This is a genomic window from Mesorhizobium sp. WSM3626 (assembly GCF_000513935.1).
In the GTDB taxonomy this organism is placed as follows: domain Bacteria; phylum Pseudomonadota; class Alphaproteobacteria; order Rhizobiales; family Rhizobiaceae; genus Mesorhizobium; species Mesorhizobium salmacidum.
This window is the reverse complement of the sequence record NZ_AZUY01000004.1, coordinates 1-57,446: the sequence shown is the minus strand read 5'-3', so window position 1 is coordinate 57,446 and position 57,446 is coordinate 1. Positions and strand designations below refer to the sequence as shown.

The 57,446-nt window shown below is 63.9% G+C and carries 52 protein-coding genes and 1 riboswitch (1 of these 53 running past the window's edge); of the genes, 22 read left to right on the top strand and 30 right to left on the bottom strand.

The features are described 5' to 3' along the window. The 3 genes from M653_RS0104605 to M653_RS0104595 all read right to left on the bottom strand — a co-directional run. Window positions 1-233, bottom strand: the 5' portion of a protein-coding gene (locus tag M653_RS0104605; protein WP_027142247.1) for an efflux RND transporter periplasmic adaptor subunit. The gene continues 910 nt to the left of window position 1, outside the view; the window shows 233 of its 1,143 coding nt (coding positions 1-233); the start codon lies at window positions 231-233; its stop codon lies off the left edge, out of view. Between the two features lie 54 nt (window positions 234-287). Further along, window positions 288-893, bottom strand: coding sequence for a TetR family transcriptional regulator (locus M653_RS0104600; RefSeq protein ID WP_027142246.1), 606 nt, complete (start codon window positions 891-893; stop codon window positions 288-290). Between the two features lie 190 nt (window positions 894-1,083). Further along, a complete protein-coding gene (locus M653_RS0104595; protein WP_027142245.1) occupies window positions 1,084-2,724 on the bottom strand; it encodes an acyl-CoA synthetase in 1,641 nt (546 codons plus the stop codon). 202 nt (window positions 2,725-2,926) lie between these two features. Between M653_RS0104595 and M653_RS0104590 the strand changes: the two genes are divergently transcribed. The 4 genes from M653_RS0104590 (at window position 2,927) to M653_RS0104575 (ending at window position 6,682) form a co-directional block, all read left to right on the top strand. Beyond that, window positions 2,927-3,892: a sugar-binding transcriptional regulator gene (locus M653_RS0104590; protein ID WP_027142244.1), complete on the top strand. Its 966-nt coding sequence runs from the start codon at window positions 2,927-2,929 to the stop codon at window positions 3,890-3,892. A gap of 86 nt (window positions 3,893-3,978) precedes the next feature. Then, the gene (locus tag M653_RS0104585) at window positions 3,979-6,033 is read left to right on the top strand and encodes a bifunctional aldolase/short-chain dehydrogenase (RefSeq protein ID WP_027142243.1); all 2,055 of its coding nucleotides are present in this window, start codon (window positions 3,979-3,981) and stop codon (window positions 6,031-6,033) included. A 108-nt stretch (window positions 6,034-6,141) separates the two neighbouring features. Then, complete coding sequence (locus tag M653_RS0104580; protein ID WP_245262056.1) at window positions 6,142-6,402, top strand: type II toxin-antitoxin system ParD family antitoxin; 261 nt, start codon at window positions 6,142-6,144, stop codon at window positions 6,400-6,402. After that, window positions 6,395-6,682: a type II toxin-antitoxin system RelE/ParE family toxin gene (locus M653_RS0104575; protein ID WP_027142241.1), complete on the top strand. Its 288-nt coding sequence runs from the start codon at window positions 6,395-6,397 to the stop codon at window positions 6,680-6,682. Before M653_RS0104580 ends, M653_RS0104575 begins: the two co-directional genes overlap by 8 nt. Window positions 6,683-6,754: 72 nt before the next feature. Here M653_RS0104575 and M653_RS0104570 read toward each other — a convergent pair whose 3' ends face one another. The 3 genes from M653_RS0104570 to M653_RS0104560 all read right to left on the bottom strand — a co-directional run bounded on the left by M653_RS0104570 (window position 6,755) and on the right by M653_RS0104560 (window position 10,444). Further along, complete coding sequence (locus tag M653_RS0104570) at window positions 6,755-7,807, bottom strand: substrate-binding domain-containing protein (RefSeq protein WP_027142240.1); 1,053 nt, start codon at window positions 7,805-7,807, stop codon at window positions 6,755-6,757. Between the two features lie 48 nt (window positions 7,808-7,855). Beyond that, window positions 7,856-8,851 (bottom strand): ABC transporter permease, encoded by a 996-nt coding sequence (locus M653_RS0104565; RefSeq protein WP_027142239.1) that lies wholly within the window; start codon window positions 8,849-8,851, stop codon window positions 7,856-7,858. Window positions 8,852-8,932: 81 nt separating this feature from the next. Continuing rightward, complete coding sequence (locus M653_RS0104560; RefSeq protein WP_027142238.1) at window positions 8,933-10,444, bottom strand: sugar ABC transporter ATP-binding protein; 1,512 nt, start codon at window positions 10,442-10,444, stop codon at window positions 8,933-8,935. Window positions 10,445-10,581: 137 nt separating this feature from the next. Between M653_RS0104560 and mtnK the strand changes: the two genes are divergently transcribed. Both mtnK and mtnA read left to right on the top strand, forming a co-directional pair. Beyond that, a complete protein-coding gene (mtnK, locus tag M653_RS0104555) occupies window positions 10,582-11,853 on the top strand; it encodes an S-methyl-5-thioribose kinase (RefSeq protein WP_027142237.1) in 1,272 nt (423 codons plus the stop codon). Then, complete coding sequence (mtnA, locus tag M653_RS0104550; protein ID WP_027142236.1) at window positions 11,850-12,944, top strand: S-methyl-5-thioribose-1-phosphate isomerase; 1,095 nt, start codon at window positions 11,850-11,852, stop codon at window positions 12,942-12,944. Before mtnK ends, mtnA begins: the two co-directional genes overlap by 4 nt. Window positions 12,945-13,063: 119 nt before the next feature. Here mtnA and M653_RS0104545 read toward each other — a convergent pair whose 3' ends face one another. Next, window positions 13,064-13,603 carry an Lrp/AsnC family transcriptional regulator gene (locus M653_RS0104545; RefSeq protein ID WP_027142235.1) on the bottom strand — a complete coding sequence of 180 codons (540 nt, stop codon included), beginning with the start codon at window positions 13,601-13,603 and terminating at the stop codon, window positions 13,064-13,066. Window positions 13,604-13,651: 48 nt separating this feature from the next. Here M653_RS0104545 and M653_RS0104540 point away from each other — a divergent pair, with 48 nt between their 5' ends. The 4 genes from M653_RS0104540 to dhaL all read left to right on the top strand — a co-directional run bounded on the left by M653_RS0104540 (window position 13,652) and on the right by dhaL (window position 17,501). Beyond that, window positions 13,652-14,827, top strand: a complete 1,176-nt coding sequence (locus M653_RS0104540) for an MFS transporter (protein WP_027142234.1) — start codon at window positions 13,652-13,654, stop codon at window positions 14,825-14,827. Window positions 14,828-14,923: 96 nt separating this feature from the next. Then, window positions 14,924-15,124, top strand: a riboswitch (FMN riboswitch). 77 nt (window positions 15,125-15,201) lie between these two features. Beyond that, window positions 15,202-15,675: a 6,7-dimethyl-8-ribityllumazine synthase gene (locus M653_RS0104535; protein WP_027142233.1), complete on the top strand. Its 474-nt coding sequence runs from the start codon at window positions 15,202-15,204 to the stop codon at window positions 15,673-15,675. A 167-nt stretch (window positions 15,676-15,842) separates the two neighbouring features. Then, window positions 15,843-16,856 carry a dihydroxyacetone kinase subunit DhaK gene (locus tag M653_RS0104530; protein ID WP_198028713.1) on the top strand — a complete coding sequence of 338 codons (1,014 nt, stop codon included), beginning with the start codon at window positions 15,843-15,845 and terminating at the stop codon, window positions 16,854-16,856. A 9-nt stretch (window positions 16,857-16,865) separates the two neighbouring features. Next, a complete protein-coding gene (gene dhaL, locus M653_RS0104525; RefSeq protein ID WP_027142231.1) occupies window positions 16,866-17,501 on the top strand; it encodes a dihydroxyacetone kinase subunit DhaL in 636 nt (211 codons plus the stop codon). On the opposite strand, the gene M653_RS0104520 is transcribed toward dhaL, so the two are convergent. From M653_RS0104520 to M653_RS0104510, 3 genes are all read right to left on the bottom strand, one after another. Beyond that, a complete protein-coding gene (locus M653_RS0104520) occupies window positions 17,498-17,938 on the bottom strand; it encodes an RpiB/LacA/LacB family sugar-phosphate isomerase (RefSeq protein ID WP_027142230.1) in 441 nt (146 codons plus the stop codon). The genes dhaL and M653_RS0104520 overlap by 4 nt on opposite strands. 26 nt (window positions 17,939-17,964) lie before the next feature. Next, on the bottom strand, window positions 17,965-18,723 hold the full coding sequence (locus M653_RS0104515) for a triose-phosphate isomerase (protein WP_027142229.1): 759 nt from the start codon (window positions 18,721-18,723) through the stop codon (window positions 17,965-17,967). 18 nt (window positions 18,724-18,741) lie between these two features. Next, on the bottom strand, window positions 18,742-19,512 hold the full coding sequence (locus tag M653_RS0104510; protein ID WP_027142228.1) for a DeoR/GlpR family DNA-binding transcription regulator: 771 nt from the start codon (window positions 19,510-19,512) through the stop codon (window positions 18,742-18,744). A gap of 272 nt (window positions 19,513-19,784) precedes the next feature. Here M653_RS0104510 and fba point away from each other — a divergent pair, with 272 nt between their 5' ends. Beyond that, complete coding sequence (gene fba, locus M653_RS0104505) at window positions 19,785-20,849, top strand: class II fructose-bisphosphate aldolase (protein WP_027142227.1); 1,065 nt, start codon at window positions 19,785-19,787, stop codon at window positions 20,847-20,849. Between the two features lie 55 nt (window positions 20,850-20,904). Here the strand turns inward: fba and M653_RS0104500 are convergent, their stop codons facing one another. The 10 genes from M653_RS0104500 to M653_RS0104455 all read right to left on the bottom strand — a co-directional run bounded on the left by M653_RS0104500 (window position 20,905) and on the right by M653_RS0104455 (window position 32,722). Then, window positions 20,905-21,846 (bottom strand): TIM barrel protein, encoded by a 942-nt coding sequence (locus tag M653_RS0104500; RefSeq protein WP_027142226.1) that lies wholly within the window; start codon window positions 21,844-21,846, stop codon window positions 20,905-20,907. 49 nt (window positions 21,847-21,895) lie between these two features. After that, window positions 21,896-23,413 carry a glycerol-3-phosphate dehydrogenase gene (locus M653_RS0104495; RefSeq protein WP_027142225.1) on the bottom strand — a complete coding sequence of 506 codons (1,518 nt, stop codon included), beginning with the start codon at window positions 23,411-23,413 and terminating at the stop codon, window positions 21,896-21,898. Between the two features lie 46 nt (window positions 23,414-23,459). Next, complete coding sequence (locus M653_RS0104490) at window positions 23,460-24,500, bottom strand: 2-hydroxyacid dehydrogenase (RefSeq protein ID WP_027142224.1); 1,041 nt, start codon at window positions 24,498-24,500, stop codon at window positions 23,460-23,462. A gap of 10 nt (window positions 24,501-24,510) precedes the next feature. After that, on the bottom strand, window positions 24,511-26,064 hold the full coding sequence (locus M653_RS0104485; RefSeq protein ID WP_027142223.1) for an FGGY-family carbohydrate kinase: 1,554 nt from the start codon (window positions 26,062-26,064) through the stop codon (window positions 24,511-24,513). Then, on the bottom strand, window positions 26,064-27,188 hold the full coding sequence (locus tag M653_RS0104480; protein ID WP_027142222.1) for an ABC transporter ATP-binding protein: 1,125 nt from the start codon (window positions 27,186-27,188) through the stop codon (window positions 26,064-26,066). Before M653_RS0104480 ends, M653_RS0104485 begins: the two co-directional genes overlap by 1 nt. Further along, window positions 27,185-28,303, bottom strand: coding sequence for an ABC transporter ATP-binding protein (locus M653_RS0104475; protein ID WP_027142221.1), 1,119 nt, complete (start codon window positions 28,301-28,303; stop codon window positions 27,185-27,187). Before M653_RS0104475 ends, M653_RS0104480 begins: the two co-directional genes overlap by 4 nt. A gap of 2 nt (window positions 28,304-28,305) precedes the next feature. Then, window positions 28,306-29,163: a carbohydrate ABC transporter permease gene (locus tag M653_RS0104470; RefSeq protein WP_027142220.1), complete on the bottom strand. Its 858-nt coding sequence runs from the start codon at window positions 29,161-29,163 to the stop codon at window positions 28,306-28,308. A gap of 9 nt (window positions 29,164-29,172) precedes the next feature. Continuing rightward, window positions 29,173-30,096 carry a sugar ABC transporter permease gene (locus M653_RS0104465; RefSeq protein ID WP_027142219.1) on the bottom strand — a complete coding sequence of 308 codons (924 nt, stop codon included), beginning with the start codon at window positions 30,094-30,096 and terminating at the stop codon, window positions 29,173-29,175. A gap of 160 nt (window positions 30,097-30,256) precedes the next feature. Then, entirely contained in the window at window positions 30,257-31,702 is a 1,446-nt protein-coding gene (locus tag M653_RS0104460; protein ID WP_027142218.1) for an extracellular solute-binding protein, read from the bottom strand. Window positions 31,703-31,747: 45 nt separating this feature from the next. Beyond that, window positions 31,748-32,722 carry a sugar-binding transcriptional regulator gene (locus M653_RS0104455; protein ID WP_027142217.1) on the bottom strand — a complete coding sequence of 325 codons (975 nt, stop codon included), beginning with the start codon at window positions 32,720-32,722 and terminating at the stop codon, window positions 31,748-31,750. 250 nt (window positions 32,723-32,972) lie between these two features. Between M653_RS0104455 and M653_RS0104450 the strand changes: the two genes are divergently transcribed. Next, window positions 32,973-33,698, top strand: a complete 726-nt coding sequence (locus M653_RS0104450; protein WP_027142216.1) for an MgtC/SapB family protein — start codon at window positions 32,973-32,975, stop codon at window positions 33,696-33,698. Window positions 33,699-33,727: 29 nt separating this feature from the next. Here M653_RS0104450 and M653_RS0104445 read toward each other — a convergent pair whose 3' ends face one another. The 8 genes from M653_RS0104445 to ftsZ all read right to left on the bottom strand — a co-directional run bounded on the left by M653_RS0104445 (window position 33,728) and on the right by ftsZ (window position 42,541). Continuing rightward, a complete protein-coding gene (locus M653_RS0104445; protein WP_027142215.1) occupies window positions 33,728-35,020 on the bottom strand; it encodes a trehalase family glycosidase in 1,293 nt (430 codons plus the stop codon). A gap of 16 nt (window positions 35,021-35,036) precedes the next feature. After that, window positions 35,037-36,077, bottom strand: a complete 1,041-nt coding sequence (locus tag M653_RS0104440) for an ABC transporter ATP-binding protein (RefSeq protein WP_027142214.1) — start codon at window positions 36,075-36,077, stop codon at window positions 35,037-35,039. Window positions 36,078-36,098: 21 nt separating this feature from the next. After that, window positions 36,099-36,944 (bottom strand): carbohydrate ABC transporter permease, encoded by an 846-nt coding sequence (locus tag M653_RS0104435; protein WP_027142213.1) that lies wholly within the window; start codon window positions 36,942-36,944, stop codon window positions 36,099-36,101. A 30-nt stretch (window positions 36,945-36,974) separates the two neighbouring features. After that, entirely contained in the window at window positions 36,975-37,820 is an 846-nt protein-coding gene (locus tag M653_RS0104430) for a sugar ABC transporter permease (RefSeq protein WP_027142212.1), read from the bottom strand. Between the two features lie 135 nt (window positions 37,821-37,955). Continuing rightward, window positions 37,956-39,224, bottom strand: coding sequence for an ABC transporter substrate-binding protein (locus M653_RS0104420; protein ID WP_027142211.1), 1,269 nt, complete (start codon window positions 39,222-39,224; stop codon window positions 37,956-37,958). Between the two features lie 39 nt (window positions 39,225-39,263). After that, window positions 39,264-40,307 (bottom strand): substrate-binding domain-containing protein, encoded by a 1,044-nt coding sequence (locus tag M653_RS0104415; RefSeq protein WP_027142210.1) that lies wholly within the window; start codon window positions 40,305-40,307, stop codon window positions 39,264-39,266. Window positions 40,308-40,464: 157 nt separating this feature from the next. Then, a complete protein-coding gene (locus M653_RS01000000132070) occupies window positions 40,465-41,388 on the bottom strand; it encodes a class I SAM-dependent methyltransferase (protein WP_245262055.1) in 924 nt (307 codons plus the stop codon). 115 nt (window positions 41,389-41,503) lie between these two features. Then, the gene (gene ftsZ, locus M653_RS0104405) at window positions 41,504-42,541 is read right to left on the bottom strand and encodes a cell division protein FtsZ (protein WP_027142209.1); all 1,038 of its coding nucleotides are present in this window, start codon (window positions 42,539-42,541) and stop codon (window positions 41,504-41,506) included. Between the two features lie 440 nt (window positions 42,542-42,981). Between ftsZ and M653_RS0104395 the strand changes: the two genes are divergently transcribed. The 3 genes from M653_RS0104395 to M653_RS0104385 all read left to right on the top strand — a co-directional run bounded on the left by M653_RS0104395 (window position 42,982) and on the right by M653_RS0104385 (window position 47,532). Then, window positions 42,982-45,027 carry a N,N-dimethylformamidase beta subunit family domain-containing protein gene (locus tag M653_RS0104395; protein ID WP_027142207.1) on the top strand — a complete coding sequence of 682 codons (2,046 nt, stop codon included), beginning with the start codon at window positions 42,982-42,984 and terminating at the stop codon, window positions 45,025-45,027. Window positions 45,028-45,229: 202 nt separating this feature from the next. Next, the gene (locus M653_RS0104390) at window positions 45,230-45,928 is read left to right on the top strand and encodes a GntR family transcriptional regulator (protein WP_027142206.1); all 699 of its coding nucleotides are present in this window, start codon (window positions 45,230-45,232) and stop codon (window positions 45,926-45,928) included. A 248-nt stretch (window positions 45,929-46,176) separates the two neighbouring features. After that, window positions 46,177-47,532 (top strand): glutamine synthetase family protein, encoded by a 1,356-nt coding sequence (locus M653_RS0104385; protein ID WP_027142205.1) that lies wholly within the window; start codon window positions 46,177-46,179, stop codon window positions 47,530-47,532. 6 nt (window positions 47,533-47,538) lie between these two features. Here the strand turns inward: M653_RS0104385 and M653_RS0104380 are convergent, their stop codons facing one another. Further along, the gene (locus tag M653_RS0104380; RefSeq protein WP_027142204.1) at window positions 47,539-48,399 is read right to left on the bottom strand and encodes a MurR/RpiR family transcriptional regulator; all 861 of its coding nucleotides are present in this window, start codon (window positions 48,397-48,399) and stop codon (window positions 47,539-47,541) included. 152 nt (window positions 48,400-48,551) lie between these two features. Here M653_RS0104380 and murA point away from each other — a divergent pair, with 152 nt between their 5' ends. From murA to M653_RS0104345, 7 genes are all read left to right on the top strand, one after another. Then, entirely contained in the window at window positions 48,552-49,808 is a 1,257-nt protein-coding gene (murA, locus tag M653_RS0104375) for a UDP-N-acetylglucosamine 1-carboxyvinyltransferase (RefSeq protein ID WP_027142203.1), read from the top strand. Next, complete coding sequence (locus M653_RS0104370) at window positions 49,805-50,686, top strand: N-acetylglucosamine kinase (RefSeq protein ID WP_027142202.1); 882 nt, start codon at window positions 49,805-49,807, stop codon at window positions 50,684-50,686. Before murA ends, M653_RS0104370 begins: the two co-directional genes overlap by 4 nt. Before the next feature lie 161 nt (window positions 50,687-50,847). Next, entirely contained in the window at window positions 50,848-51,771 is a 924-nt protein-coding gene (gene murQ, locus M653_RS0104365; RefSeq protein WP_027142201.1) for an N-acetylmuramic acid 6-phosphate etherase, read from the top strand. A gap of 192 nt (window positions 51,772-51,963) precedes the next feature. Then, on the top strand, window positions 51,964-53,475 hold the full coding sequence (locus tag M653_RS0104360) for an ABC transporter substrate-binding protein (protein ID WP_027142200.1): 1,512 nt from the start codon (window positions 51,964-51,966) through the stop codon (window positions 53,473-53,475). A gap of 37 nt (window positions 53,476-53,512) precedes the next feature. Next, window positions 53,513-54,472, top strand: a complete 960-nt coding sequence (locus M653_RS0104355; RefSeq protein WP_027142199.1) for an ABC transporter permease — start codon at window positions 53,513-53,515, stop codon at window positions 54,470-54,472. Then, window positions 54,472-55,311 (top strand): ABC transporter permease, encoded by an 840-nt coding sequence (locus M653_RS0104350; RefSeq protein WP_027142198.1) that lies wholly within the window; start codon window positions 54,472-54,474, stop codon window positions 55,309-55,311. The genes M653_RS0104355 and M653_RS0104350 overlap by 1 nt, the downstream gene beginning before the upstream one ends. Next, complete coding sequence (locus tag M653_RS0104345) at window positions 55,308-57,056, top strand: ABC transporter ATP-binding protein (protein WP_027142197.1); 1,749 nt, start codon at window positions 55,308-55,310, stop codon at window positions 57,054-57,056. The genes M653_RS0104350 and M653_RS0104345 overlap by 4 nt, the downstream gene beginning before the upstream one ends. 180 nt (window positions 57,057-57,236) lie before the next feature. Here M653_RS0104345 and M653_RS01000000132065 read toward each other — a convergent pair. Next, window positions 57,237-57,446: transposase (locus M653_RS01000000132065; RefSeq protein WP_027144009.1), on the bottom strand; the 210-nt coding region annotated here is incomplete at its 5' end.

Here is a 57,446-nt window from a genome sequence, read left to right as displayed (position 1 = left end):
TCGGTGATCTTGCCGTTGACCCGGAAACCCAGTGTGCTCTCGGTGCGGGCGCGCACCGATCCGGAATAGGACAGCGTGCGGGTGTCATGGGCCTGGGCGATCTCGACGACCTTGACCGGGCGAATGATGTCCTTCACCTCCGCTTTTTCCTGCGAGCAGCCGGCGAGCCCAAGCGATGCGACGATCAGGCCGGCAGCTGGCAGCTTGCGAAGGATGGAACTGGGCAAAAACATCTTGATACTCCCGACTGGAGACGGACTGTCGACACCGGCACCGGCTGGCGGCGGCTATTTCAAGGCTCTGATTGCGTAATCGATGAGTTCGTCGGGCATCGCCCGATTGGTCTTGGCGAGGCACTGCGCCACCATCTGCGGATGGCACAGGATGACGGTGGCGGCACCGAAACAGCGCGACGCGGTCACCGGGTCCTGCTTCCTGAACTCGCCGGCCTCGATGCCCTCGCGGATCACCTCGGCGAAGAGATCGTGGATGCTGTCGACATGCTTGTCGATGACGCCCCAGTCGCGCTCGAGGGCGACGATGACCATCTCGTGTACCTTCTGGTCGTCGAGCATGACCTCCATCGTCATCTTGTACTGCGCATGCACGTAACGCCGCAGCCGCTCCTCGGCGCTGACCGGCAGGTGCATGATCTCGTAAGCCATGTTGTAGCTGGCGCCGAGCATCCGGCCACAGACGGCCTGGTGGATTTCGACTTTGGAGGCAAAGAAACGGTAGATGTTGGCCGGCGACATGCCGAGTTCGCGGGCAATGTCGGCGACATTGGTCTTGCCGTAGCCATAGTGGCGGAACAGGCGCTCGGCGCAATCGAGAATGCGCGTCACATTTTCCTGTCGGGCGACGTCGGCGACGATGTTGGCGGCTTCGGACATAGCTCTCTGTTAAATAACGAGTGACGAATTTCGATTTTCATCACTCGTAAATCGAAAAGAGCACTGTGTCAACGCGGATTCGATGTACGCGTACGATAGGTGACAGATGGTGACATCCCATAGACGTCACAAGGCGCCCTCAGGATGCGGGCCACTGAAAATAATTCTCTCGAAAAGGCGCGAGACGACTTCAGGCGACCTTGGCCATTTCCCGCAGCCGGAATTTCTGGATCTTGCCGGTCGAGGTCTTCGGTATCTCGGCGAAGATCACCGCTTTCGGCACCTTGAAGCGGGCAAGCAGCGTCCGGCAGTGCTCGATGATCTCCGCCTCGCTCGCCACCTTGCCCGGCTTCAGCTCGATATAGGCGACAGGCACCTCGCCCCATTTGTCGTCATGGCGCGCCACGACGCCGCAGGAGGCGACGGCGGGATGCTTGTAGAGCGCGTCCTCGACCTCGATCGAGGAAATGTTCTCGCCACCGGAGATGATGATGTCCTTGGAGCGGTCCTTGAGCTGGATGTAGCCGTCGGGGTGCATGACGCCGAGATCACCGGAGTGGAACCAGCCGCCGGCGAAAGCCTCGTCGGTCGCCTTGCGGTTCTTCAGATAGCCCTTCATGACGATGTTGCCCCGGAACATGACCTCGCCGATGGTCTCGCCGTCGGCGGGGGTCTCGGCCATGGTCTCGGGATCCATCACCGTCAGGCCTTCGAGCGCGGCGTAGCGCACGCCCTGCCGTGCCTTTTTGCCCGCCCTCGCCCCTTTGTCGAGCGCGTCCCAGCCGTTATGCCATTCGTTGACGACTGCGGGACCATAGGTTTCGGTCAATCCGTAGAGATGGGTGACGGCAAAGCCGGCATCGGCCATCCCCGACAGCACGGCTTCGGGCGGCGGGGCGGCAGCCGTGTTGAAGGTGACGGTCTGCGCAAATGCGCGCTTGTCCTCCTCCCTGGCATTGATCAGCACCGACATGACGACCGGCGCCCCACACAGATGCGTGACGCCGTGGTCGGCGATGGCGTCATAGATCGGCTTCGGCCGCACCCAGCGCAGGCAGACATGCGTGCCGGCCTGGACCGCGAGCGTCCAGGGAAAACACCAGCCATTGCAATGGAACATCGGCAGCGTCCAGAGATAGACCGCGTGCTTGGCCATGCCGGCATGGATGGTGTTGGTGTAGGCCATCAGCGCGGCACCACGGTGATGGTAGACGACGCCCTTGGGATTGCCTGTCGTGCCCGACGTGTAGTTGAGCGAGATCGCGTCCCATTCGTCGTCCGGCATCGACCAGGCGAACTCCTCGTCGCCATTGGCGACAAAGGCCTCATAGTCCACCGTGCCGACCCGCTCGCCTTTCGGATAGGGCGCGTCAGCGGCGTAATCGGGATCGTCGTAATCGATGACCAGCGGCTTGACCTTGGCCAGACCGAGCGCCTCTCGCACGACTCCGGAGAACTCGCGATCGACGATCAGCACCTTGGTCTCGGCATGATCGAGCTGGAAGGCGATGACCGCGGCGTCGAGGCGCGTGTTGAGCGAGTGCAGCACCGCCTTGGTCATCGGCACGCCGAAATGCGCCTCCAGCATCGGCGGCGTGTTCGACAGCATGACCGTCACCGTATCGCCCTTGCCGATGCCGTGCTTGTGCAGCGCCGAAGCGAGCTTCAGCGAGCGGCGCCAGAAATCACGATAGCTGATGCGCTGGCCGCCATGGATGATGGCGATGTGGTCGGGATAGGTCTTTGCAGCGCGCTCCAGATAGGTGAGCGGCGTCAGCGGCTGGTGGTTGGCGGCGTTCCTGTCGAGATCCTGTTCGTAGGGACTGGCCATCCCGTTCTCCCCAAAGTCTTTTCGAGCTTTCTAACCTTAGGCTCGTCGTCACGCTATCCCCCAGAAGGGCTGAGAATGCTATACTGCGCCGACTTGCTGGAACGGTGATCTCGATTGCGCCGCGCCGGCAGAAGATCCCTTCCTGCTCATCCAAATTTGACTTTTGTCGAGAGCCGTGACTAATGTCAGCCAAGGAGGCGGCATGGCGATCCGACCGGCAGAACAGCTCATCCACAAGGCGGCCTGGCTTTACTATGCCCATGGGCTTCGCCAGGACGAAGTGGCCAATCAGCTCAACATTTCGCGCGCTTCCGTCGCCATGTATCTGCGCAAGGCGCGCGAGACAGGCATCGTCAACATCTCGACCTCGACGCAGCTCTTCACCGACGACATCATGGCGCGCAGGCTGGAAGATGCCCTGAAACTCGACGCCGTCTGGATCGCGCCGGAAAACGCCTACCTCGCCGATCCCTCGACCGATATCGCGGTGCTGGCGGCAAGCGTCTTCCTGGAACTCGTCAGGAAGGGCGACCGCATCGGCGTCGCCTGGGGCCGCACCGTCTACACCATCGCCGACATCATGTCCTATGCCGACCTGCAGGACGTCACCGTGGTGCAGCTCTGTGGCAATCTCGGCGCGCCCTATTCCTACCGGCCCGACCAGTGCACCATGGAAATCGCGCGGCGGCTCAATGCCAAGGGCCTCAATTTCTACGCGCCTCTGGTGCTGTCAACCGAGGAACTGGCGCAAGGCCTGCGCGCCGAGCCGGTGATCCGTGATCAGCTTTCCGGGATCAGCGACTGCGATCTTGCGCTCTACTCCATCGGCGCGGTCGATGCCGACAGCCACCTGGTGAAGTGTGGTGCGCTGACGGCAGCCGAGATGGCGGCACTGCGCAAGGAAGGTGCCGCCGGTGTCATTGCCGGGCAGATCATCGATGCCGGTGGCGAGTTGCTCGACTGCAGCTACAACCGGCGGGTCATCTCGGCGGGGCTTGCTTCACTGCGCGTCATCGGGAAGCGGCTGATGGTCGTGCAGGAAGACAGCAAGTTCGAGCCGCTGCTCGCGGCAATCGCCGGCGGCCTCTGCACGCATCTGGTGGTCGGCGCGCATATGGCGCAGCGGCTGCTCGATCATGCCGGAGCGTCAGCAGAAAAGGCACCCTGAAAACCACCCCTTTGCCGACGCATTGTCATCAAGGCGTCGCGGCATTCCTGTTTCACCATCAAAGACAGCAACTGGACGAAGCGAACATGAAGAACCTGTGGAACGACGACGCGGCCGAAAAACTCGTTGCCGATTATGCGAAGAAGGGCGTCGGCCGCGACCTGGCCTTGCGTGTCTACACGACGCGGCTTCTGGGCGGCGTGCCACAGCTGGTCCTGCATGGCGGCGGCAACACCTCCTGCAAGATCAAGGCGACCGACCTCGTCGGCGACGAGTGGGACGTGCTGTGCGTCAAGGGCAGCGGCTGGGACATGGCCGTCATCGAGCCGCAGGGCCTGCCCGCCGTCAAGATGGGCGCCCTGCTCAAGGCGCGCAAGCTGGACAGGCTTTCCGACGAGGACATGGTCGCCCTGCAGCGGGCAAACCTGATCGACCCCGCCTCGCCCAACCCATCGGTCGAGACTCTGCTGCATGCCTTCCTGCCGCACAAATTCGTCGACCACACCCATTCGACCGCCATCCTGGCCATTGTCGACCAGGAAGACAGCAAACCGCTGGTGGCAAAGGTGTTCGGAGCAAAGATGGGCTACGTGCCCTACATCATGCCAGGCTTCGACCTCGCCAAGGCGGCGGCCGACGTCTTCGACGCCGACCCTGCGGTAGAAGGCCTGATCCTCGACAAGCATGGCATCTTCACTTTCGGCGACGACGCCAGGCAGGCCTATGACCGGATGATCCACTATGTGAACGTCGCCGAGGACTATGTGGCCAAGCACGCCAAGCCCAAGGCTGCGAAGGCGGCATTGCCGGCAAGGCTCGCGTCACCGGCGGTGATCGCGCCCATGCTGCGCGGCGCTGTCGCGGCGCCACGCGGCGAAGGCCGCTTCGACCGCATGATCAGCGATTTCCGTACCTCGGACGCGATCGTCGATTTCATCAATTCGGCAGAGATCGCCGACTATGCACAACGTGGCGTGTCGACGCCGGATCTGTCGATCCGCATCAAGACCGGACCGATGGCGGTGCCGGCGCCCGACGCCGACAAGGTCGGTGACTACAAGGCGGTGATCAAGAGCCATGTCGATGCCTTCGCCAAGGATTATCGTGCCTATTTCGAGACCAATGACGCGCTCGACGACGTCAAGCGCACCATGCTCGATCCCATGCCGCGGCTGACGCTGGTGCCGGGGCTCGGCATGTTCGGCCATGGTCGCACATTGAAGGACGCCAAGATCGCATCGGACGTCGGCGAGATGTGGATCGAGGCAGTGCGCGGCGCCGAGGCGGTCGGGCGTTTCCACCCATTATCCAAGGCCGACCTGTTCCCGCTCGAATACTGGTCGCTGGAACAGGCCAAGCTCGCTTCCAACAAGCCGAAGCCGCTGACTGGACAAGTGGTGCTGATCACCGGCGGCGCCGGTGCGATCGGCGCGGCGACCGCAAAACTGTTCGCCGACAATGGCGCTCATGCCGTCGTCGTCGATCTCGACGCCGAAAAGGCCGCTGATGCCGCCAGGAAAGCCGGCAACAATTCGATCGGCGTTGGTGCCGACATCACCGACCCGGCTCAGATGCGCGCCGCATTCGACAAGGCGATCGCCGTGTTCGGCGGCGTCGACATATTGGTGTCCAATGCGGGTGCTGCATGGGAAGGCCGCATCGGCGAGCTTGACGATGCGCTGCTGCGCAAGAGCTTCGAACTCAATTTCTTCGCCCACCAGTCGGCGGCGCAGAACGCCGTGCGCATCATGCTCGAACAGGGCACCGGTGGCGCTCTCCTGTTCAACACCTCCAAGCAGGCGGTCAACCCCGGCCCGAAGTTCGGCGCCTATGGCGTGCCGAAAGCGGCGACGCTGTTCCTGTCCAGGCAATACGCGCTCGACTACGGCGCCCATGGCATCCGTTCGAATGCCGTCAACGCCGACCGCATCCGCTCGGGTCTTTTGACGGACGCGATGATCGCCAGCCGCTCGGGCGCCCGCGGCGTGTCGGAGAAGGACTACATGTCCGGCAATCTGCTCGGCCAGGAAGTGACGGCGCAGGATGTGGCGCAGGCCTTCCTGCACCACGCCCTGGCCGACCGGACGACCGCCGATGTGACGACGGTCGACGGCGGCAACATAGCCGCGGCGCTGCGGTAGGCAATCTCTGCCATCGTTTAGAGCCAGGCAGGGATCGAGACGAAAGTCCTAACAAATATTGTTAGTTCTTGCGGGGTGCGCTATATAGTCGGCATGAAAGCCGAACCGATGCGCACCCTCACCATCTCGCTCACCGCGCAGCAGATTGCTCGCCTGCAAAGTGCGGTCGAAGGCGGGGCATACGCCTCCAATAGCGAGATTGTCCGCGACGCCTTGCGCCTGTGGGAGCAGCGCGAGGAATTGCGTGCGCTGGAGCTTGAGCACTTGAAACGCGCCTATGCCGATGGCATGGCCAGCGGCAAGACAGTGGAAGTCGAACCCGCCGAGTTCATTCGAGGCCTGAAGGCAGAACGCCGCGCCCGTGGCTAAATATCGGTTCACACCGCGCGCCTCGCAGGATTTGCGAGATGTCTGGCACACCATCGCAATCGACAACGAAAAGGCAGCGGACAAGCTGCTGATGCGCATCTTCGACAAGCTGGATCTGGCGGCTCAGCACCCCAGGATAGGAGCAGCCCGCCCGGAATTGAGTGCAACAGCCCGAGTGCTGATCGAAGGCCGCTACATCGCCATCTACGAACCACAGTCGGACGGTGTCCTAGTCGTGGCGATTGTCCACGGGATGCGCGATCCAGAACACTGGCTGTAGACCGAAAGAAGCGAACATCCATATGGAAAGGGCGGCTCGTGGCCGCCCTTTCGCTTCTTATCGGACCGGCGCCTACTTCGCGTTGGGGTTCGGCATCCAGGCAGGCATGGCGACATCGGCGTGGGCGAACTGCGGCAGCTTGGCCGACAGGTCTTCCATGTTCTTGATGTCCTTGTCGATCAGCTCCTTCTGGGTGATCAGCGTCGGCGGCACGATGACGTTGTGGCCGGGGTCTTCGCCGGCAAGCAACTGCGCCAGGGCGCGTACAGAGACCTGGCCGACGACGGCCGGGTTGGTCGCCGCGGTCGCCGCCCAAGCACTGTCGGGCTCGCGCATCGCCGCGATGTCGGACGTCGAAATGTCGGCCGAATAGATCTTGATCTTCTTGTTCAGGCTCGCTTCGTCGACGGCGATCTTCACGCCCTTGGCGAATTCGTCATAAGGGGCGAACATCACGTTGATGTCGGGGTGCGCCGACAGCACCGAGCGCGCCTGGTTGGCGACGGAGTTGGCGATCGGATTGTCGAGCGTGCCGAACATGGCGGCTTCCTTGATGCCGGCATATTTCTTCTTCACGTCGACCCAGGTTTCGTTGCGGCGGTCGAGCGGCGCGATGCCGGCGACGTAGACATAGCCGGCGTTCCAGCTTTCGCCATTGTCCTTGACCGCCTGTTCGAGGGCTAGGCGCGCGAGGTCCTTGTCCGACTGTTCGATCTGCGGGATCTTGGGGTTTTCGACATTGACGTCGAAGGCCACCACCTTGATGCCGGCGTCGACGGCACGCTGGGCGGCGTCCTTCATCGATTCCGTCAGGCCGTGCTGGATGATGATGCCTTGCACTCCGAGCGCGATCGCCTGATCGACCATGTCGGCCTGAAGGGCGGCGTCCTGGCGGCTGTCGAGCACGCGCAGGTCGACGCCGAGCGCCTTCGACTGCGCCTCGACGCCCGACAGATAGGCTTGAAAGAAGTCGCCGGTCGAGAGATAGCGCACCAGCGCGATCTTGACGCCGGGCTTGTCGAATGGCGCCGGCTTATCGGCGGCCAATGCCGGGACCTGCATCAGCATGGTTGCGCCGGCGAGCCCGAGCGCCACTTTCCCCAGAAGTCTTCTTGTGATGTTCACCTTGTTTTCCTCCACTTTTGTTGAACCCAAAATCCATCCGGCCGAATGCTAGTTCCTGCCCCTGCCCGAAAGGGCAAAGGTGAAGACAAGGGCGACGACCAGAACCACGCCCTTGACGAAATCCTGCGTGTAGTAGGGCGCGTTCATCATCGTCAGGCCTTGCAGCAAGATGCCGACGAACAGCGCGCCGATGGCGGTGCCGAAGGCGTTCGGCTTCGCGGCGCCGAGCACCGCGTAGCCGATCAGCGCAGCGGCAACCGCATCGAGCAGCAGATTATTACCCGAGGCGATGTCGCCGCGTCCAAGCCGGGCGGCGAGCAAAATGCCGCCGATCGAGGCAAAAACTCCTGAAATAACGTAGGCCCAGATCTTGTATGCCTTGACAGGCGCGCCGGCGAGTTCGGCGGCGCGCTCATTGGAGCCGACGGCGTACATCATGCGGCCAAAGCGGGTGTATTCGAGGAAGAACCAGATCAGCACGGCCAGCACCAGAAGCACGACGACCGACACCGGAATGAGGTTCGGGATGAAGAAATCGAAGCGATGGCGGCCAAGCGCCAGGAAGGCATCGGAGAACTTGCCGTTGGCGACCGAGCCGTCGGGCATGGTCATGCCGGTGGCGATCGAGCGGCCTTCTGTCGGGATGCGCTGCAGGCCGACCAGGAGGAACATCATGCCTAGCGTCGCCAGCAGGTCCGGCACGCGCATGTAGACGATCAGCCAGCCATTGATCAGGCCGACAAAGGCGCCGATCAACAAGCAGATGATGACCGCCACGAACGCGTTCTGCTCCAGCACCACCATGACATAGGCCGCCGCCATCATGGCCGAGGTCGCAACCGAACCGATCGACAGGTCGAAGCCGCCGACCACCAGGGTGGCGGTAACACCGAGCGCCAGCACGCCGGTGATGGCGACCGACTGGAAGATGAAGACGGCACTTTGCGGCGAGACGAATCCGTCGGCGGCGATCGCGAAATAGGCGACCAATCCGAACAACAGCACGATGAATCCATAGCGGATGGCGTGGTCGCGCAGCGTCATTCCGCGCACCCCGGCGCCGCTGCGGTTTTTACCCAACTCCAACCCATGATCTCTCCATTCCAATTCCATCGGCCGCCACGCTCAGGCAGCGCTGTGCAGCGGTCCGCCCGCGACCTCGGCCAGCAGGCGATCTAGATCGACATCGGCGTTGCGGTGTTCGCCGACGATTGTGTGCTCCGACATCACCAGGATGCGGTCGGCCGTCTCCAGCGCTTCGTCGAGTTCGGTGACGAACAAAAGCGTGGCGCGGCCATTGGCGCTTGCCCTCAGCTTGGCTGCGATGTCGCGCCGGGCCGAAATGTCGACGCCCTGGAACGGCTCGTCGAGGATGAACAGCGCGGCATTCTGGGCCATCCAGCGGGCGACCATCACCTTCTGCTGGTTGCCGCCGGACAATGCCGACATGTCATCCTTCTCGGAGCGGCAGACGATGCCGAGCTGCTCGATCTGCCGGCGCGCGGTGGCGCGTTCGAGGCGGCGCTTGAGGACACTCAGACTGGACATCCGCCCGAGAAAGGGCAGACTGACATTGCGCTCGATGTTGAAGCCGCCGACGATGCCGCTGGTGGCGCGATCCTTGGCGACGAGGAACACGCCGGCGGCGATCGCGTCGCCCGCCGAGCGCGGCGCGTAAGGCTTGCCGTTCATCGTCATGGTGCCGGCGAGTGATCGGCGCACGCCGAACAGCGTCTCGGCAAGAGCGGTCTTGCCGACACCTACGAGACCGGTGATGGCGACCACTTCGCCATCGCCAAGGGTCAGCGAGATCGGCTTGGCGCTCTGCGCGATACGAAGGCCTTCGACGCTCAGGACCGCCCTGGCCGAACTCCTGGCGACGATCCGGTCGAGATGGATCTTGCGGCCGAGCATGGCGTTAACCGCGCCTTCATAGTCGAGCGGCTTGATGTCGAAGGCGCCGGAGACGACACCGTCGCGCATCGAGACGATGCGGTCCGCGAGCCGCCTGATGTCCGACATGCGGTGCGAGATATAGAGGATCGCCACGCCTTGCTCGCGCAGCCGGTCGACCAGCGCGAACAGCCTGTCGGCTTCGGCGCTGGAGAGCGACGAGGTCGGCTCATCGAGGATCAGCACTTTCGGCTGGTGCGCCAGCGCACGGGCAATCGCCACCATCTGGCGATCGGCGAGCGAAAGGTCGCTGACGCGCGCCTTCAAATCGATGGCCAGCCCCATGCGGTCGGCGACCGCCTTGGCTTCGCGGCGCACGCGGGCGGGATTGAACAGGGTCGGCGCGCCTTTGCCGCTCAGCCTGTCGAGCGTGAGATTGGTGGCGACGTCGAGGTCGGCGACGACGCCGTCATTGATGTTCTGGTGCACGGTGACGACGCCGGCGCGGATCGCTTCCGCCGGCGTGTTCGGCGCAAAATCCTGCCCGGCAAGCGTCATCGTGCCGCCGCCACGCTCGTAGACGCCGCTGACGATCTTGACGAGGGTGGATTTGCCGGCGCCGTTGGCGCCCATCAGCACGGTCACTTCACCGGCATGGAGATCCAGCGCGATGCCGCCAAGCACCTCGTTGCGGCCAAAGGATTTCCTCAGTCCCTCTACGCGGAACACGGCATTGCCGACCATGCGTTCCTCCCTGACCATGACGCTATGGTCAATATCGGCAATTGTCAACACGATTGACAATTGCCAGACGGCTTCCTAGCTTGGCCTCGCCGTCAAGGCTCCCTTATGATGGGAGCACACAGGCGGGAGGGACAAGGATGACTGGGAAATTGCCGTTCGAAGCATTGTCGGTGGAGACGCTCGCAACACGTCTCGGCACGAACGAAGCGCTGTGCTCGAAGATCGGCAAGGATGCGAGCGCCTGGAAGGTCCGCGAGGTCGGGGACGGCAATCTGAACCTGGTGTTCATCGTCGAAGGCGCTAGCGGCGGCGCCATCGTCAAGCAAGCCCTGCCCTATGTCCGGCTCGTCGGCGACAGCTGGCCACTCCCCTTGAAGCGCTCCTTCTTCGAATACCACGCGCTGACCCGGCAGGAGGCGCGCGCGCCGGGCTCGGTGCCGGCGATCTACTACTTCGACGAGGTCCAGGCGCTGATCATCATGGAATATCTGTCGCCGCACATCATCCTGCGGCGGGCGCTGATCGAAGGCCGGCAGTTGCCGAACATTGCCCGGGATATCGGCCTGTTCATGGCCCGCACCCTGTTCCGCGGCTCCGACCTGTCGATGGTGACCAAGGAGCGCAAGGCGGACCTGGCGCTGTTCGCGGACAATGTCGAGCTTTGCGACATCACCGAGAACCTGGTGTTCTCAGACCCATATTTCGACGCCAAGATGAACCGCCACACCAGTCCGCAGCTCGACGGTCTGGTGGCGGAACTGCGGACCGACCGCGACCTCAAGGTGGAGGCGCAGCGGCTGAAGCATCTCTTCACCGCCAATGCCGAAACGCTGCTGCATGGCGACCTGCATTCCGGCTCGATCATGGTCACCGATCAGGAAACGCGGATGATCGATCCGGAGTTCGCCTTCTACGGTCCGATGGCGTTCGACATCGGCATGCTGCTCGCCAATTTCTGGATGTCGTTCTTCTCGCAACGCGGGCATGAGCAGAAGGGCAAGCGTGACGCCATGCGCGCCTATCTGCTCGATGTCGTGGTCGAGACATGGGCAGTGTTCCGTGCCGAGTTCTCGCATCTGTGGCGCACCGAGCGCACCGGCATGCTCTACCAGAAGAGCCTGTTCGAGGACCAGGGCGACATACTCGCCGCCGAGCAGGCGCTCGACGATGTGCTGCACCAGATCTGGACCGATCTGCTCGGCTTTGCCGGCATCGAGGTGCACAGGCGCATCCTCGGCCTCGCCCACAATGCCGACTTCGAGACCATTGCCGATGAAGATCTGCGCGCCAGTTGTGAGGCGAAGGCACTGAAATTCGGCCGCCACATCGCCGTCAACCGGCGCCAGATTCACAGCATCGACGAGGTCAACAATCTGGCCGCGCTGATCGAACAGGAGAACAGCATTTGAACGTCGGCGACCGCCACTATCGGACCATCTGGCTCAGCGACGACGGCCGCTCGGTGGAGATCATCGACCAGCGCTGGCTGCCGCATGAATTCCGCATCGAGAAGCTTGGCACGGTCGCCGGCATCGCCACCGCGATCCGCGACATGTGGGTGCGCGGCGCACCGTTGATCGGGGTCACCGCGGCCTATGGCGTCGCCATGCAAATGGCGCACGATCCGTCCGACGAAGCGCTCGACAGCGTGTGGGAAACACTGCACGAGACACGACCGACGGCGATCAACCTGCGCTGGGCGCTGGACGAGATGCGGCGTTTCCTGCGGCCGTTGCCGGCCGGACAACGCGCCGCTGCCGCCTATCGGCGCGCCAGCGAAATCGCCGACGAGGATGTCGGGCTCAACCGCGCCATCGGCGAGAACGGTCTCGCCATCATCAAGGACATCGCGGCGCGCAAGCGGCCGGGCGAGCCGGTCAATATCCTCACCCACTGCAATGCCGGCTGGCTGGCGACTGTCGACTATGGCACAGCCACCTCACCGATCTATCTCGCTGTAGAAGCGGGCATTCCGGTCCATGTCTATGTGGATGAAACACGCCCGCGCAATCAGGGCGCCCAACTGACCGCCTGGGAAATGGCCGGCCATGGCGTGCCGCACACGTTGATCGTCGACAATGCCGGCGGCCATCTGATGCAGCGCGGCGCAATCGACATGGTCATCGTCGGCACCGACCGCACGACAGCCGACGGCGATGTCTGCAACAAGATCGGCACCTATCTGAAGGCGCTCGCCGCAGCCGACAACGACGTGCCGTTCTACGTCGCGTTGCCCTCTCCCACCATCGACTGGACGGTGGGCGACGGCCTCGCCGAAATCCCGATCGAGGAGCGCTCGGGCGACGAGGTGTCGCTGGTCTGGGGCAAGACCGCCACGGGCGAGATCGCCCAGGTGCGTGTGTCGCCCGAAGCGACGCCGGCAAGGAACCCCGCCTTCGACGTGACGCCGGCACGGCTGGTGACCGGACTGATCACCGAGCGCGGCATCGCCAAGGCATCGCGCGAAGGGCTGAAGGCGATGTTCCCCGAGCGGGGATAATCAGAACCGAGCGGCGTCATCCGTTAGAGCGGTCCAGCTATAGAATCGCCGGCCGCTCCGACTCTCTGTTTTCACGCAATTCCCAACGGAAACCGCAGCACAGTTTTCCTGGAATTGCTTCAGTAGAGCGGCTTGCCCATGTGCTTCGGCGTCGGCCATTGAGCCGTGATGCCGGGCTGCACCGGGCGTTCGAGATAGGTCGCCAGAACGACGTAGCTGCGCGTCGACGTGACGCCGGGTGTCTCGTAGAGACGCAACAGCAGCCCTTCGAGCGCCTTGGTGTCCTCGGTACGCACCTTGAGCAGGACACATGTGTCGCCGGCGACGGTGTGGATCTCCTCGACCTCGGGATATTCCGAGATCGCCATCAGTTCCGGTGTCTTGCCCCAGCCGCTGGTGTCGATATGGATGAAGGTGAGCAGCGGCTTTCTCACCGCGTTGGGATCGATGATGGCGGCCGTGTTGCGGATGGCGCCGCTGCGCCGAAGCCGCTTGACGCGCTCATGCGCTGCCGGCGGCGACAGGCCGACACGTTCGCCGAGCTCGGCATAACTGACGGTCGCGTCGTCGACCAGAACGCCTAATATCTTTCGGTCGGTCGCGTCGACATCCCGGGCCGCCGGCCTGTTCCGCTGAATGCCATCTGTTTCTTCATCCATGCCGATATTCCCGATTGTCACGGAATTCAATACGGCCATTATGATGATATGTCGAACAACGATCAAGCTGCAGCCTTGAACGCGGACACCAGGCCGCCCATCCCGGCCCTTGCCTATCTCCTGACCGTGTGCATCGCCGTGATCGGCTCGAATTCGCTGGTGCTGGGCCCGATCGCTCCGGCGGTGGCCGTATCGTTCGCGACCAGCGTTCCCATGGTGATGATGGCGGCGGCCGCCTTCGGCCTCGGCACATCGGCGAGCGCCCTGTTCCTGGCACGCCATATCGACCGGGTCGGCGCGCGCCGGATGCTGCAGGCGGCCTTGCTGCTGCTGGCATTGGCCCTTGTCGCCAGCGCGGCCGCGCCCACGGTGACCGCGCTGGTTGCCGCGCAGCTTGTCGCCGGCATCGCCGCCGGCGTCACCATGCCGGCAATCTACGCCAGTGCCGCGGCTATCGCTCCGCCCGGCCGCGAAAGCGGCACGATCGGCGTGGTGCTGACCGGATGGACGCTCAGCATGGTGGCCGGCGTTTCGCTGTCGGCGGTGCTTGCCGATCTCGTGCACTGGCGCGCCGTCTTCGCCGCCGTGGCGCTGCTTGCCACTCTGGCGCTCGGCGGTCTCAGCGCATCGTCGCTCCCGGATGTCAGGAAGACCGGGCCGGCGCCCTCGCCGTTCGAGGCGTTCGGCATTCCCGGCATCGTGCCGCTGCTGGTCGCCTGCGGCGCCTTCATGACCGCCTTCTACGGTGTTTATGGCTATCTCGGCGATCATCTTCACAGCGGACTGGGACAGGCGGTCAGCGCCAACGGTCTGGCGGCCCTCGCCTATGGCGCGGGGTTCGGCACGGCGGCGCTCTTCGACGGCATCATCGATCGCCTTGGCGCGAGGCGCGTCATGCCTTTCGCCTATCTTCTCGTCGCCATGGTCTACGTGGCGGTCGCCGCGACCAGCGACAGCTATGGCCTGACACTCGCCATGGTCGCGGCTTGGGGGCTTGCCAATCATTTCGGCCTGAACGTGCTGGTGATGCGCCTGTCGGCGCTCGATCCGTCACGGCGGGGTACGATCATGGGCCTGAACAGCGCGGTGACCTACCTCGCGGTGTTCGTCGGCACCACCGGCTTCGGGCCCCTCTATTCCGGCTTCGGCTTTGCCACCTGCGCCATGGTCGCGGCGGTGCTGATGCTGGTTGCCGCCTCGGCTGCGGCATGGCGCACCCGGTAGAGCCATCATCGCATTGCTCCAGCCGACAGAACGTGATTGGCCAGCGGCCTGTCGCGCGGTTGACACCGGCACCCCTGCTCTTCATACAGAGCGCGTTAATGTTCTCAGGGCGGGGTGAAAGTCCCCACCGGCGGTAAGGACTCCCAGTTGCGCATGATTCCTTTCCGAAAACCGGTTCCGGTTTTCGGGGTCATGCGCGGGGCCGAAGCCCGCGAGCGCTTTCCGGCATCGGAAAGGTCAGCAGATCCGGTGTGATTCCGGAGCCGACGGTTAGAGTCCGGATGAAAGAGAACGAAACGGAAAACGGACCGCCTCGGCGGGCCGGATTTCGTATCGTGCGTCCTGATTCTGGTTCGAAACGGAAGGATGGACCCATGAATCAGCATTCCCACAAAGACTATGAAACAACCCGCGTCGCCGTCATCAGGGCGCGCTGGCATGCCGACATTGTCGACCAGTGCGTGCAAGCCTTCGAAGCGGAGCTGGCCGAGATCGGCGGCGGACGCTTTGCCGTCGACGTCTTCGACGTGCCCGGCGCCTACGAGATTCCGCTGCATGCCAAGACGCTTGCCGGGACCGGCCGCTATGCCGCGATCCTCGGCACGGCGTTCGTCGTCAATGGCGGCATCTACCGGCACGACTTCGTTGCAGGCGCCGTCATCGACGGCATGATGAACGTGCAGCTGTCGACCGGCGTGCCGGTCCTGTCGGCGGTGCTCACGCCGCACAATTTTCACGACAGCGCCGAGCATCACCGCTTCTTCTTCGAGCATTTCACGGTCAAGGGCAAAGAGGCGGCCAACGCCTGTGTGCAGATCCTCGCCGCGCGGGAAAAGATCGCGGCCTGAAGCACTGAAGCCGGGTGGAAATCCCGGCAACAGCCGGTAGTATCGGATGCATGTCGCCCAAAGACGCGCAGCGGTTTTGGGATAACGACGTGCATACACAAGGACCTGGAAACGCGTTGCGCTAATTCAGCGGGGCGCCTTTCCAGGAAAATGCCGAGTTCGGGAGGATGCCGGTGCAGACCAAGAAGATCATCAACGACGGCAACCGCGCCGTCGACGAAATGCTCGAAGGGATCCTGGCCGCGCATCCTCGCCATCTCACAAGCGTGGACGGCAGCCCGCGCTCGATCATCGCCCGCGATGGCGCACGGCCCGGCAAGGTCGGGCTGGTGATCGGCGGCGGTTCCGGCCACGAGCCGACCTTTCTCGGCTTTGTCGGCAAGGGGCTGGCGGACGCGGCGGCGATCGGCAACGTCTTTGCCTCGCCACCACCGGATCCGATCCTGGAATGTGCCAAGGCGGTCAGCGGCGGTGCCGGCGTCCTGTTCATGTACGGCAACTATGCCGGCGATGTGATGAATTTCGACATGGCGGCCGAGATGGCCGGCATGGACGACGTCGAGGTGCGAACGGTGCTCACCACCGACGACGTCGCCTCGGCACCGCGCGACCAGCGGCAGAAGCGCCGTGGTGTCGCCGGCAATTTCTTCATCTTCAAGGCCGCCGGTGCGGCCTGCGACCTCATGCTCTCGCTCGACGAATGCGAACGCATCGCGCGCAAGGCCAACGACCACACCTTCACCATGGGCGTGGCGCTGTCGCCCTGCTCGCTGCCGCAGACGCGGCGGCCGAATTTCGACATCGGCGCCGACGAGATGGAGATCGGCATGGGCATCCATGGCGAACCCGGCATTGCGCGTGGCAAGCTCGGGACCGCCGATGAGATTGCCGACGAGATGCTCGACAGGATCTTCACCGAGATGGCGCCGAAGCGGGGCGACAAGGTCGCGGTGCTGGTCAACTCGCTGGGATCGACGCCGCTGATGGAGCTCTACATCATGAACCGTCGGGTCAAGCAGCGGCTCGATGCAATCGGCGTTTCCGTCCACGCGACCTGGGTCGGCAATTATTGCACGTCGCTGGAAATGGCCGGCGCCTCGGTGACGCTTTTCCATCTCGACGAAGAGTTGCAGACGATGCTCGACCATCCCTGCGACTGCGCCATGTTCCGTGCCGGCTGAGAGCGCTCCATGACCATCGCTGCCTCCGACCTGAAAAGAATGTTCGATGCGATCGCGGAGGCGATCGAAGCCGACAGGGACCGGCTTTGCCAGCTCGACGGCGTCATCGGCGACGCCGACCACGGCATTGCGATGGCGCTCGGGTTCAACGCCGTGCGCGATGCGCTGGCATTGGTCGACCTTGCGGCGACCGAGCCGACCGCGCTCCTCAACACGGCGGCGAAATCGTTCCTCAATGCCGTCGGCGCGTCCTGCGGTCCGCTCTATGCCACCGCCTTCATGCGCACCGCCGCCGCCGTCAAGGGCAAGGCGACGCTGGCGGATGCCGATATCGTCGCGCTGCTGCAAGCCATGGCGCAAGGCATCAAGGATCGCGGCAAGGCCGAGATCGGCGAGAAGACAATGGTCGACGCCTGGCAACCGGCGGCGGAAGCGGCTGGCGCCAGCAATGCAGCAGGAAAAGACCTTGCTGAAAGCCTGCAGGCAGCCCTTGCCGCTGCCGAGCGCGGCGCGGAATCGACCAAGGACATGATCGCCGCCAAGGGCCGCTCGTCACGGCTCGGCGAGCGGTCGCTCGGACACATGGACCCGGGCGCGGCCTCGGCCGTCACCGTCATCAGGGCCATGCGCGACAGTCTCTCTTAGCTCTTTGCCGCGTCGAGCCTGTTGATCGCCTGGACGTTGCCGGCCGAGGGCCCCTTCTCGTCGAACTCCGAGGCCAGCCAGGTGTCGACAATGGCCTTGGCCAGTTCCGGACCGATAACACGGGCGCCCATGGTGATGATCTGGGCGTTGTTGGATTTCGCCGCGCGCTCGGCCGAATAGGTGTCGTGGGTAAGTGCGGCGCGGATGCCCGGCACCTTGTTGGCCGAGATCGAGACGCCGATGCCGGTGCCGCAGAACAGGATGCCGCGGTCGTTCTCGCCTTCGATGATCGTCTGGGCGAGTTTCTGCGACAGATCGGCATAATAGCCGGCCTGGCTGAGGTCACTGACGGTGAGGCCGGGCTTGGTTGCCAGATGCGCGGCGATGACGTCGAGCAGCGGCTTGCCGGCGCTATCGGCTCCAATGGCTATTTTCATTTTTTGTCCTTTCCAGTTCGATTGATTCAGATCGCGGCCGAGGCGCGGCGCAGGATATCGATATAGCCTTCGGCCTGCCAGGCGGAGCGGCCGATGAACAGGCCATCGATGTTGGGCTGGCCGATCAGTTCCGCGGCATTGCCAGGGTTGACGCTGCCGCCATAGAGCACCGGCGGCGCGGACGGCAGCAGATCGGCGGCGACCTTCTTGATCAGCGCCTGCTGCTTGTCGGCATAGTCGGAGCTGGCCGGAATGCCCTTGTCGCCGATCGCCCAGACCGGCTCGTAGGCGAACAGGATTTTTGCTCCCCTCGCCTCGCCTTCGAGAAATTGCAATGCACTCTCGACCTGACTGGTCAGCACCGCATCGGCCTTGCCGCTTTCGCGCTCGGCCAGCGTCTCGCCGACGCAGATCAGCGGTATCAGTCCATGCTTGACCGCTGCCGCCGTCTTCAGCCCGACCGTGCGATCAGTCTCGCCGAAATGCTCGCGCCGTTCGCTATGGCCGAGTTCGACCAGGTCGAGGCCGCAATCGTTCAGCATCACCGGCGAGATCTCGCCGGTCCAGGCGCCGGCATCGGCCCAATGCATGTTCTGGGCGCCGACCTTGATGCGCGTCGCCGACAGCGCCTGCCTGACTTCGCGCACCGCCGTGAAGGGCGGAATGACGAAAGGCTGGATGCGATCGTCGAAACCNGGCACGAAGCCGGCCAGCGCCCCGGCAAAATCAAGCGCCTCGGCGAGCGTCTTGTTCATCTTCCAGCTTGTACCGACCCAGTAAACCACGCGTACTCTCCTTGATCCTCAATCCTTGTCGGCGACCACCGTCAGCGAAACCCCGGCCGCATCCAGCGTCGCGCGCATCCCGGGCTCCGGCTCGCGTCCGGTGAAGACGGCATCGAATGCCTTGAGATCGGTCAGGAAATGCAGCGCGCTGCGGCCAAACTTGCCGTGATCGACCAGCAGGTATTTGCGGGTCGCCGCGGCCATCATCAGCCGCTTGGCCTGCACCACTTCCTGGTCCTGATGGAAGGCGGAGGCGCCGTGGATGGCGGATGAGGACAGGAAGGCGACATCAGCGCGCAGCGATCGCAGCGAAGCCTCCGCGAGCAGGCCGAAGAAGCCATGGAATTTCTTCGAGTATTGGCCGCCGAGCGCGATCAGGTTGATGCCTCCGGCACCGGCCAAATCCTGGATGACGGCGAGGTTGTTGGTGATCACCGTCAGCGGCTTGAGATCGGCGAGATGCCGCGCGATACCCCCCGCCGTCGAGCCGTCGTCGATGATGACCGTCTGGCCGGGTTCGATCATGGCCACGGCCGCCGCCGCAAGGCGCACTTTTTCCCCAATCGCCTGCTTCTGCCGGTAGCGGAAATCGCTCTCGAAGAGGCTGCTCGGCTGTATCGAGGCGCCGCCGCGCACCTTGCGCAGGAAGCCACTCTCCTCGAGCTCGTCCAAGTCGCGGTGCACGGTCATCCTGGAGACGCCAAAACGCGAGGCGAGATCGTCGACGCTTGCCGCGCCGGCGTCCACCAGGAAGTCCATGATGCCTTGCCGTCTGTTGTCGCTCTTCATTCTCGCCGACCCGCCAACGCAGAAGCCAGGCTCCTTGATCGAACCAAGACATAACAGACATTGCCGCGCATGTATCATAATTTTTGTGATAATGAGATATTTCACTGGGATATTTCGCCGGCTTTTATCGCGCCGCTGTAACAAGAATTGCTGCCGGGACGGTCTGTCACGGTTGCGGTTGCGCGGAATTCCGGCCAGAAGCATCGGTGGGCTGAACGATGCGCGGACAGCCCGCAACCACAGGTTTGAAACCAGATACGGGAGACTAATCGTTGGCTCGCATCACATTGAGACAATTGCTCGATCACGCCGCCGAATACGGCTATGGCGTGCCGGCCTTCAACATGAACAACATGGAACAGGGCCTGGCCATCATGGAGGCCGCGGAGGAGACCAAGTCGCCGGTCATCCTGCAGGCAAGCCGCGGTGCGCGCGCCTACGCCAATGACGTGGTGCTGGCCAAGCTGATCGACGCGCTGGTCGAAATCCATCCCGACATCCCGGTCTGCATGCATCTCGACCACGGCAACAACGAAGCCACCTGCGTCACCGCGATCCAGTACGGCTTCACCTCGGTGATGATGGACGGTTCGCTGAAGGAAGACGGCAAGTCGCCGGCCGACTATGCCTATAATTCCGGTATCACACGGCGTGTGGTCGACATGGCGCATTGGGGTGGCGTGTCGGTGGAAGGCGAGATCGGCGTGCTGGGCTCGCTCGAGAGCGGCGGCGGCGAACAGGAAGACGGCCACGGCGTCGAAGGCGCGATCAGCCACGACCAGCTCTTGACCGATCCGGTGCAGGCCGAGCAGTTCGTGCGCGACACTCATGTCGATGCGCTGGCGGTGGCCATGGGCACCAGCCACGGCGCCTATAAATTCTCGCGCAAGCCCGACGGCGCGGTTCTGGCCATGAATGTCATCGAGGAGATCCACCGCCGGCTGCCGAACATGCACCTGGTCATGCACGGCTCATCCTCGGTGCCGGAGGACCTGCAGGAGATCATCAACAAATATGGCGGCCAAATGAAGCCGACCTGGGGCGTGCCGGTGGAAGAGATCCAGCGCGGCATCAAGCATGGCGTGCGCAAGATCAACATCGACACCGACAACCGCATGGCGTTGACCGGCGCGATCCGCAAGGTGCTGACCGAAAACCCGAGCGAGTTCGATCCGCGCAAATACCTGACGCCGGCGATGGCGGCGATGAGGAAGCTCTGCAAGGAGCGCTTCGAGCAATTCGGCACCGCCGGCAATGCGCCGAAGATCAAGCCGCTCCCGGTCTCGGAAATGGCCAAGCGCTACAAGTCGGGCAGCCTCGATCCGAAATTCGCCTGAGTTCGATCCGGTTTGCATTTCATGGACAGGAGCCGCATCGGCTCCTGTCCGATTTCTATCCGGCTTTCGGCAGCAGGCCAGGCCTGCCGGTCTCGATGAAGGGTGCCCAATAGTCGACCGACTCGCGGATCATGGCGACCACCTGATGGTCGACCGGCTCGCGCTCGCGGAACGACAGTTCGAGGCAGATCTCGTTGTCGGAGCCGCCGCCGCGGCGCACCGTCTCCAGCAGCTTCTCAGGCGTGATGCGGCCGTCCTTGTTGTGGGCTGACGTGAACGGCCAGTGGCCGCCCTTGTTCATCGACGACTGCTTGACGTGGATGATCGGTGATTTGCGGGGGAACGCCTCGGCCCAGGCATAGGGATCGATATCGGCCGGGTTGGAGGAGGTCACGTCGCCATGGTCGATGTCGACCATCATCTCCAGTGGAATGGCCATGCCGGCGGCATCGATCGCATCCTGCAGCATCCGGCAATTCTCGATCGTGTGGCCGAACTCGCGGCCAACCGACATCGGCTCCCAGAACAGGTAGGTCAGGCCTGCCGCCCGGGCGTGTTCGGCGACCTCGCGCCAGCAGTCCAGCGCAATGTCGAACAGACGCGCGCGGCGGGCGGCGTCGTCGAAGTCGCGATGCGTGAAAATGGCGAACTGCGTGCCCATGCCGCTAGCGCCAAGCTCGGCCGAGATATCGGCAAAGGTCTTGAACCAGTCGACATAGTAGCGGCGCACATCGGCATCGGGATGGCCGAAATGGTTGAGCCGGCCGTAGGGACCAGTCATGCCGGAGGTGACGCGCACGCCGGTGCGGTTCAAGGCGTTGCGGAACAGGCGGACGAATTTGACGATCGTCGCCGCGGGCCAGCCTGGATTGACGAATTCGTGCGTGAGTTGAACGTCCCTGATGCCGATGCCATAGGCGATGGTGTCGATCAGATCGTCGGGCTCCGCGAAGCGGTTGACCAGCGGATTGGTGTTGAGGGAGAGCGTGAAGGCCAAGGTCGCTATCCCTTCAACGCTGTCGCCGAAATAGGGGCAGTGAGCGCCATCAGCCTGCCCTCGCCTGCCGGGTCGCGCACCAATGCTCGAAGGCCGACTTCTCCTCGGCGGACAGATGCAGGCCATGCTTGGTGCGCCGTTCGAGAATGTCGGCCGCGTCTTCCGCCCATTCCCGTTCAAAGAGGTAGTTCGCCTCGCGCTCGAAGAAATCCCTGCCGAAGCACCGCCCCAGTGCGGCGAGCGAACGGGCGCCGCCGACCACGGACCGCGTCCTGGTGCCGTAGAGCCGGCCGTAATGCTTGAGCAGCGATGCCGGCATCCATGGATACTCATTCGCGAGGTCGCCGAGGAACTGTTCGAAATCGGCATTGGCGATATCGCCGCCGGGCAGATGCGCCTTTGCGGTCCACGCTTTGCCCATCTTCGGAAAGAACGGCGCGATCCTGTCCAGCGCGTGCTCGGCCAGTTTGCGGAAGGTGGTGATCTTGCCGCCGAAGACGGAGAGCAGCGGCGCCTGCGCATCCGGCGCGTCGAGTTCGAAAATATAGTCGCGGGTCACCGCGCTGGGATTGTCGGCGTTGTCGTCATAGAGCGGCCTGACGCCGGAGAAGGAATAGACCACATCGTTGCGCGCAAGGCCGCGCTTGAAATAGCGGTTGACCACTTTGATGAGGTAATCGATCTCGCTCTCATCCGCCGTCACATCCTCCGGCCGGCCTTCGTAGGGAATGTCGGTGGTTCCGATCAGCGCGAGATCGTTCTGGTAGGGATTGATGAAGATGACGCGCTTGTCGCTGTTCTGGACGAGATAGGCTTGCCTTCCCTCCCAGAACTTGGGCACGACGATATGGCTGCCCTTGACGAGGCGGACATTACGCCTGGAATTCTGGCCGGCAACGCGATTGACGATGTCGTTGACCCAGGGACCGGCGGCATTGATCAGCGCGCGGGCCCGCACACTGGTCTTGATGCCGGTCCTGACGTCACGCATCTCGACGACCCAGAGGCCGCCCTCTCGGCGGGCGGCGGTGCATGCGGTGCGGGTGAAGACCTTCGCTCCCCGTTCGGCGGCGTCGAGCGCATTGATGACGACAAGGCGGGCATCGTCGACCCAACAATCGGAATATTCGAAGCCGCGCTTGAAACTGTCCTTGATCGGCGCACCCTCGGGCGCGGTGCGCAGGTCGAGCGTACGGGTGGCGGGCAGCCGCTTGCGGCCGCCGAGATGATCGTAGAGGAACAGGCCGAGCCGCACCAACCATGCCGGCCGGTCATCGGGGCTGTGCGGCAGCACGAAGCGCATCGGCCAGATGATGTGCGGCGCCGATTCCAGCAGCACCTCGCGCTCGATCAGCGCCTCGCGCACCAGGCGGAACTCGTAATATTCGAGGTAGCGCAGACCGCCATGGACGAGCTTGCCCGAGCGCGAACTGGTGCCTTCGGCGAGATCGTCCTTTTCGCACAGGATGACTGAAAGCCCGCGGCCGGCGGCATCGCGCGCGATGCCGGCGCCGTTGACGCCGCCGCCAATGACGAAGAGGTCGACGATGTCAGGGCCGACGCTCATCTCGCCGTCACCCCGCTGCCGGATTCTCGCATCATGGCCATCGCTCTCAGCACGGATTGACCGGAGGCAGGCCGGCCAGGTAGCGGCGTACTTCCTCGGCGGCCTGCTCGGCGGCATAGGTCACGGTGCGCACCGAGGCGCCGGCGATATGCGGCGTCAGCGTCACATTGGGAAGCTGCAGCAGCGGCCAGTCCGAGGGCACCGGCTCGACCGCGAAGGTCTCCAGCATCGCGCTGGCGATCTGCCCCGAAACCAGCGCTTCGTAAAGCGCGTCATAGTCGACCAATGGGCCACGCGCCGTGTTGACGAAGATCACCCCCGGCTTCATCCGCGCGATGGTGTCCTTGCCGATCAGGCCGCGTGTTTCCCCGGTCACACGCGAATGCAGCGTAACCACATCGGAGCGCGACAGGAGATCGTCGAGCGCAACCAGTTCGACGCCGGCGTTGCGATCCTCGGCGCTCAGCTGCACATAGGGATCGCTGACCAGGACATGGCAGCCGAAGGCACGCAGCAGGCGCACCACTTTCGTGCCGATATTGCCATAGCCGACGACGCCGACGGTCATTTCACCGAGTTCACGGCCGGTGCGGTCGGCGCGGTAGAGATCGCCGCGCCATTCCCCCTTGCGCAGGGCTTCGTGGCCGACCCGGATCAGGCGCGTCTCGGCAAGGATGGCGCCGATGGTGAACTCGGCCACGGCAGTGGCGTTCCGGCCGGGCACATTGACCACGGTGATGCCGTGCGTCTTGGCGGCGGCCATGTCGATGTTGATCGGGCCGCCGCGCGACACCGCGACCAGTTTGAGCGATGGCAGGCGCCGCATCATGCCTTCCGACAGAGGCGCAAGCTGGGTGACGAGGATTTCGGCGTCGCCGATGAAGTCGACGACCTCGTCGGGATGGCCGAAATATTCCTTGACCTTGTCGAGGCCTAGCACCGGATTGCCGAACTCCATCGGCTCGTCGGGCCAGGCCGTCTGCAAGGTCCTGATGTCGAGGTCGCCACTGACAACCTTCTCGATTTTGGCGCGAAACACCTCCGGCAGCATGAAGTTGTCGCCAATGATCGCTATTTTCCGGGGCATACTCGACTTCTCAATTTTCCTGCGATGTCGCCATGGCACGCCAGACCGGCCGCAAGGCCTGATGCGCCAGCATGTAGGAGGGGGCCATCCTGTCGTAGATCGCGGCTAGGTCCGGGTCGCTCGGTTCGGCCTCGCCGAGCAACGGCGTCACCCATTCGCCGACGCATTCGTCCATGGAGGCGTATTGGCCGACGCAGACCGCTGCTATCATCGCCGCACCGGCGGCGCCGGCCTCCTCGCGCGCGCTGGTGCGCGTGTCGGCGCCGATGGCCGCACCCAGTATCTTGCGCAGCGCCGGGCTTCTGGCGGCGCCGCCGGTCAGTCGGATTTCGCGTGGCAGCGGGCCCATGGCGGCGTAGCAGTCGCGCGCCGCGAAGGCCAAGCCTTCGAAGACGGCGCGCACCAGATCGGCGTAGCCGTGGCGCGACGAAATGCCGACGAAGCCCGCCCTGGCATTGGCATCGACGAACGGTCCGCGCTCACCCGCTTCCGACACGTAGGGCTGATAGAGCAGCGACGCCGGCTGCGAGGCCGCTATCCAGGCATCGACCAGCGCGATCATCTCGCCATTGCTGCGGGTTATGCCCTGCGAGGCGAGAATGCCCGAGGCAAGGCCAAGCACCCAGTCGATGTTGAGCGTCGCCGCCATGTTGGACTGCATCTGCGCGAAGACGCCCGGCGCCGGCATCGCCATCGTATAACCGGTCGCCGCTTCGTTCAGCTGCACATCGTCGGGCGTCTCGGCCAGCCGCATGTGCATGCCGGTGGAGCCGATGATCGAGCAGCCGGGCTTGCGCTCGCGGTCGAGGAGGCCGGCGCCGAGCGCGGTGCAGACGACATCGACATAGCCAAGCACGACGGGTGTCCCGGCAAGCATGCCGGTGATGGCGGCAGCCGCCGGCGACAGTCCGGTGCTGTGCCTCGTGCCGTCGACAATCGGCGGCAGCAGGTGCCTGAGATCGGCGACGCCGAGGACGTCGAGCACGTCGCCGCTATAGTCGCGGGTGCGGAAGTCGCCGAAAGTGAAGGTCCCTTCGGACGGGTCGGTGGCGCGTTCGCCGGTGAGCTTGAAATAGAGCCAGTCCTTGCAGTGGAATGCGGTGGCAGCCTTGCCGAGCATTTCGGGCATGGTGCGCTTCATGAAGACGAACTGCGAACCCTGCTGGCAGGCGGCGAGCCCGCTGCCGGTCTTTTCGAAGCGCAGCCGGTCGTCTGGTCGCGCGCGGATTTCCTCGACGACGCCGGCGGCGCGCGCGTCGAGCCAAAGCCAGCCCTTGGCCACCGGCTCGCCCTTGCCATCGATCAGCCAGGTGCCGTCGCCCTGCCCGGTCACCGCGATGGCGACGGTCCGGCTGGCGAGATCGGGCACCTTGTCGGCGAGCTGGCGCAGGGTCGTGGCGGCATCGGCCCAGGTGCGCGCCAGATCCTGTTCGGCGCCGCCGCCCGGCAGCGTCTCATAGTGGTTCGGCGTTGCCGCGGCCGCGATCTGGCGGCCTTTCGTGTCGAAGGCGATGGACTTGATGACGGAAGTGCCGGCATCGATGCCAATCAATATGTCGCGCATCACGCGAGCTCCATGCCGTGCGAGATGGCCATCCCGCTCGCCTGGTCGAAGACGTGCAGGTTTTTGGGATCGATGCTGACATTGATGGGCGCGCCAAGGTCGAGCCGGGTGCGGTCATGCTCGACCAGCACCAGCGAACCGCCGGCGAAATCGGCGGCGATGTGGGTCTGGTCGCCGAGCCATTGGTTGGCAGAGACCCTGGCCGGAACGCCTTCCTTCGAGCGCCGGACCGCGTAGGGCCTGATGCCGATGACCACCCGCTCGCGGCTGAGCAGTTGATCGCGCACCGGAGCGCTGAAAGCGTCTTTGTCATAGTCGAGCGACAGCCCATCGGGCAGCCGCAGATTGATGCGGCCGGCGGCGGTCCCGACAAAGGCCTCGAAGACGTTCATCGGCGGTTCGCCGACGAAGGTTCCGGTGAACAGGTTGGCCGGACGCTCCTTGAGCCGGTCCGGCGTGTCGAACTGCTGCAGCACACCGCCTTCCATCACCGCGATGCGGTCGGCAAGCGCGTTGGCCTCGGTCTGATCGTGGGTGACCAGGATCGCGGTCAGGCCGCGCTCCTTGATGAAATGCTTGATGCGGCCGCGCAGCACCGCGCGAAGCTGCGGTTCGAGTTGCCCCATCGGCTCGTCGAGCAGATGCAGGTCGGCTTCCCGGATCAACGCCCGGCCAAGACTGGCGCGCTGCTGCTGGCCACCCGAAATGGAGCTGGGATAGCGCTCCAATATGTCCTCGATCTCCAGCAGTTTGGCGATGCTGGCGACCTTGGCGTCGACCTCGCTCCTGGGCAGCCGGGCGGCCTTGAGGGCAAAGGCCATGTTCTCGCGCACGGTGAGCGGCGGATAGAGCGAGTAGCCCTCGAAGGCCATCGCCACATTGCGCCTGACCGGCGGCAAGGTGTGTACCTTGCGGCCGGCGACCGCGATCGTGCCGCGCGAGACCTCCTCGAAGCCGGCGATCATGCGCAGCGTCGAGGTCTTGCCGCAGCCGGACGAACCGAGCAATGCCACGATCTCGCCCTTGCCGATTTCCATCGTCAGATTCTTGACGGCGTGAACGCCGCGGTCGATCGGGCCATAAAACTTGTCGACGCCGGAAATGGTGAGTGCGCTGGCGCTCATGCCGCTTCTCCGCTGCGCAGATTGACAATGTTCTTCGCGCCTATGCGCTCACCGCTCGCCCTGTCGAACAGCAAGGCGCTCTTGCCGTCGACGACGATATGGGCCTTGCCTTCGCTGCGGCCCGGCGTTCCGGCCGGGCGCGAGACCAGGATTTCACGGCCGCGAACGGTGCGCACCAGGGTGACGATCTTTTCGTTGAGCGGCGTCTCGGCCTCGACCGTCACCGGAATGGCGCCGGGCTCGTTTTCGCCAACGAAATGCAGTGCCTCCGGCCTCAGCCCGATGATGCAGTCGCGGCCGATGGCGGTCTCGGGAACGTCGGCGAGATGGACCTGCACATTGGACAGGCCGACATAGCCGCCCCTGCCATCGCGCGCGGGCTTGACGTCGAGCAGATTGATGGTCGGGTCGCCGAACAGCCGCGCGATCTCGATGTTGGCCGGCTCGCGATAGATCTGCTCGGGCGTGCCGAGCTGCCTGATGACGCCTTGCGACATCACAGCGATACGGTCGCCGAGCGCCATGGCTTCCTTATAATCCTGGGTGACGTAGACGACCGTGGCGCCGCGATCGGCAAGCAGCCTCGGCAGTTCGAGGCGCATCTCGAAGCGCAGCTTGGCGTCGACATTGCGCAAGGGATCGTCGAGCAGCAGCAGCGGCGGCGAACCGACCAGCGCGCGGGCAAGGGCCGTGCGCTGCTTCTGGCCGTTGGAGAGCGCGCGTGGTTTGTGGCTCAGCACATGGCCGATCTTCAACAGTTTGGCGACGCTCTCGACGCCGGCCTTGATCGCGCTCTGCGACGAGCGCTTGGCCTCGAGCGGCGTCGCGATGTTGTCGAACGCGCTCATATGCGGAAACAGCGCGAAATTCTGGAACGCCATGCCGACGCCACGGAATTCCGCGTCGACATCGGTCATGTCCTCGCCGCCGATGAGGATCTTGCCTTCGTCCGGATCGATGACGCCGGCGACCAGGCGCAGCAGCACAGTCTTGCCGGCGCCCGAGGGTCCGAACAGGACCAGCGTTTCGCCATCCGCGACGGTCAGCGACAAATTGTCGAGGACGGTCTGGCTCTTGTAGCGCTTGACGAGATTTCTGAGTTCGAGGCTGGCCATTTCTATCCTTTCACCGCGCCGAGCGACAGGCCTTCGACCAGATAGCGCTGTGCGTAGAGGGCGAGCGCCAGCGTCGGCGTGATCGACAAGACGATGGCCGCCGAAATCTGGCCGTACTGGATGCCGGATGAGGTGATGAAGGCGAGCGCGCCGACCGTCACCGGCTGCTTGTCGGCCGAAGCGAGCACCAGCGCGAAGACGAAATTGTTCCAGGCGAAGATGAAGGCGAGCAGGCCGGCCGCAGCAATGCCAGGGCCGGCGAGCGGCAGCGCGATCTTGCGGAAGGTGGCGAACCAGGAATGGCCGCCAATGCGGTAGGCATATTCGATGTCAGCCGGGATATCCTCGAAATAGCCGCGCACGATCCACAGGATCAGCGGCAGGCAGATCAGCTGGTAGACCCAGATCAGCCCGATATAGGTGTTGGCCAGGCCGAGCTTCTGGAAATAGAGGGTCAGCGGCAGCAGCACCAGAAGTGCCGGCGCGAACCTGAACGACAGCAGCGTGAAGGCGATGTCTTCCGAGCCGCGGAATTTGTGGCGCGCGAAGGCGTAGGCGGCCGGCACGCCGAGCAGCAGCGAAACCGCCACCGAGGTCACCGACAGGAACACCGAATTCCAGAGGTTGCGCATGAAGGCGATGTCGAGCGTGCCGGCGGCGGTCATCAGCTTGCCGGTGATCAGCGCGGTGTAATTGGCGAGCGTCGGTTCGAAGATCAGCTGCGGCGGGATGCGCAGGATGGTCTCGTTGGTCTGGAACGACATCATGAAGATCCAGACGATCGGGAACATGAAGAAGATCACCACCAGCGTCAGTGCTACGCCGCGCAGGATGCGTTCGAGAAGCGAGGTATGTTCCATCGCCGCCTCCTATGCCTGGCCGCGGGCGCGTTCGCGCAGCCTGAGCCAGTTCTTGATGAAGATGTTGGAGAGGAAATAGGTGATCGCCCACAGGATGATCATCAGCGCCGCCGAGCGGCCGACATTGGTCGACTGGAAGAAGTTGAGATAGGCCTCGACCTGGAAGACGGTCAGCGTGTCGCCCGGGCCGCCTTGCGTCATCGCGTAGATGATATCGAACTGCTGGATGGAATCGAGCAGGCGGAACAGCGTCGCGGTCAGGATGTAGGGTGTCAGCATCGGCAGGGTGATGCGGAAGAAGACGAAGCTCCTCGGCACCCCGTCGAGTGCCGCCGCCTCGAAGGGCTGCGTCGGCAGGCTGCGCAGGCCGGCGAGCAGCAGGATCATGATGAAGGGCGTGTAGACCCAGATGTCGACCAGCACGACGGTTAGCAGCGCCGTCGACGGCGACGAGGCCCAGCGGAAATCCTGCAGCCCGATGAGGCTGGCGAGATAGCTCAGCACGCCGAAGCCGGGATTGGTCATCAGCTTCCACATCAGCGCTGCCAGCGCCGGCGCCGTCATCAGCGGCATCAGGAGCATGATCGAGATGAAGTTGTTCAGCGTCGAGCGCTTCTGCAGCAGCAGCGCGATGGCGAGGCCCAAGAGCAGTTCCAGCACGACGGTGGTGCCGGCATAGAGCAGCGAGACCTTCAGCGTGTTCCAGAATTTCGGATCGGTGAAGAAGGAGATGTAGTTGTCGCCCCAGTTGAACTGCCGCGCCCAGGGCTGGCTCAGCCGGTAGCGCTGGAACGAATAGACCACCGAGGTCAGGAACGGAATCAGGATGCCGATGCAGACCAGCAAGGCCGGCAGACTGAGCACATAGGGCAACACCCTTTTGCTGATCCTGAAGCCGGATGGCTTGAGCCTGTGCGATACCACCGCAGTCATCGAGCTGCTCCGTTGTTGCTGTCGCTTCGCCCCTGCCGGCCGCCCAAGGGAGCAAGGCGGCCGGTCGGGCGAAATAGCGGTCACCTTTCGGCACCGCATCGCAAACATGAAAAGGTATGACGAGGGCCGACCCGCCAAGCAGGCCGGCCCTCGTTGCGATTTAACCGAGACCGGCTTCCTTGAGCTGGCCGTTGATGCTCTCGGCCAGCTTGTCGAGGCCTTCGTCGACCGGCACTTCCTTGGACACCATCTTCTGCAGCGTCGCCGCCCATTCGGTGGTGAGATCGAAGAAAAGCGGCTGCGCCGTGAACTTGATCGAGGCGCCGGGTGCCGAGGCGTCGAACATCTCGACATAGCCCGGATAGCTCTTGTTCAGCTTCTCGCGGAAAGCTTCATCCTTCCAGACCGACTGCCGGACCGGGTTGACGAAATCCATCTTGGTGGCGCCGAACAGCGCATGCTCGGGTCCGGAGGCCCATTGCATGAAGTACCATGTGGCGTCCTTGTCCTTGGAGAAGTTGGACATCGACAGCGACCAGATCCAGATGTTCGGCGTTGGTGCCTTGGCCTCCGGATTCGCCTTGAAGGCGGCGAAGGCAAGCTTGCCGGCCATCTTGTTGTCGCCGCCATTCATGAAGTAGCCGAGGATATCGGCGTCGAAGATCATCGCCGAGGCGCCGGCGCCCAGATCGGTGCCCACCTGGTACCAGGTGTAGGTCGACCAGTCCTTCGGGCCGCTCTCCTGGATCATCTGCACCCACTGCTTGTGGAAAGCCTTGGACTGGGCGGTGTTCATGGCGGCCGACAATTTGCCGTCGGCCGACACATTCAGGTCCTTCTGGTCGAAATTGGCGTAAGCCGACAGGAATCCCGGATGGATGGTCGCCCAGGAGCGCGAGCCGCGCACACCAATGCCGTAGACGCCGCCGCCGACATCCTTGGTGAGCTTGGCGGCAGCGGCCACCATCTCGTCCATATTGCCGGGGACCTTGACGCCCGCCTTGTCGAACATCGCCTTGTTGTAGGTGATGTTGTTCTGCTCGAACCCCCACGGAATGCACCATTGCTTGGCATCTTCCGATCCCAGAGCTCCGCCCGGCTTGCCGTTCCAGGCGCAGGAATTCCTGACGCCTGGCAGGAAGTCGTCCCAGGCATAGTTCGGGTTGGTCTTGGCCGGATCCTTGATCCATTCGTTGAGGTCGGTGATCCAGCCGGCTGGGCCATAGGTCCAGGTCATGTACGCGCCGGTCATGAAGGCATCATATTCGGGCGAGCTCGCCGACAATGCGGCCGTCACCTTGTCGAAATAGACGTCTTCAGGGAATACGTCGTAGACGACGTTCATGCCGGTCAGTTTCTTGAAGTTCTCAAGATTGGCGATCATGGCGTCGGCGTATGGATGCTTGTTGAGCAAGAGCTTGATGGTCTTGCCCTTATGCGCCTGCCAGTCGAAGTCCGCGGCAAGCGCGCGGGTCTGGCCCAGGTTGAGCAGCGTGCCGGCGGTGCCGGCGGCGAGGCCCATCGCACCCAGGCCCTTGATCAGTCCGCGACGGTCGACTTGTCCGCGCAGGAAGGCGTCTATGAGGTCTTTCTCTTTCTCATGCATTTGGTCTTCTCCTCCACAGGGTAGTTTCAACTGAACCGTTGCCGGCTACCCGACCGGCGTCTCTTCCACGAGCGATCGCGCCGTCCGCTCGTCTGTTATCAGGCCTTTCAAATAGCGCCCCTCCAGCACCGACTTGATGGCGCGAACTTTGATCTTGCCACCGGCGACGGCGACGATCCGGCGGCTGGCGATATCCTCGCGCGCCAGTGCCAGCGCGCGGTTGGAGACGGTCGTCGCCACCGCCTTGCCAGCGTCGTCGAAGAAGTGGCCGAGCAATTCGCCGACGCCGCCATTGCGGCGGATCTCCTCCATCTCGCCTTTCTCGATCATGCCGGTGGCAACCAGCGAAGCCTCGCGCTCGGCGGTACCGACGCCGGCCAACAGCAGGTCGGCGGATCTGGCGAGATCGAAGACCTCGCTGATGCCCTTCTGGCCCAGCAGCACGATGCGGTCCTCCGCCGTGTTGGCGAACATCGGCACCGGCATCACATAGGCTTCGGCTCCGGTGCGCTCGGCGAGACGGTGAATGACGTCATGCGGGTTGGCCGAGAACTTCCGTGTCAGGCCGCCGAGCAGCGAGACGAAACGGATCCGGTCGGTGGTGGTGCGCGGCAGGTACTCCACGCAAGCCGCGAGCGTGCGGCCATGGCCGACGCCGATCAGCGCCTGCTCGCCGCGTTCGATCTCGCGCTTGAGGAACTGCGCCCCGGCAATGCCGAGCGCCTTGAGCGGCAGATCCTCGGAATCGAAATCCGGGACCACCTCGCAATAATCGAGGCCGTAGCGGCGGGACAATTCGTCCTCGAGCTCGACGCATTCCGACACTTCGCCGTCGATATAGACCTTCACCAGCCCTTCCTGATTGGCCTTGGTGATGAGGCGGTGGGCCTTGAGGCTGGTCAGCCCCAGCCGCTTGGCGACCTCGGACTGGGTCAGGCCGCCGGCGTAATGAAGCCACGCGGCGCGCGCCGCCATGCTGGCATCATCGTCCCGCGAAAGGCCGTTTCCAAAACCAACCACGTTTCCGTCCCGGTGATATTTTTATCAGTTGATGCAAAATTTTTCACATGCCGGAACCGAAGTCAAGCGCCACCTTTCAAATCGCGTGGCGGTTGGCCAGCGGGAACTTCGCGAGGGCGAAGAGGTTCTTACATCGACGGCCCGAAGTCGCGGCGCGCCGGCGAGCCGCAAGGAACATCGGGCGCCGAGCGGTGCCCAGAACCCCCGGGGAGGCAGGAGAGGCGGAGCGCCGGCGCCGCCTGACAGAACGATGTTCGAGCCGCTTTGCTGCGATATGCCGCTTCATCCGACGTGGCCCGATCTTGTCGCACGGCTGCTGCTTGTGGTGATTGCAGGTTTCCTCATTGGCCTCAACAGGCAAGCGCGCGGCCACACCGCCGGGCTTCGGACGACCATCCTGGTCGGCCTTGCGGCCGCTGTTGCCATGATCCAGGCCAACTTGCTGCTTGATACGACGGGCAAGGGAATGGATTTCTTCGCCCGCATGGACGTGCTGCGTCTGCCGCTCGGCGTGCTGACCGGCGTCGGCTTCATCGGCGGCGGCGCCATCCTGCGGCGCGGCGACCTCGTGACCGGCGTCACCACCGCGGCCACCATGTGGATCATGACGATGATCGGGCTTGCCTTTGGCGGCGGGCAGTTCGGTCTTGCGGCAATTGCAACAGTGCTGACGCTGCTGACGCTTCAGGTGTTGAAATGGGTGGACCTCAAGGTTCCGCGCGACCACCATGCGATCCTGTCGGTTTCCTGGCCGAAAAGTTCACCGCCCGACCTGCAGGAGATGGTGCGGCCGCTCGGCTATGGCGCACGCCTCGCCAGGATGGAGCATGACATCAGCCGCGACCGCTTCGTGTACTCGTTCAATCTCGAATGGAGACAGTCCGATGCGACCGAACCTTCAACGGAAATCCTGACGCTGGTCAGCCGCGAATGCGAGATCGAGCGATTTGATCTAGTCGGCGAAAAGGCGTCCTGAAGAGACGAAGCGTTCCCGCCCCGACATGCTTAGGCACCACCCACTTGCGCATCACGCAAAAACTCGATCACCATCGCCGCCGTCCAGGTGAAACGGCCGCCGCCGAGCGGCTCACCGGTCAGCGGGTCGTAGTATTCGGCAAATCCGCTCTCCCGGATCAAGTCGAGGCTGGATTGCGTGATGCGCTGTGCGACCTGACCGTGGCCGGCGGCAGCAAGACCGTCGGCGATCATGTAGTTGACCACCAGCCAGACCGGGCCGCGCCAGTAACGCTTGGCGTCGAAGCGCCGATCACCGGGATCATGTGACGGCACGACGTAACGCGCGGTGCCGGAAAGGCGTTCGACGGTCGCGGCGACTGCAGGGGCGCGGTCTTTCGGGATTGCCGCAAACACCGGCAGGACGCCACCAACGGAAGCGCTGTCGACCAGCGTGCCGGCGACACGGTCGAGACAGAGGTATTGGCCGTGCGCGTCGCTCCAAAGCCGCTCCATAGCCGCCAGGCCCTTTTGCGCGCGGGCGCGGTTGGCCTTGGCGATCGCCGTCTCGCCAAGCGCTTCGGCAAGATCGGCAAGGTCGGTGGCGGCGCGGATCAGGATGGCGTTGAAGCCGGGATCGACAATCTGGAAAGGTGAGGCATCGTGCAGTCTCGCGTTGTCCCAACCGAGCCCGCGAAAACGCTGCACCAGCCAGAGATAACGATCGTACTGCGCCTTGGTCGGGCGATGCGCCGGATCGGCATGCAAGGTATCACGACGAGTGTAGGGCTCGACGCCTTCGGTCGGCACGCGCTCGAAGGCATCGTCCCAATCGATGGAATTGTCGCGGCCGGATTCCCAGGGGTGGATGATGGCGACCAGCCCCTCACCCTTGGGGTCGCGGTTTTCGTAAAACCAGCGATGCCAGGCATCGATCTTCGGCAGCAATGCGCGGGCCCGCTCGGCGGCCAATTTTCTGTCCTTGGCGCGGTCGAACAGGCGCCGCACGGCAAAGCCGGCGACGGCTGGCTGGGTAATGCCCGACGTGGCGGTCGGGCGACCGGTTCGCCAGACCTCGGGACCGGGAAAATAGCTGTCGTTCCAGACATGGAAGACAATATGCGGCACCATGCCGTCCGGCCACTGATGGGCAAACAACGTCTCGATCTCGGTCCAGGCGCGCGCTTCGTCATAATGGGCAAGGCCGAGTGCCGTCAGGCAGGAATCCCAGTTCCACTGAAACGGATAGAGGCCTTTTGTCGGGATGGTATAGGTCCCCTGATCGTTCTCCTTCAGCACGTCGACGGCGCGGGCGATGATGTCATTGGCGGCATGAGCGGTCATGGATGGTTCAGGTCTTTCACAGGGCTTGCGTCGTTTCGGGGTCGAACCAGCGGATGCGGTCGGACCTGGGAGCGAGCCGCAGGCGATCGCCGACGGCAATGGCTGCGCCGGACTCGAGCACGGCGCGGAACAGGGCGCCCTCGACATCGCAGGTGACCAGCGTGTGCGGGCCGAGCGGCTCGATGATCCGCACCGTGGCGGGCAGGCCCTCGCCGCCGGCATCGACATCCTCGGGGCGAATGGCGAACTCGACTTTCTGCCTGTCCGATTTGGGACCGGACAGCGCCAGCCCGGCAACATCCCAGTTTCCGTTCGCTGCCTTGGTCGCGGGCAGGAAATTCATCGGCGGATTGCCGATGAACGAGCCGACGAAGCGCGCCGCCGGATTACGGTAGACCTCGACCGGCGACGCAGCCTGGACGATGCGGCCCTGATGCATGACGGCAATGCGGTCGGCGAGGCTCATCGCCTCGACCTGGTCGTGGGTGACATAGATGGTGGTGGTCTTCGACCCGGCAAGCACACCCTTGAGTTCGGCACGCATTTCCAGCCGCAGCAGTGCGTCGAGGTTCGACAGCGGCTCGTCCATCAGGATGACATCGGGCTCCATGGCGAGCGCGCGGGCCACGGCGACACGCTGGCGCTGGCCGCCTGACAACTGGCCGGAGTAGCGCTTCAGCAATTGCTCGATATGCATGAGTTCGGCGGTGCGGTTGACGCGGCGCTCGATCTCCTGCCGCGGCAATTTCTTCATGCGCAGGCCGAAGGCAATGTTCTCGAATACGGTCAGGTGCGGAAAGACGGCATAATTCTGGAACACCATGGCGATGCCGCGATCGCGCGGCGGCAGATGATCGACGCGGCGGCCGCCGATCCAGACCTCGCCCTGGCTCGGTGTCTCCAGTCCGGCGACGATCCTGAGCAGCGTGGTCTTGCCGCAGCCCGAGGCCCCGAGCAGCACCATGAATTCCTGGTCGGCGATGGTGAGGTCGACCTGATGCAGCGCGGTGAAGTCGCCGAAGCGCTTGGCCACGCCCTTGATTGCGATTTCAGCCATCAGCCGTCTCCGTGGCGCGTGTCATCGGTTGGCGATCCCCCACATGGCGAACAGGTATTTTCGGACGGCGAAGATGAAGATCAGCGCCGGCACGACCAAGGCCGCGCCGCCGGCGAATTTGAGATAGAGCGGCGATTCACCAAGGCTCTGCAGCAGGAAGGCTGTCAGCGTGCGGTTCTCGATGGTGAGCACGGCGGCGGCGAACACCTCGTTCCAGGAGATGGTGAAGGCAAATACCGCCGAAGCGGCGATGCCGGGCAAGGCAAGCGGCAGGATGACCTTGCGAAAAGCTTGCCAACGTGTGCAGCCGAGCGTCCAGGCCGCTTCCTCGAGCTCGACTGGAATGCCGGAGAAGAGCGAAAAGGTGATGAGCACGGCGAACGGCAGCGCCAGCGTGGTGTGAACCAGCGCCAGCCCGATGGCGGTGTCGTCGAGGCCGGTGCGGATGAACATCACCGCCAAGGGCAAGGCCAGCAGCGGCAGCGGGAAAGCACGGGTCATCAGCACCAGGAAGCGGAACGTGCCCTTTCCCGGAAAATCGAAGCGCGACAGCGCGTAGCCGGCCGGCGCGCCGAAGCCGATTGCCAGGATCATCGTCAGCGTGGCGACGAGCACCGAGTTCCACAGCGCCCTGGCGACGCCGGCGAAGTTGATGAAGAACGACAGGCTGCCGAGGTCGAAGGACGGGAGAAAGCGCTTGGGAAACGCGGTGACCTCACCGGGCGACGACAGGGCATTGACGATCAGGAGATAAATCGGCAGCAGCACCCAGACGCTGAGCACGATCGCGGTGGCGGTCAGCAGCCAGTTGCCGGCCTTGCGGGCATCGGCCGGCGTGGTGACCCGCGCATCGGTCACGGCGCTCATATCCGCACCTCCCTCATGTCCTGGCCTCCGTCATATCCTGGCCTCCTTGGGCACGCGCAGCACCCGGAGGAAGAACAGCGTGAAGCCGATCGAAATGGCGAGGATGAGCAGCGCGGAGGCGGCCGCGACATTGCGGTCCTGCAACGTGAACTGCCAGTTGTAGGTCTCACCCATCAGCACCGGCAGGTTGGTGCCGCCAAGTGCCGCCACCACGGCGAAGACCTCGAAGGCGAGAATGACGCGCAGGATGATGGCCGTCTGCAGGCTGGGACGAAGCAGCGGCAGCGTGACGCGCACAAAGCGCTGCCACGGGCTTGCCCCGAAAACTTCCGCCGCCTCGTAATATTCCTTGGGGATCAGGCCCATGCCGGCGACGAGGATGACCATCATGATCGCGGTGGCGCGCCAGATCTCGGCCAGCGCCACGGCGATGAAGATGGTCAGCTTGCTCTGGTAGCCGAGGAACATGACCGGCCTTTCGACGATGCCGAGGCTGGAAAGCAGCGTGTTGAGGAAGCCGGACTGGTCGAAGATGGCGAGCCAGATCAGGCCGGCGGCGAGATCGGAAATGCCGAGCGGGATGGCGAAGACGTAGAGGGCGGCACTTCGTCCGGTCTCCAGCCGCGAAACCACGCTGGCCATCAAAAGAGCCATGACCAGTTGGATCGGCACGACGATTGCCGCCAGCAGCAGGGTGTTGCGCACCGTGACGGGGAATTTCCAGCTGCCGGCCATGGTGCGGAAATTATCGAGTGTGAAGGCGCCGTCGCGGGTCACCGCCTCGAAGGCGACCAGCGCGAATGGATAGAGGAAGAAGATGCAGAGGAACAAGGTCGCCGGCATCAGCAGCAGATAAGGCAGAGCCTTGCCGTGCATGGTGTTTATCCTTTGCGATGCCGCGGCCCGGGCGCCCGGAGTGCAACAAACTCCGGACGCCCCTTGGGAGGATCCCTACTTTTGTTTGACCATGATCTGTTCCGAAAACCGGTTTCCACTTTTCGGGATCATGGTCTAATCGACGGGACAAGCGCCGTCGGATGGCTTGTCGGGCGCCCAGCACGGCGCCTTGGACTGGTCGATGATCGCCTTGAGCGCCGTCGCTTCCTCGCCGAGCACGCCATGCACGTCCTCGCCGCCGAGCACGATGCGCTCGAAGCTGTCGGTGTAGACCTGGTTGAACTTGCCATCGAGATCGCCGAGCCCCATCGGCAGCAACGCCGGCAGAGCATCGGAAGCACCGGTCATGGTTGCGATCGCCGGGCCGAAGGCCTTGACCGAGGCCGGCATATCGTCTGGCAGCTTGACGTCGACGACCGGGAAGAAATTGGTCGCCTTGAGCGTCGCGATCTGGGTTTCCGGCTTCAGCATGTAGGCGACCAGCGCCTTGGCCTTGTCGATATCGGGCGACGTCTTCGGGATGGCGACGCCGGCCACGACGGGCATGAAACCGCGGCCGGCGGGGCCGGCCGGCGCCGGAAAGGCGACGAAGTCGCCGGGCTTCTTGTTGAAGGCGTCGGCAAGGCGCGCGACATGGTCGAACGCCACCCAGACATCGCCGCTCAAGAGCGGTTCCTGCATGAAGGCATAGTTGGTCGAGTTCGGGTTGGTGTACTGCCAGAGTTCCTTGAACTTGTTCCAGGCGATCTCGGCTTCGGCCGAGCGGAATTTGGTCACCATCGAGCCGGTGTAGGACGGATAGAGGAAGCCTTCGAAGAAACGATGCTTCAGCCCTTTGGGACCGGCCGGAAAACCGAATTTCGGCGAACCGGTCTTCTCGGCGATGTTTTTCGACCATTCGATCAGCTGGTCATAGGTGATGGTGTTGAGATCGACGCCTTGCGGCAAGTATTGCAGCGCCTGCTTGTTGGCCGCCATCAGGTAGGTGGCCTGCATCCAAGGCAGGTATTTCTGCTCGCCGCTGCCGAGCATGCCGAGTTTCCTGTAGGCTTCGTTGACCTTGACGGCACCGACATCGACGCCGGACAGATCGGCAAGGTTCGCGCCGACGCTGGAGAAGTCGCCATGCAGGCCACCGAGCACGCCGATGGTGCCGGTGCCGGCCTGCAATTCGGCCTGCAGGCGGGTGAGCCAGGGGCCGGCCTCGGCGACCTGATAGTCGACCGCGCCATCGAACCCCTTCAGCACCTCGTCGCGCATCTTCTGCGTTTCCTCGACCGGGCGCGCCTGCGTCGACCAGAACAGCACCTGGTGGGCATGCGCCTCACCTGAGGCAAGCGACAGTGCCAGCGCAACGCCGGCCAGCGTTTTCAATCCCTTCATCACGGTCTTCCTCCCTGGATATGCGCCGTCATGGCGGCGTCAGCTTCTTGTCTGCGGTGCAGGTCCATGGCTTGCGCGCGCAACCAACGTCGGCCTGATCAGTCGCGTCAGCGGTTTGCCGGGCTTACCGGCGATGACCGTAAGCAGCATGTCGGCGATCTCGCGCGCGCATAGGCGGATCGAGGCATCGAACGTGGTGAGGCCCGGCGGCGCATAGGCCGATGCGGCAATGTTGTCGAAACCGATGACGGAGAGGTCGCGCGGCACATCGAGGCCCGCACGGGCGGCCTCCTCCATCACCGTCAGCGCCAGCTCGTCGAACAGAGCGACGACGGCGGTCGGTCTGTCAGGCCCTTTCAGCATCCGGTTGACAGCCTCGATGCGGGCCTCATGATCGAAGCGCGGCGCCGTCACCACGTCGAGCCGCACCGACGGGTCGCCCCGCCGGGCGATAGCGGTGGCAAGGCCGTCCTGTCGCAGATGGCGAAAGGTCATCGGCTCGGAGATCGTCACCAGGCCGAAATGGCGGTGGCCGAGATCGTAGAGCATGTCGAAAGCCTCGCCGAAGGCATGCGCGCCGTCGGTGTCGAGCCAGTTGTAGCCAAAGTCGCTGTCGAGCAGCCGGCCGTGAGCGACGAACGGAAAGCCACGCTCGCGCAGATAGGCGAGGCGTTCGTCGACTTCGGCGATACGGGTGACGACGACGCCATCGGCACGTCCGGATTCGACGACATGGCGCAGCACCGACAGCTCCGAATGGCCAAGTGCGGCGGTGGCAAGGATGAGGTCGGCGCCATGCGACACCAGCCCTTCGCCGAGCCCGGTAACAAATTCGCCGAGGAAGGAATCGACAAGATTGGGCCCGCGTATCGGCAACACCAGGCCAACGAAACCGCTGCGGCCGGAGACGAGCGTGCGCGCCGCCGTGTTGGGTACGTAGCCGGCCTGGCGCGCCGCTTGCGCGACACGTTCGCGCGTCTTGAGAGCGATCTGTTCGTGGCCGGCAAGCGCCCGCGACACCGTCGTGATCGACAGGTCGAGGCTTGCCGCGAGCTCCTTCAGCGTGATGACGCGGTTCGTCATCGTTCCTCCTCGAACGAATTTGAAACGTTTGTAATCGGCATTTTTCAAAAATGCAAACGTTTTAAATTCGGCCTAGGCGTCCTTTGAAATAGGAATGGGGATTGGGATTCCCTATTTCAGCTGCAGGAGATGACCCTGATTAAAAACGGACGTGCTCTTAGATTGCCGCGTTCCTGCAAACCGTCAGAACGAGGAATTCGCGGTAGCAGAAATCAGGCTGATCAAGCAGGCTCCCTGGATTTGCTGCCAGTTCCTTCCAATAATGCTGATCGCTCTCAGGGAGGTCGTAATCCGGCGCTGCAGTCGTGAAATAGGAGATTAAGTCGCGTACATAATTGCGCGTGTGCTCGCCAGCAGGGGCCCACCGTTCAACGAGCCAGCCTTTGCGCCAGACGATCTCCATTCCTGCATCCCGCAAAAGTCCGGGAAGCGAGGAGCCACAATCGGTGCCAAGCACTCCCTTGTCGCGGAACGTCTGCAATCGCGCCGTCATCAAGCGGGTAAATACCCCGTGATCCATAGGCAGCATCTGCAGAAGCGTCGAATCGAAGTCCTTTACGGCGAGAATGCCGCCGGGCTTCAATACGCGTCTTATCTCATCCGTGGCCTGCTGAAATTCCGCCGGCGTGAGATATTGCATGACATTGGCGGACCACACGCAATCGAAGGAAGCATGGTTGAAAGGAAGCGACAGAATGCTGCCGACGCGGGTGCGCACCTTCGGCCGATCCGGGACATCCTTAGTCAAGTTCTCCGCGCGTTGAATATTCTCAGGCGCAAGATCAAGAGCTGTCACGGACCCGTTGGAGCCAATCAGCTCGCAGATGAGCGGAAGGAAGCTTCCGCCCCCGCATCCCGCATCGAGCACGTCCCAGCCACGTTGCATTCCAACTTGGGTAAGTGCGTCTTCGTATTCCGGCCGTGATGACTCGAAATGAAGATCGAGCCAGCTTGCGTCACTCGCTTCATGGCCGGTCGATGTTGAATTTTTGCCGGTACTGATGTTCCCCTCCGTGAATCGCCGGCAATATCGGACCTCGATAGGCTCAGGTAAACAGACGCGATATCTGATGGCAACCAATCCGTTGTCGTCGCCATGAGGCTGTCGCCATGCGGCAAGCCTGACAATGGCCGCGCAAAGCGGCCGGACCGACTTAAATTAGTCCCGGGCCTAATCAATCCTAATCAAGCAAGCCCTACTGCAGCGTCCGCTGTGGCGGTTGGCCGGCGTGGTCGCGCGCGATGCCGGGATCGGCATCACCCTCGCCGAGCGAACGATCGAGCCCCGTCGCCACCACCGAGACCCTGAAGCGGCCTTCCATGCTCTTGTCGAAGATGGCGCCGACGATGATGTCGGCATCCTCGTAGACTTCCTCGCGGATGCGCGTGGCCGCCTCGTCGACCTCGAACAGTGTCATGTCCCTGCCGCCCGAGATCGAGACCAGCACGCCCTTGGCGCCCTTCATGGACATTTCGTCGAGCAGCGGGTTGGCGATCGCGGCTTCCGCCGCCTTCATCGCCCGGCCGTCGCCGGACGCCTCGCCGGTTCCCATCATGGCGCGGCCCATGCCACGCATCACCGATTTGACGTCGGCGAAGTCAAGATTGATCAGGCCTTCCTTGACGATGAGGTCGGTGATGCAGCTGACGCCGGAATAGAGCACCCGGTCGGCGATCACGAAAGCATCGGCGAAGGTGGTTTTGGCGTCGGCGATGCGGAACAGGTTCTGGTTGGGGATCACGATCACGGTGTCGGCGGCCTCGCGCAGCCGCTCGATGCCCTCTTCGGCCATCTGCATGCGGCGCCGGCCCTCGAAGGTGAACGGTTTGGTGACGACGCCGACCGTCAGGATGCCAGCCTTGCGCGCCGCCTGGGCGATAATCGGGGCCGCACCGGTTCCGGTGCCGCCGCCCATGCCGGCAGTGACGAAGCACATGTGGGTGCCGGCCAGATGATCCATGATCTCGTCGAGCGATTCTTCGGCAGCGGCACGGCCGATCTCGGGCAACGAGCCGGCGCCAAGCCCTTCCGTGACGTGCGCGCCAAGCTGGATCAGCCGCGTCGCCTTCGACATGGTCAGCGCCTGGGCATCGGTGTTGGCGGCAATGAACTCGGTTCCCTGAAGCTGTTCGACGATCATGTTGTTGATCGCATTACCGCCGCCGCCGCCGACGCCGATAACAGTGATCTTGGGTCTCATCTCGGAGATTTCCGGCTTCTTGAACTCGGCCATGCCTGCTTCTCCTTCGCCAACTGCGTGCGCTTCACGGCCCACAAGCAGACTGCCCGTAGACATTGCAATCGAGCGGCATGACGCGAATCAGTCCGTTCGGATGGATAACCCAAAAAGCCAGAGAGCGGCCGGACGTGCAAGTGCGGGAAGGTCAAGATTTGTGATGAAGAGGCCGAACCCCACGCGACCGACTGTCCGGTCCCGGGTGATCGCGATAGTGTCGTCGCAGATCAGACACCACGACAGATGCCTGGAGACGGCTGGGCAGAACCCGCCTTTGCCGATCGTCCCAATGGCCAGGAGATCCCTGCGGACTTCGTCACCAATCAAAGCTAGAGGGTATATATCCCCTTCAGAACCCGAAAAGGTATGAAAGAATTGTCCAGTTTGCCATCCATGAGATTGCGACCGCCGGGATCGCGGCACGGACGTTTGCGGCGATGAAACGCCCCGTCGATCACGGCGCCATGGCCGTCTCTGGCTATACCGTTCCCTGGCATACGGCGGCCGGAACATCGGTCGGCCTTCATGTCTCGTCGTCGCGGCAGGTACGCGACATCAGGATCGTGCGGCTCGACACACCCGGGGCCGAGCCGATGAACTGGCGCGTCGACCCGACAGGAAGTGCCGTATCGCATCGTGACTTCGATCATGGATCCTTCCTCCGGGTTGCGGCGACCGAACTGGCCAAGGCCACCGAGATCGGAGGCGTCGCCTTCGAAGTGTACTTGACCCGCAACGATGGCGCCCGCGTGCTGTTCGAGAGCGGCAACCTGCGCCTCGGCTTGCAGGACGGGCGGCTGACATCTGGCCTCGACGGCAAGTCGCTCGATAGCGGCGTAGCCTTGCCGGCAAACACCTGGCTCAAGGTCGAGATTTCGTCGAACGACGGCGCGACCGTGCTGCGGATCGACTCGGACGATCTCCTGTCGCCGTTTCACCTGGATCACGGATTCGACCTGCCGTGGCGGCCCCTGCCTGGTGACATGGTCTTCGGCACCAGCATGGCAAACGATGTCAGGTCGCTCAACGCGAAATTCTCTGCGATCTCGCTGCAAACCGCGGCTGGTCGTGTCGCCTGGATGTTTCCGACCCTGCTGCCGAGCGGCCCGCTCGCCTCGACAGACACCGATCGCGTTCTTTTCCTGGAAGCGATCAACCAGCCCGCCTTCTGCATGACCTCGCGGCGCTGGGACGGGTCGAGTTTCGACCCCCGCCTGGTGCCGTCGCATTATGACGCGGTGCACTGCCACGACGACGACATGGGCGCGTTGCAGTGGCCCGCCTCCTGCCAATTGCAGGTTCCCGCCGAGGCGCCGCCCGGGGTCTATGCCTTCGAGGTCGGTCACGACCAAGGGTCGGAGCGTATCGTCTTCTTCATCACTTCGTCGGCACGCCGCGCGCCACTGGTGTTCCTGGTGCCGACGGCCACCTACCTCGCCTACGCGGATGAATTCCTGCCGGCGCATCTCTACGAATGGAGGTGCGAGGATCGCGGCCACAGCTTCGCGATCGATAACAACCTGAAGTCGCTCTACGACTACCACAGCGACCTCAGCGGCGTGTCGATCTGTTCCACCAGGAAGCCGAAGGCGACGCTGCGCGACGACTACAATTATCCGCTGTGCGGCTGTCCGCACAATCTGCCGGTCGACCTGCATTTTCTGCGCTTCTGCCACAGCAATGGCATTGCCTTCGATCTCATCACCGACCGCGACCTGCATGAGCGAGGCCTTGCCGGCTTGCAGGATTATCAGGCGGTCATCACCGGCAGCCATCCCGAATACATGTCGGTCGAAATGGAGCACGCGCTGCGCCAATTCGCGGCGGCGGGTGGCAGCATCGCCTATCTCGGTGGCAACGGCTTTGCCGGCAAGGTGGCGTTCCAGGACGATCTGATGGAACTGCGCCGCTCGCCGCTCGAGGCGGGCCGGACCTGGGACGGTGCCATCGCCGAACAGTCACTGTCGATCACCAACCAGCCGGGCGGCTATCTGCGCGCCAGCGGGCGCGGCGAGTTCTCGCTGACCGGCGTCGCCATCTCGCTGATGGGTTTCGACGGCGCGCGGCCTTTCACGCGCACGCCGGAAAGCCGTCAACCCTCGGCCGCGTGGTTGTTCGACGGCGTCACCAGCGAGACCTTCGGCGACGATGGCATCGTGCTCGGAGGCGCCGCCGGCTACGAGGTCGATGCCACGGATCCGCATCTGGGCACATCCCCCAAGACCATGGTCATTGCACGCGCGACCGGTTTCCCGGACAGCTTCGTCCATGACGCCACCCGCTGGTACGAAGGAGGTGACAGCGAGCGCGACGGGCGCCGCTGCGCGGAGATGACGCTGCGCCATCTGCCTTCGGGCGGCCTGATCTTCTGCGCGAGTTCGGTCGCCTGGTGCGGCGCCTTGCCGGCGGGCGATGCCATGAACGACGTCGGCCGGATCACCAAGAATTTGCTGGCGCATCTGGCAGCGAAAACGAGCCGGTAGACCCCGGATCGATAGCCCCGGAAAGGTAGGCGCCCGCGGCACCGCCCCGGCTCCGGCAGTTGGCTTGCCGCGCAACGATCGAAGCGGCTATCATGCCTGATCAATCGGCGGCCTGGGTGTTCCCGCCGTGCCCGGCTCAAGGTTTGTCCGCGGCGCGTGTCGTCAGGTCATTTTCAGAACGGATGAAGCAGCGCCCCCGCCAATGGCCGACAGAACACATTTCGGTTTGACCGCCGTCGATACCGTGCCTCTGCATGAGAAGGTCTATCTGGAGCTCGTGCGGGCCCTGATGTCGGGCCAATTCCTGCCCGGCCAGAAGCTGACCTCGCGCAAGCTCGCCAGGGAACTCGGCACCAGCGACATGCCGGTGCGCAGTGCCTTCATGCGGCTGCAGGCGCTGCGGGCGTTGAGCCCGATGCCGAACGGCAGCGTCGAGGTGCCGGTGATCTCGGCCGAGCGGTTCTCGCAATTGACCGCCGTGCGCACGCTCCTCGAAGGCCCGGCGACCGAGCTTGCGACGAAACTCATCAACGGCAACAATCTGCGGGCGATCCGACGCCATTGCACCGAATTGACCCTGGCGGCCCGCAAGGGCGACATCGGCGACTATCTCAGGAAGAACCACGATTTCAAATTCTCGATCTATCGCCATTGCGGCAACGAGCAGATGATCTTCCTGATCGAGACGGTGTGGATGCAGGTCGGCCCGTTTCTGCGAAACCTCGCCACGGGGTTCGAGGACGACCTCTCCTCCATTCTGGACATCGACTATCACGAGGAAGTGGTCGCCGCGATCGAGGCACAGGACGGCGCGCGAGCGCGGGCGGCCATCGTTCGCGACATCGACGAGGGCGCCGCCCACATCCTGCGGCACGGCAAATTCCCGGAAGCGAGGAGCTAGACCGGCGTCTCCCGGGCCCGTCACCAGATGCCACTTGGCTTTGCCCTGTCTTGTCGCTATGTTGCGATCGCAGATCGCGCAATTGGTTCCTGAAATGCCTCCCGACATCCCCGCTAATGATTTGAAAAACTGAAGGAAACTCTTCCGACTGATGTCGGAGATGCCTTCATGAACTCATCAGCTGTCTTGTCGTTAAATAGGGTGGCCGCCTCAGGCGCGGCACCGCAGGGAACCAGAGGTAACGGAAATTGAGCGATGCAATTGCGGACGTTTTAAGTTGGCTTGAAAGCCGAAGCGACATCCAGAGCCTGAGGGCCGCGGTGTGCGACCTCAACGGCATCATGCGGGGAAAGCGCATCCCGGTCGAGCAGGCGCGCAAGGCGCTGGAAGGCAAGCTGCGCATGCCCTATTCGCTGATCGGGCTCGATGTCTGGGGCGAGGACATCGAAGGCAACAGCCTGGTCTTCTCGACCGGCGATGCCGATGGCCTTTGCCAATGGACGGGACGCGGCATTCTGCCGGTGGAATGGACGGCGCATCCGACGGCGCTCGTCCCGCTCTGGCTCGCCGACGAAAGCGGTGCGCCCTATCTCGGCGACCCCCGCCGGGCACTGGCCCGCATCCTCGATCGCTATAAGGCGCTCGGCCTCACTCCGGTCGCGGCGACCGAACTCGAATTCTACCTGGTCGATCCACAATCGCAGCGGCCTGTCGGGCCAGTCTCACCGGTCACCGGGCGGCGTCTCGATTCCGACGCGGCGCTGTCGATCGACGAGATCGACGATTTCGAAGCCTTCATCCATGACATCTACGAAGCCTGCCGGGCGCAAGGCATTCCCGTCGATACGGCGATTGCCGAAAACGGCGTCGGCCAGTTCGAGATCAACCTGAACCATGTCGCAGACGCCTTGCGGGCGGCCGACGATGCGGTGTTGTTCAAGCGCACGGTGAAGGGCATTGCCCGCAAGCATGGCTTTGCCGCCTGCTTCATGGCCAAGCCCTATGGCGACCGCGCCGGCAACGGCTTCCATGTCCATTTCAGCCTGGTCGACGACGAAGGGCGCAACGTGTTCGACGACGGCACCGACCAGGGTTCCGACATCATGCGCCATGCGGTTGGCGGGCTGCTGGCGGCGATGGCCGAAAGCACTTTGGTGTTCGCGCCGCACTTCAATTCCTACCGGAGGCTGCGCCCACGATCCTACGCGCCGACCGCGGTCGCCTGGGGGTACGAGAACCGCATGGTCGCGATCCGCATTCCCGGCGGCCCGACCGGCGCGCGCCGCATCGAACATCGCGTCTCGGGAGCCGACGCCAACCCATACCTGGTGCTTGCCGCCATACTGGGCGCGGCCCTGATCGGCATCGAGAAGCAGATGTCGCCGGGCGATCCGGCGGGGAAGGACGGGCAAGGCGTTGCCCCGGCCAAGCTGCCGCCGGACTGGGCGTCGGCGATCGCGACCTTTGAAGGCGGGACGCATGTGGCGGAGATCTTCCCGGCGATCCTGCGCGACTCCTTCATCGCCTGCAAACGCCAGGAATTGAATACGTTTGCCCTGAATGTCAGCGATTTCGAGATCGAGACCTATCTCGAAAGCGTCTGAGGCCCTTTACGTCGACCGCTCGGCCTTCAGTACAGTGACCGCCGCCTCGCTGTTGTGGACATAGTCGTTGGCATCCGGCTGCTTCTGTACCAGCAGGATGAACAGAAGGTCGGTCAGCGTCAGCTGCGCGTCGCGCGCGGTGATGGACGAGGAGCGCGCGCGCTCCTCGTCGGCGATGGTGTAGAGGCGAATGTCGGCGACGCGGCTCAGCGGATTGTCATGCAGGCCGGTGACGGCGATCACCGTCGTGCCGCGCTTGGCTGCAAGCTCGGCGATGCGCAAGGTTTCGATGCTGGCGCCGGAATAGGAGAGCGCGAACAGCACATCGCCAGGCCCGAGCGTCGAGGCATTGGCCATCTGGATGTGGCTGTCGCTGTCATGCAGCACATTGCGGCCGAGCTTCATCAGCTTGTAGGAAAAATCGCGCGCCACCAGCGAGGAAGCGCCGACGCCGACCAGATGGATGCGCCGCGCGCCATCCAGCAGATCCAGCGTCCTGGAGATGATGCGCTCGCTGTTGGCGGCGACGGTTTGCTGCATCGACAGCAGCTTGCTGCCGATCAGCTTCTTCAGGATGACCGGAAAGCCATCGCCGACCTCGATCGAGCCGTGGATGACGCCGGCCGGCACCTGCCAATCCTGTGCCTTGGCCTCGCTGACGGCGAGCTTGAGTTCCTGATAGCTGGCATAGCCGAGCTTCTGGCTGAACTTGACGACGCTCGACTGGCTGCGGCCGATCTCGGCCGCAAGTTCGGCCGTCGAAAGCCGCAGCATCTGGTTGGGGTTGTCGACGATGTAACGGCCGATCTCGCGATCGCCGGGCGCCATGCCGTCGAGCTTGGCATTGATCCTGCTTAAGACGGACACGGAATTCCTCGCTCTTCAGACCTGCAAGACGAGGAATAAATTATTCCAATTTTGATTGACAGCCAAGAACGCAGAATTAATTCTCAGCTCGACCCGGGTCAGCGCCCGGGATTCCCAGGCAGGTCGCCGGGGTGACCCTCAAGGTTTCAGCCATGGATAGATTGCGGATCGTCGGCGGACAGAGACTGCAAGGCGCGGTCACCATATCGGGCGCCAAGAATGCCGCTTTGCCGCAGATCGCGGCTGCGCTGCTCAGCCCCTACCCGCTCGAACTGACCAACCTGCCTGATGTGACCGACGTCGAAAACATGCTCGGCGTGGTGCGGCTTCACGGTGCCGAAATCACCCGGTCCGCCCACGCCGCGATCATTGACACCAGCGCCGCCATTTCCAAGGAGACGTCCTACGACACGGTTCGGAAGATGCGGGCGACGTTGCTCGTGCTGGCGCCGTTGCTGGCGCGGTTCGGCCATGCCCGGGTCTCGCTGCCAGGCGGCTGCGCGATCGGCGCGCGACCGGTCGACATTCATGTCGCCGCACTCGCCGCGCTGGGCGCCAGGATCGCCATAGAGAACGGCTTGATCGTCGCCTCGGCGCCGAACGGATTGGCCGGCACCCGCATCGTGCTCCCGTCGCCATCGGTCGGGGCGACGGAAACCGCCATGATGGCGGCGACCACGGCCAAGGGCGAAACCGAGATCCTGAACGCGGCGCGCGAACCGGAAGTGGCTGACCTCGCCGCTTGCCTCAGCGCCATGGGCGCGCGCATCGAGGGCGCAGGCACGCACCGCATCCTGATCGCGGGCGACACCAACTGGCACGCCGCCAGTCACGACATCATCCCGGACCGCATCGAGGCGGGCACCTATGCCATCGCCGCCGCCATCACCGGCGGCCAGCTTGAGCTGACGCATGCCCGGCTCGAACACATGGCCTCGGTGGTGCAATTGCTGGAGGCGACCGGCGTCAGCGTCTGGCCGGGCGACCGGGGACTGATCGTCTCGCGCGACCGGCCGCTCAAGGCAGCCGACCTCACCACGGAACCCTATCCGGGGTTTCCGACCGACCTGCAGGCTCAGTTCATGGCGCTGATGTGCTGCGCGCAGGGCGCCTCGCTGCTGCGCGAAACCATCTTCGAGAACCGCTTCATGCATGTACCCGAACTGATGCGGCTCGGCGCCAACATCAAGCTCCAAGGCACCATGGCGCTGGTGCGCGGCGGCGAGAAACTGCACGGGGCGCAAGTGATGGCCACCGACCTGCGCGCTTCGGTGTCGCTGGTGCTGGCGGCGCTGGTCAGTGAAGGCGAGACCATCATCAACCGCGTCTATCACCTCGACCGCGGCTACGAGCAACTGGACCGCAAGCTGCGCCTGTGCGGCGCCGACATCGAGCGGCTGGGCGCATGAATACCGACGCGGATTATTTTCTCGGCGTCGATGGCGGCGGCACCGGTTGCCGCGCCCGTCTTGAGGACGCGCAAGGCATGGTGCTGGGACAAGGCCTGTCCGGCCCGGCGACGACGCGGCTCGGCATCGAGGCAGCGTGGGGCTCCATTGCCAAAGCCTACGGCGCGGCGATCGATGAAGCAGGTTTCGCGCCCGCCGAGACCGCCCGTATCCATGCCGGCATCGGCCTTGCCGGCATCGGCCGCAAAGGCGCGCTGGAGGCGCTGCGGGCAATCGCGCATCCCTTTGCCAGCATCGACTTCGTCAGCGACGGTGTCGGCGCCTGCCTTGGCGCGCATTCGGGCCAGGACGGCGCCATCGTCATCGCCGGGACCGGCTCGATCGGCCTTGGGTTTGTCGAGGGCCGCGACCTGCGCGCCGGCGGCTATGGATTTCCGATCTCCGACGAGGGCAGCGGCGCCGACCTCGGACTGAAAGCCGTGCAACTGGCGCTGCGCGCCCATGACGGTCGCCACGAAAGAACGGCGCTGCTGGCGGAGCTCATGCAGCGCTTCGCCGGCGACCCGATGGAGGCCGTCGCCTGGATGGACCGCGCCAGCGCCACGGACTATGCCGCGCTTGCACCCATGGTGATGCGGCATGCCGACCAGGGCGATCCCGCCGGACGCCGCATCGTGCAAAGCGCCGCCGAGCAGATCGACACACTGGTGCGGGTGCTGTTCGAAAAAGGCGCGCCGCGCGTGACCTTGCTGGGTGGCCTCGCCAGCCCGCTCGAGCCCTGGCTTTCCCCCGACGTCCGGCGACGCCTGAAGCCCGCCGACGGCGACGCCGTGTCCGGCGCGATCATTCTTGCCAAGAGGTCGGTCTGCAAGGGATAGCTGGCAAGTGTAGGAATATAATATTCCAAATCTCTGTTGACGATGTGAATATCAAATTCTAAAAAGTTAACAGGAGAAGCTGCGATGACGGACCACGGTCTGCACCGGTTGCCGGGTCGAGCCATGCCGGACCGCGCAGCAGAATGTTTGAAAGCATTGGGATGACTGAGCAACGGTTGATGTCTGAGCTGGACCGGCTGGTTTCCGAAGGCCGGAATCCGAAGACCGTCGACATCGACCTGATGCCGACCATCGACGTGCTGCGCAGGATCAATGACGAGGACAGGCTTGTCCCCGCGGCCGTCGAAAAGGTGCTGCCGGAAATCGCCGCCGCGGTGGATCGCATCGTGCGTGCCTTCCAGAAAGGCGCACGCCTCATCTATATGGGCGCCGGCACCAGCGGCCGGCTTGGCGTGCTCGACGCTTCGGAATGTCCGCCCACATTCGGCGTGCCAGAAGGCATGGTTGTCGGCCTGATCGCCGGTGGGTCCGACGCCCTGGTGCGCTCGCTGGAAGGCGCCGAGGATGACCCGAAGATGGGCGCCAAGGCCTTGCAGGACATCACGCTCACACCTGACGACGTGGTGGTCGGCATCGCGGTCAGCGGGCGCACGCCCTATGTGATCGGCGGGCTGACCTATGCCAAGCAGATCGGCGCGACCACCATCGCGCTGTCCTGCAATCCGGCATCGGCCATTGCCGGCATCGCCGATATCGCCATCTCGCCGGTCGTCGGTCCCGAAGTACTCACCGGCTCGACGCGGCTGAAATCGGGAACAGCACAGAAGCTGGTGCTCAACATGCTGACCACGGCCTCGATGATCCGCATCGGCAAGAGCTACCAGAACCTGATGGTCGACCTGAACCCGTCGAACAGGAAGCTGGTCGCCCGGGCGATCAGGATCGTCATGCAGGCGACCGGCTGCACCGCGCCGCAGGCGCGGCAGGCGCTCGACCGGACCGGCAATGACGTCAAGCTGGCGATCCTGGTCACCATCACCGGCCTCGACGTCGAAGCGGCGCGGGCTGCTTTGGCCAAGGCCGGAGGGTTCCTGCGAAAGGCGATCAGCGACGAAGCGGCCTGAGGCCGCTTTAGACAAGACGGCTGAGGCCGCTTTAGACAAGACGGCTGAGGCCGCTTTAGACAAGACGGCTGAGGCCGCTTTAGACAAGACGGCGTCAAGCCGCATAGACTGGGCCGATACTCCAAAGCATGTGTGCCTTGGAAGCGGCCCGCGGAAACTGCAAGGCATCGAGTTCAATAATGGGAGACGAGAATGGTTCATCTTACAGGAAGGCTGCTTTCGGGCATCACCCTTGCCGCGATGCTCGGCATCGCCACGGTTTCGGCGCAGGCGGCGACGCTGCACATGGCCTGGTCGCAGGACGCCACCGGGCTTGATCCGCACAAGCAGACGGCGTTCTCGTCGCTTCGGCTTTTGGAGCTCATCTACGAGCCGCTGGTGCGGCTCGACGCCAGCCTGCAGATCATCCCCGCCATCGCCACCTCCTGGGAATTCTCGAAGGACGGCAAGGAACTGACCTTCAAGCTCGATCCCAAGGCGAAATTCCAGGACGGCACGGCGGTGAACTCCGCCGACGTCAAGGCGTCATTCGAGCGCATCCTCGACGAGAAGACGGGTGCCGCCGCCCGCGCCAACTTCCTGTCGATCGCCAGCATCGACACGCCTGATGCGGCGACCGTCGTGTTCCACCTCTCGCAGCCCGACGCGCCGATCCTGACGGCGATGAGCGACGTCAACGCGGCCATCGTTCCGGCGGCTGAAATCAAGGCCGGTTCGATCGGCACCAAGACGGTCGGTTCCGGCCCGTTCAAGCTCGACAAGTGGGACCCCAACGCCAAGGAAGTCTTGAGCGCCAACAAGGACTGGGCCGGCGGCGCGACCGGCGTCGACGGCATCGAGATCAGCGTGCTGCCGGATGAGGCGGCGATCCTCGCCGCCATGCGCACCAAGCAGATCGATTTCGCCCTGCTCAACGACCCGCTCGTCGCCACGCTGGTGCCGAAAGAAGCCAACCTGCAATTGAACCGTGTACCGGTGCTTGCCTATAACGTGCTGCAGCTCAACCCGTCGCGCAAGCCGATGACCGAGCTCAAGGTGCGCCAGGCGATCTCCTGCGCCATCGACCGGCAGGAGGTGCTGGACACCGCCGCGCTGGGCGAAGGCAAGGTCACCGGACCGCTGACCATCCCAGCGCTGGCGACCGATCCGAGCCAGTTGTTCTGCTACAAGCGCGATGTCGAAAAGGCCAAGAAGCTGATGGCCGAGGCCGGCCTTGCCGACGGCTTTTCGGCGACCGTGATCGGCGCCACCGGCGAGCCGCCGACGGCGGCGGCGGAAGCCCAGGTCATCCAGTCGCAGCTCGCCGAAATCGGCGTCAAGCTCGACATCAAGATGATGGAGCTCAACGTCTATGTCGACGCCTGGCTGAAGGGCGATTTCGACATGGCGATCGCGCTCAATGGCGGCCGCGCCGACCCCTACACCATGTACAACCGCTACTGGACCAAGGCCGGCAATCTGCAGAAGGTGGCGAACTACATCGACGATACTTTGGACAGCCAGATGCAGCAGGGCCGCGCCGAGACCGATCCGGCCAAACGCAAGGCGATCTTCGCCGCGTTCGAGAAGCACCTCGCCGAGGTATCGCCGTGGATCTGGCTCTACACCTCCTACAGCTACACGGCCCAGCAGAAGAACATCGCCGGCTTCGTGCCGACGCCGACCGGCACGCTGTTCAGCCTGAGCAAGGTGACCATCCAATAGCGCCGGATTCGGCAACGGGACGAGAGGTCTTCCTGGCGTGAACTATCTCTTGCGAAGGCTGGCGACGTTTCCTCTCGTCCTGCTTGGCGTATCCATCCTGGTCTTCGTCGCGATCAGGATGGTGCCTGGCGATTCGATCACGGCGATGCTGGGCACCGAGGCCGGCCTGCTGACGCCGGCACAACGGGATTCGCTCGCCGCCTATTTCGGTATCGACCAACCCTGGTTCGTTCAATACTGGCGCTGGATCGGCGGCATCCTGCACGGCAATTTCGGCATCTCCGTCACCTATGGCAGGCCGGTTCTCGACGTCATCCTCGAGCGTTTTCCGCTGACGCTGGAATTGGCAGTGCTGTCAATGATCATCGCGCTTCTCGTCGGCATGCCGGCCGGCATCTACGCCGCCACGCACAACGAAAAACCGTCCGACCTCGGTGTGCGCATCATCGCCATGATCGGCCAGTCGACGCCGAGTTTCGTGCTTGGCCTGTTGATCATCTACACGCTGTCGGCCGGCTTCGGCGTGCTGCCGGCGATGGGCGAATTCGCACCGCTCTGGCAGGATCCCTTGCGCAATCTCAGCCAGCTGATCCTGCCCGCCATCACGCTCGGCTTCGCCTTCGCGGCGTCGGTCACCCGCATCGCGCGCTCGGCGATGCTCGACGTGTTGAGCGACGATTATGTCCGCACCGCCCGCAGCAAGGGCGCTTCGGCGCGCAGTGTCATCTGGCGGCACGCTTTGCCCAATGCGCTGATCCCGGTGGTGACGCTGAGCGGCATAGAGTTCGGTTACCTCCTGGGCGGCGCCGTCATCGTCGAGCAAATCTATGCCCTGCCCGGCCTCGGACGCATGGTGCTCGATGCCATCCTGCAGCGCGATTACGCGCTGGTGCAGGGCAGCGTGCTGTTCATCGCCTTCAACTTCATGATCGTCAATCTCCTGGTCGACCTCGCCTATGTCGCGCTCGATCCGCGCATCCGGCTGGGGGAACAGTGATGCGGATCCTGCGTGCCATCTTCGGCCATGGCAGCGGCCGCATCGGCGGCCTCATCGTGTGCGTCTATCTGCTGCTCGCCATCCTTGGCCTGTTGGGGCTGACGCCGCACAATCCGATCACGCAGTACCGTATCGACCGGCTGCACGCGCCCGGCGCCGCCTACTGGATGGGCACCGACCTGTTCGGCCGCGACGTCGCCAGCCGCCTGATGGCGGGCATCGGCCAGTCCTTTACGGTTGCCTTCTTCTCCGTGGCCTTCGCGTCCCTTGCCGGAACGATCCTGGGGCTGGCCGCCGCCTGGCTCGGGCGCCGCTGGGACGGCGTCGTGATGCGCATCATGGACGTGCTGCTGGCTTTCCCGGCGATCCTTCTGGCGCTGCTCATCGTCACCGTCGCCGGGCCTGGCACATGGACCAGCGTCGTGGCCATCGGCATCGTTTACACGCCGATTTTCACGCGCGTGGTGCGTGGGCCCGCGCTGTCGCTCAAGACACGCGAATTCGTCGACGCCGCGCGCACCTTCGGCAGCAGTTCGAGGTATATCGTCACGCGGCACCTGCTGCTCAACCTCGTGGCGCCGCTGACCGTGCAGGTGACGCTGGCGCTGGCCTGGGCGCTGCTCACCGAAGCCGGCTTGAGCTTCCTGGGCCTTGGCACGCAGCCGCCCGCCGCGTCCCTCGGCCTGATGCTGAGCGACAGCCGCAATTTGATGGAGACGGCACCCTGGCTGCTGATCTTCCCCGGCCTGGCGATCATGATCAGCATTCTTGGCTTCAACCTTTTGGGCGACGCCTTGCGCGACATCCTCGACCCCAGGATGCGGAGAGCGTTCGCATGACCCCGCTGCTGTCGGTCTCGGACCTGCGCGTCGGCTTCGGCCGCAATCCGAAAGCCAATGAGGTCGTGCGCGGCGTCGGTTTCGATATCGCCGACGGCGAGACGCTGGCCATTGTCGGCGAAAGCGGCTCGGGCAAGTCGGTGACGGCGCTGTCGATCAACCGGCTTGTCGATTTCGGCGGCGGCCGCATCACGGGCGGTTCCATGAAGCTGAAGCGGGTCGATGGGACCGTCTTCGAGTTGGCAGCCGCGACTGAACCGCAACTGACCGGCATTCGCGGCGCCGAGATCGGCATGATCTTTCAGGAACCGATGACCTCGCTCAACCCGGTGCTGACCATAGGCAACCAGATCGAGGAATCGTTCCGCCTGCATCGCGGACTGACGGGCCGGCAAGCCACGGCGGCAGCCAGGGACGCGCTTGACCGCGTGCGCATCCCCGATGCCGCGCGACGGCTGAAATACACACCCAACCAGTTGTCCGGCGGCATGCTGCAGCGGGTGATGATCGCGATTGCGCTCGCCTGCAATCCGCGCCTGCTGATCGCCGACGAGCCGACGACGGCGCTCGACGTCACCGTGCAGGCGCAGATCATGGCGCTGCTGGCCGAGCTGAAGCGCGAAAGCGGCATGTCGATGATCTTCATTACCCACGATATCGGCCTGGTTGCCGGCATCGCCGACAAGGTGATGGTGATGCAAAACGGCCAGGCCGTGGAACAGGGCGAACTGAACCAGATCCTCGACAGCCCCCAGCATCCCTACACCCAGCACCTGCTGCAGGACGTGCCGCATTTCGCCAGTGGCCGGGCGACACGCGCGGACGGACAGCGCGACAAGGCCGCGAACACGCAACCGGCCTTGAAGGTCGATGGGCTCGTGGTTCGGTTTCCGCTCAAGAGCAGTTTCTTCAGCCGCGCGACCGGCGCGGTGCATGCCGTCGACGGTGTCGATTTCGACCTGATGCAAGGCGAGACGCTGGCCATCGTCGGCGAGAGCGGCTCGGGTAAATCCACCACCGCGAAGGCGGTGCTGGGGCTGGTGCGATCGACGCGCGGCAGCTTCTCGGTCGGCACGCGAACGGCCACGGCGGAGCGCAGCGCCAAACCCGTTCAGATGGTGTTCCAGAACCCTTACGCTTCGCTCAACCCGAGGCTGGCCATCGAAAGCATCCTGGGCGAACCGGTGATTGCCACCGGTGGGCGGGTAGATGCCCAAACCCGGGCCAGAATGGCGAGCCTGCTCGAACGCGTCGGCCTGCCCAAGAACAGCCTTGAGCGCTATCCGCACGAATTCTCCGGCGGCCAGCGGCAAAGACTGTGCATCGCCCGCGCGCTGATGCTCAACCCGTCCGTCGTGGTTCTCGACGAAGCGGTGTCGGCGCTCGATGTCTCGGTGCAGGCCAAAGTGCTGGAGCTGCTGCTCGACCTGCAGCGCGAATATGCGCTGGCCTATCTGTTCATCTCGCACGATATGGCCGTGGTCGAGCGGATCGCGCACCGCATCGCGGTCATCTATGCCGGCCAGATCGTCGAGATCGGCGACGCGCGGTCCGTGCTGTCGAAGCCGAGGCATTCCTATACGAAGAAGCTGATCGCCGCCGTTCCGACCATCGACCGGCGATGCGAGCATTTCGAGATCGACACGCGTCAGGTGCCGTCGCTGGTGCGCCCGCAGGGGTTTGAGCCGGCGCCGGCGAAATGGGAGCGGTTTGGAGGGGATCATATGGCGAGGGTGGAGGCTTAGAGATGTTTGCGGGACAGCGCCCCCCTCTATCCTGCCGGGCATCTCCCCCTCTAGGGGCCTGTTGCGCAATATTGCGGGAGGCGTGTTGTGAGGATTGAGGGCGGCCATTTTCGTTGCTTTGGAGGCTTTTCGGGGTTTGGGAGCCGCGCCTTTGCGGCGTTTGGCGGATTTCGGGCGCAGCTATGGCGTGATCGCCGCCCATCGTCTCATGTTGAAGGCGATGGTGGCGAGCATGATCTGGGCCGTTGCCTTGACGAGGCCGACATAGCGGATGCGGGTGAGACGCATGCGGTTCTTGAGCGTGGCGAATGTGGTTTCCACCGCCGCCCTGCGCCGCGCGATCAAGCGGTTGTAGAGCTTGAGGCGGGGCGGCAGTTCGGGATGGTGTTT

Excerpts from the sequence above, each read along its gene's own strand:
- M653_RS0104475 (WP_027142221.1), bottom strand. The coding sequence starts at position 28,303 with ATGGCCAGCCTCGAACTCAGAAATCTCGTCAAGCGCTACAAGAGCCAG.
- M653_RS0104535 (WP_027142233.1), top strand. The coding sequence starts at position 15,202 with ATGAATCAGCATTCCCACAAAGACTATGAAACAACCCGCGTCGCCGTC.
- murA (WP_027142203.1), top strand. The coding sequence starts at position 48,552 with ATGGATAGATTGCGGATCGTCGGCGGACAGAGACTGCAAGGCGCGGTC.
- M653_RS0104415 (WP_027142210.1), bottom strand. The coding sequence starts at position 40,307 with ATGACGAACCGCGTCATCACGCTGAAGGAGCTCGCGGCAAGCCTCGAC.
- M653_RS0104350 (WP_027142198.1), top strand. The coding sequence starts at position 54,472 with ATGCGGATCCTGCGTGCCATCTTCGGCCATGGCAGCGGCCGCATCGGC.
- M653_RS0104565 (WP_027142239.1), bottom strand. The coding sequence starts at position 8,851 with ATGACGCTGCGCGACCACGCCATCCGCTATGGATTCATCGTGCTGTTG.
- M653_RS0104590 (WP_027142244.1), top strand. The coding sequence starts at position 2,927 with ATGGCGATCCGACCGGCAGAACAGCTCATCCACAAGGCGGCCTGGCTT.
- M653_RS0104345 (WP_027142197.1), top strand. The coding sequence starts at position 55,308 with ATGACCCCGCTGCTGTCGGTCTCGGACCTGCGCGTCGGCTTCGGCCGC.
- M653_RS0104435 (WP_027142213.1), bottom strand. The coding sequence starts at position 36,944 with ATGAGCGCCGTGACCGATGCGCGGGTCACCACGCCGGCCGATGCCCGC.
- M653_RS0104430 (WP_027142212.1), bottom strand. The coding sequence starts at position 37,820 with ATGCACGGCAAGGCTCTGCCTTATCTGCTGCTGATGCCGGCGACCTTG.
- M653_RS0104420 (WP_027142211.1), bottom strand. The coding sequence starts at position 39,224 with ATGAAGGGATTGAAAACGCTGGCCGGCGTTGCGCTGGCACTGTCGCTT.
- M653_RS0104510 (WP_027142228.1), bottom strand. The coding sequence starts at position 19,512 with ATGAAGAGCGACAACAGACGGCAAGGCATCATGGACTTCCTGGTGGAC.
- M653_RS0104395 (WP_027142207.1), top strand. The coding sequence starts at position 42,982 with ATGAAACGCCCCGTCGATCACGGCGCCATGGCCGTCTCTGGCTATACC.
- M653_RS0104540 (WP_027142234.1), top strand. The coding sequence starts at position 13,652 with ATGTCGAACAACGATCAAGCTGCAGCCTTGAACGCGGACACCAGGCCG.
- M653_RS0104530 (WP_198028713.1), top strand. The coding sequence starts at position 15,843 with ATGCCGGTGCAGACCAAGAAGATCATCAACGACGGCAACCGCGCCGTC.
- M653_RS0104370 (WP_027142202.1), top strand. The coding sequence starts at position 49,805 with ATGAATACCGACGCGGATTATTTTCTCGGCGTCGATGGCGGCGGCACC.
- M653_RS0104445 (WP_027142215.1), bottom strand. The coding sequence starts at position 35,020 with ATGACCGCTCATGCCGCCAATGACATCATCGCCCGCGCCGTCGACGTG.
- M653_RS0104495 (WP_027142225.1), bottom strand. The coding sequence starts at position 23,413 with ATGAGCGTCGGCCCTGACATCGTCGACCTCTTCGTCATTGGCGGCGGC.
- M653_RS0104480 (WP_027142222.1), bottom strand. The coding sequence starts at position 27,188 with ATGAGCGCCAGCGCACTCACCATTTCCGGCGTCGACAAGTTTTATGGC.
- M653_RS0104465 (WP_027142219.1), bottom strand. The coding sequence starts at position 30,096 with ATGACTGCGGTGGTATCGCACAGGCTCAAGCCATCCGGCTTCAGGATC.
- mtnK (WP_027142237.1), top strand. The coding sequence starts at position 10,582 with ATGACTGGGAAATTGCCGTTCGAAGCATTGTCGGTGGAGACGCTCGCA.
- M653_RS0104595 (WP_027142245.1), bottom strand. The coding sequence starts at position 2,724 with ATGGCCAGTCCCTACGAACAGGATCTCGACAGGAACGCCGCCAACCAC.
- M653_RS0104490 (WP_027142224.1), bottom strand. The coding sequence starts at position 24,500 with ATGCCCCGGAAAATAGCGATCATTGGCGACAACTTCATGCTGCCGGAG.
- ftsZ (WP_027142209.1), bottom strand. The coding sequence starts at position 42,541 with ATGGCCGAGTTCAAGAAGCCGGAAATCTCCGAGATGAGACCCAAGATC.
- M653_RS0104580 (WP_245262056.1), top strand. The coding sequence starts at position 6,142 with ATGCGCACCCTCACCATCTCGCTCACCGCGCAGCAGATTGCTCGCCTG.
- M653_RS0104560 (WP_027142238.1), bottom strand. The coding sequence starts at position 10,444 with ATGGTCGGCAATGCCGTGTTCCGCGTAGAGGGACTGAGGAAATCCTTT.
- murQ (WP_027142201.1), top strand. The coding sequence starts at position 50,848 with ATGACTGAGCAACGGTTGATGTCTGAGCTGGACCGGCTGGTTTCCGAA.
- M653_RS0104450 (WP_027142216.1), top strand. The coding sequence starts at position 32,973 with ATGTTCGAGCCGCTTTGCTGCGATATGCCGCTTCATCCGACGTGGCCC.
- M653_RS0104360 (WP_027142200.1), top strand. The coding sequence starts at position 51,964 with ATGGTTCATCTTACAGGAAGGCTGCTTTCGGGCATCACCCTTGCCGCG.
- M653_RS0104545 (WP_027142235.1), bottom strand. The coding sequence starts at position 13,603 with ATGGATGAAGAAACAGATGGCATTCAGCGGAACAGGCCGGCGGCCCGG.
- M653_RS0104600 (WP_027142246.1), bottom strand. The coding sequence starts at position 893 with ATGTCCGAAGCCGCCAACATCGTCGCCGACGTCGCCCGACAGGAAAAT.
- M653_RS0104485 (WP_027142223.1), bottom strand. The coding sequence starts at position 26,064 with ATGCGCGACATATTGATTGGCATCGATGCCGGCACTTCCGTCATCAAG.
- M653_RS0104470 (WP_027142220.1), bottom strand. The coding sequence starts at position 29,163 with ATGGAACATACCTCGCTTCTCGAACGCATCCTGCGCGGCGTAGCACTG.
- M653_RS0104520 (WP_027142230.1), bottom strand. The coding sequence starts at position 17,938 with ATGAAAATAGCCATTGGAGCCGATAGCGCCGGCAAGCCGCTGCTCGAC.
- M653_RS0104390 (WP_027142206.1), top strand. The coding sequence starts at position 45,230 with ATGGCCGACAGAACACATTTCGGTTTGACCGCCGTCGATACCGTGCCT.
- M653_RS0104585 (WP_027142243.1), top strand. The coding sequence starts at position 3,979 with ATGAAGAACCTGTGGAACGACGACGCGGCCGAAAAACTCGTTGCCGAT.
- M653_RS0104440 (WP_027142214.1), bottom strand. The coding sequence starts at position 36,077 with ATGGCTGAAATCGCAATCAAGGGCGTGGCCAAGCGCTTCGGCGACTTC.
- M653_RS0104460 (WP_027142218.1), bottom strand. The coding sequence starts at position 31,702 with ATGCATGAGAAAGAGAAAGACCTCATAGACGCCTTCCTGCGCGGACAA.
- dhaL (WP_027142231.1), top strand. The coding sequence starts at position 16,866 with ATGACCATCGCTGCCTCCGACCTGAAAAGAATGTTCGATGCGATCGCG.